The organism is Corallococcus terminator, assembly GCF_049194865.1.
GTDB lineage: Bacteria > Myxococcota > Myxococcia > Myxococcales > Myxococcaceae > Myxococcus > Myxococcus terminator_A.
Genome location: NZ_JBLZWL010000099.1, coordinates 1 through 50,614 on the forward strand (window position 1 = coordinate 1; position 50,614 = coordinate 50,614).

General features: G+C 67.9%; 40 protein-coding genes, 1 pseudogene and 1 riboswitch. Of the genes and pseudogenes, 19 read left to right on the forward strand and 22 right to left on the reverse strand.

Annotated features, from left to right (window positions below; translation table 11 throughout):
* From ACN469_RS30370 to ACN469_RS30390, 5 genes and pseudogenes are all read left to right on the forward strand, one after another.
* A pseudogene (locus ACN469_RS30370) lies at positions 1-651 on the forward strand (alpha-1,4-glucan--maltose-1-phosphate maltosyltransferase); the annotation flags it as partial.
* A gap of 15 nt (positions 652-666) precedes the next feature.
* The gene (treS, locus tag ACN469_RS30375) at positions 667-2,322 is read left to right on the forward strand and encodes a maltose alpha-D-glucosyltransferase (protein ID WP_498773487.1); all 1,656 of its coding nucleotides are present in this window, start codon (positions 667-669) and stop codon (positions 2,320-2,322) included.
* Complete coding sequence (locus ACN469_RS30380; protein ID WP_498773489.1) at positions 2,319-3,653, forward strand: maltokinase N-terminal cap-like domain-containing protein; 1,335 nt, start codon at positions 2,319-2,321, stop codon at positions 3,651-3,653. Before treS ends, ACN469_RS30380 begins: the two co-directional genes overlap by 4 nt.
* Positions 3,650-5,854: a 1,4-alpha-glucan branching protein GlgB gene (glgB, locus tag ACN469_RS30385; RefSeq protein WP_498773491.1), complete on the forward strand. Its 2,205-nt coding sequence runs from the start codon at positions 3,650-3,652 to the stop codon at positions 5,852-5,854. Before ACN469_RS30380 ends, glgB begins: the two co-directional genes overlap by 4 nt.
* A 549-nt stretch (positions 5,855-6,403) precedes the next feature.
* Entirely contained in the window at positions 6,404-6,613 is a 210-nt protein-coding gene (locus tag ACN469_RS30390) for a hypothetical protein (RefSeq protein WP_498773493.1), read from the forward strand.
* A gap of 198 nt (positions 6,614-6,811) precedes the next feature.
* Here ACN469_RS30390 and ACN469_RS30395 read toward each other — a convergent pair whose 3' ends face one another.
* Positions 6,812-7,570 carry a DUF5953 family protein gene (locus ACN469_RS30395; RefSeq protein ID WP_498773495.1) on the reverse strand — a complete coding sequence of 253 codons (759 nt, stop codon included), beginning with the start codon at positions 7,568-7,570 and terminating at the stop codon, positions 6,812-6,814.
* Positions 7,567-8,484: a DUF6310 domain-containing protein gene (locus ACN469_RS30400; RefSeq protein ID WP_498773497.1), complete on the reverse strand. Its 918-nt coding sequence runs from the start codon at positions 8,482-8,484 to the stop codon at positions 7,567-7,569. The genes ACN469_RS30395 and ACN469_RS30400 overlap by 4 nt, the downstream gene beginning before the upstream one ends.
* A 251-nt stretch (positions 8,485-8,735) precedes the next feature.
* Between ACN469_RS30400 and ACN469_RS30405 the strand changes: the two genes are divergently transcribed.
* Positions 8,736-9,068, forward strand: a complete 333-nt coding sequence (locus ACN469_RS30405; protein ID WP_498773499.1) for a hypothetical protein — start codon at positions 8,736-8,738, stop codon at positions 9,066-9,068.
* Between the two features lie 7 nt (positions 9,069-9,075).
* On the opposite strand, the gene ACN469_RS30410 is transcribed toward ACN469_RS30405, so the two are convergent.
* The 3 genes from ACN469_RS30410 to ACN469_RS30420 are packed head-to-tail and all read right to left on the reverse strand — an operon-like array spanning position 9,076 to position 11,199.
* On the reverse strand, positions 9,076-9,600 hold the full coding sequence (locus ACN469_RS30410; protein WP_498773501.1) for a gamma-glutamylcyclotransferase family protein: 525 nt from the start codon (positions 9,598-9,600) through the stop codon (positions 9,076-9,078).
* Positions 9,601-9,610: 10 nt separating this feature from the next.
* A complete protein-coding gene (locus tag ACN469_RS30415; protein ID WP_498773503.1) occupies positions 9,611-10,204 on the reverse strand; it encodes a GbsR/MarR family transcriptional regulator in 594 nt (197 codons plus the stop codon).
* Positions 10,201-11,199, reverse strand: a complete 999-nt coding sequence (locus ACN469_RS30420; RefSeq protein ID WP_498773504.1) for a polyprenyl synthetase family protein — start codon at positions 11,197-11,199, stop codon at positions 10,201-10,203. The genes ACN469_RS30415 and ACN469_RS30420 overlap by 4 nt, the downstream gene beginning before the upstream one ends.
* Positions 11,200-11,385: 186 nt before the next feature.
* Between ACN469_RS30420 and ACN469_RS30425 the strand changes: the two genes are divergently transcribed.
* Positions 11,386-12,885, forward strand: coding sequence for an MFS transporter (locus ACN469_RS30425; RefSeq protein ID WP_498773506.1), 1,500 nt, complete (start codon positions 11,386-11,388; stop codon positions 12,883-12,885).
* Positions 12,886-12,921: 36 nt separating this feature from the next.
* On the opposite strand, the gene ACN469_RS30430 is transcribed toward ACN469_RS30425, so the two are convergent.
* A complete protein-coding gene (locus ACN469_RS30430; protein ID WP_498773507.1) occupies positions 12,922-14,454 on the reverse strand; it encodes a methyl-accepting chemotaxis protein in 1,533 nt (510 codons plus the stop codon).
* A gap of 197 nt (positions 14,455-14,651) precedes the next feature.
* On the opposite strand from ACN469_RS30430, the gene ACN469_RS30435 reads away from it, so the two are divergent.
* Both ACN469_RS30435 and ACN469_RS30440 read left to right on the forward strand, forming a co-directional pair.
* Complete coding sequence (locus tag ACN469_RS30435) at positions 14,652-15,023, forward strand: alpha/beta fold hydrolase (protein WP_498773509.1); 372 nt, start codon at positions 14,652-14,654, stop codon at positions 15,021-15,023.
* Positions 14,978-15,346, forward strand: coding sequence for an alpha/beta fold hydrolase (locus tag ACN469_RS30440; RefSeq protein ID WP_498773559.1), 369 nt, complete (start codon positions 14,978-14,980; stop codon positions 15,344-15,346). Before ACN469_RS30435 ends, ACN469_RS30440 begins: the two co-directional genes overlap by 46 nt.
* A 46-nt stretch (positions 15,347-15,392) precedes the next feature.
* Here ACN469_RS30440 and ACN469_RS30445 read toward each other — a convergent pair whose 3' ends face one another.
* Positions 15,393-16,751, reverse strand: a complete 1,359-nt coding sequence (locus tag ACN469_RS30445) for an amidohydrolase (protein ID WP_498773511.1) — start codon at positions 16,749-16,751, stop codon at positions 15,393-15,395.
* A gap of 198 nt (positions 16,752-16,949) precedes the next feature.
* Here ACN469_RS30445 and ACN469_RS30450 point away from each other — a divergent pair, with 198 nt between their 5' ends.
* Positions 16,950-18,011: a hypothetical protein gene (locus ACN469_RS30450; RefSeq protein ID WP_498773513.1), complete on the forward strand. Its 1,062-nt coding sequence runs from the start codon at positions 16,950-16,952 to the stop codon at positions 18,009-18,011.
* On the opposite strand, the gene ACN469_RS30455 is transcribed toward ACN469_RS30450, so the two are convergent.
* Positions 17,989-18,216 carry a helix-turn-helix domain-containing protein gene (locus ACN469_RS30455; protein WP_498773515.1) on the reverse strand — a complete coding sequence of 76 codons (228 nt, stop codon included), beginning with the start codon at positions 18,214-18,216 and terminating at the stop codon, positions 17,989-17,991. The genes ACN469_RS30450 and ACN469_RS30455 overlap by 23 nt on opposite strands.
* 232 nt (positions 18,217-18,448) lie before the next feature.
* On the opposite strand from ACN469_RS30455, the gene ACN469_RS30460 reads away from it, so the two are divergent.
* Positions 18,449-19,837, forward strand: coding sequence for a NosD domain-containing protein (locus ACN469_RS30460; RefSeq protein WP_498773516.1), 1,389 nt, complete (start codon positions 18,449-18,451; stop codon positions 19,835-19,837).
* A 71-nt stretch (positions 19,838-19,908) separates the two neighbouring features.
* Here the strand turns inward: ACN469_RS30460 and ACN469_RS30465 are convergent, their stop codons facing one another.
* The 8 genes from ACN469_RS30465 to ACN469_RS30500 all read right to left on the reverse strand — a co-directional run bounded on the left by ACN469_RS30465 (position 19,909) and on the right by ACN469_RS30500 (position 29,232).
* Positions 19,909-21,075, reverse strand: coding sequence for a serine/threonine protein kinase (locus ACN469_RS30465; protein ID WP_498773518.1), 1,167 nt, complete (start codon positions 21,073-21,075; stop codon positions 19,909-19,911).
* Positions 21,076-21,236: 161 nt separating this feature from the next.
* Positions 21,237-22,985: a serine/threonine protein kinase gene (locus ACN469_RS30470; protein ID WP_498773520.1), complete on the reverse strand. Its 1,749-nt coding sequence runs from the start codon at positions 22,983-22,985 to the stop codon at positions 21,237-21,239.
* Positions 22,982-23,854, reverse strand: coding sequence for a DUF2381 family protein (locus ACN469_RS30475; RefSeq protein ID WP_498773522.1), 873 nt, complete (start codon positions 23,852-23,854; stop codon positions 22,982-22,984). Before ACN469_RS30475 ends, ACN469_RS30470 begins: the two co-directional genes overlap by 4 nt.
* A gap of 237 nt (positions 23,855-24,091) precedes the next feature.
* A complete protein-coding gene (locus ACN469_RS30480) occupies positions 24,092-24,667 on the reverse strand; it encodes a DUF5953 family protein (protein WP_498773524.1) in 576 nt (191 codons plus the stop codon).
* Positions 24,668-24,803: 136 nt separating this feature from the next.
* Positions 24,804-25,130, reverse strand: coding sequence for a quaternary ammonium compound efflux SMR transporter SugE (gene sugE, locus ACN469_RS30485; RefSeq protein ID WP_498773526.1), 327 nt, complete (start codon positions 25,128-25,130; stop codon positions 24,804-24,806).
* Positions 25,131-25,148: 18 nt separating this feature from the next.
* Positions 25,149-25,208, reverse strand: a riboswitch (guanidine-III (ykkC-III) riboswitch).
* Positions 25,209-25,287: 79 nt separating this feature from the next.
* Positions 25,288-26,316 carry a D-alanine--D-alanine ligase family protein gene (locus ACN469_RS30490; RefSeq protein ID WP_498773528.1) on the reverse strand — a complete coding sequence of 343 codons (1,029 nt, stop codon included), beginning with the start codon at positions 26,314-26,316 and terminating at the stop codon, positions 25,288-25,290.
* 2 nt (positions 26,317-26,318) lie between these two features.
* On the reverse strand, positions 26,319-27,389 hold the full coding sequence (locus tag ACN469_RS30495; protein WP_498773530.1) for a putative zinc-binding metallopeptidase: 1,071 nt from the start codon (positions 27,387-27,389) through the stop codon (positions 26,319-26,321).
* A gap of 91 nt (positions 27,390-27,480) precedes the next feature.
* Positions 27,481-29,232 carry a SulP family inorganic anion transporter gene (locus ACN469_RS30500; RefSeq protein ID WP_498773532.1) on the reverse strand — a complete coding sequence of 584 codons (1,752 nt, stop codon included), beginning with the start codon at positions 29,230-29,232 and terminating at the stop codon, positions 27,481-27,483.
* 219 nt (positions 29,233-29,451) lie between these two features.
* Between ACN469_RS30500 and ACN469_RS30505 the strand changes: the two genes are divergently transcribed.
* From ACN469_RS30505 to ACN469_RS30515, 3 genes are all read left to right on the forward strand, one after another.
* Entirely contained in the window at positions 29,452-30,168 is a 717-nt protein-coding gene (locus ACN469_RS30505; protein ID WP_498773534.1) for an outer membrane beta-barrel protein, read from the forward strand.
* Between the two features lie 106 nt (positions 30,169-30,274).
* On the forward strand, positions 30,275-32,110 hold the full coding sequence (locus ACN469_RS30510) for an aspartate:alanine exchanger family transporter (RefSeq protein ID WP_498773536.1): 1,836 nt from the start codon (positions 30,275-30,277) through the stop codon (positions 32,108-32,110).
* An 11-nt stretch (positions 32,111-32,121) separates the two neighbouring features.
* Positions 32,122-33,036 carry an HAD family hydrolase gene (locus ACN469_RS30515; protein ID WP_498773538.1) on the forward strand — a complete coding sequence of 305 codons (915 nt, stop codon included), beginning with the start codon at positions 32,122-32,124 and terminating at the stop codon, positions 33,034-33,036.
* Positions 33,037-33,042: 6 nt separating this feature from the next.
* Here ACN469_RS30515 and ACN469_RS30520 read toward each other — a convergent pair whose 3' ends face one another.
* Both ACN469_RS30520 and ACN469_RS30525 read right to left on the reverse strand, forming a co-directional pair.
* A complete protein-coding gene (locus tag ACN469_RS30520) occupies positions 33,043-33,861 on the reverse strand; it encodes a neuromedin U (protein ID WP_498773561.1) in 819 nt (272 codons plus the stop codon).
* A 162-nt stretch (positions 33,862-34,023) separates the two neighbouring features.
* Positions 34,024-35,352, reverse strand: a complete 1,329-nt coding sequence (locus ACN469_RS30525) for a DUF1254 domain-containing protein (RefSeq protein WP_498773540.1) — start codon at positions 35,350-35,352, stop codon at positions 34,024-34,026.
* Positions 35,353-35,640: 288 nt separating this feature from the next.
* On the opposite strand from ACN469_RS30525, the gene ACN469_RS30530 reads away from it, so the two are divergent.
* The 4 genes from ACN469_RS30530 to ACN469_RS30545 all read left to right on the forward strand — a co-directional run bounded on the left by ACN469_RS30530 (position 35,641) and on the right by ACN469_RS30545 (position 44,247).
* On the forward strand, positions 35,641-37,518 hold the full coding sequence (locus ACN469_RS30530; protein WP_498773541.1) for a SulP family inorganic anion transporter: 1,878 nt from the start codon (positions 35,641-35,643) through the stop codon (positions 37,516-37,518).
* A 128-nt stretch (positions 37,519-37,646) separates the two neighbouring features.
* Positions 37,647-40,475 (forward strand): ELWxxDGT repeat protein, encoded by a 2,829-nt coding sequence (locus tag ACN469_RS30535; protein WP_498773543.1) that lies wholly within the window; start codon positions 37,647-37,649, stop codon positions 40,473-40,475.
* 36 nt (positions 40,476-40,511) lie between these two features.
* Positions 40,512-41,192, forward strand: coding sequence for a DNA-binding protein (locus ACN469_RS30540; RefSeq protein WP_498773545.1), 681 nt, complete (start codon positions 40,512-40,514; stop codon positions 41,190-41,192).
* Between the two features lie 154 nt (positions 41,193-41,346).
* On the forward strand, positions 41,347-44,247 hold the full coding sequence (locus tag ACN469_RS30545; RefSeq protein ID WP_498773547.1) for a patatin-like phospholipase family protein: 2,901 nt from the start codon (positions 41,347-41,349) through the stop codon (positions 44,245-44,247).
* A gap of 9 nt (positions 44,248-44,256) precedes the next feature.
* On the opposite strand, the gene ACN469_RS30550 is transcribed toward ACN469_RS30545, so the two are convergent.
* The 4 genes from ACN469_RS30550 to ACN469_RS30565 form a co-directional block, all read right to left on the reverse strand.
* Positions 44,257-45,147 (reverse strand): hypothetical protein, encoded by an 891-nt coding sequence (locus tag ACN469_RS30550; RefSeq protein WP_498773549.1) that lies wholly within the window; start codon positions 45,145-45,147, stop codon positions 44,257-44,259.
* 108 nt (positions 45,148-45,255) lie between these two features.
* On the reverse strand, positions 45,256-46,410 hold the full coding sequence (locus ACN469_RS30555) for a hypothetical protein (RefSeq protein ID WP_498773551.1): 1,155 nt from the start codon (positions 46,408-46,410) through the stop codon (positions 45,256-45,258).
* Positions 46,410-47,546: a type II asparaginase gene (locus ACN469_RS30560; protein WP_498773553.1), complete on the reverse strand. Its 1,137-nt coding sequence runs from the start codon at positions 47,544-47,546 to the stop codon at positions 46,410-46,412. Before ACN469_RS30560 ends, ACN469_RS30555 begins: the two co-directional genes overlap by 1 nt.
* 37 nt (positions 47,547-47,583) lie before the next feature.
* Positions 47,584-49,257 carry a bifunctional aspartate transaminase/aspartate 4-decarboxylase gene (locus ACN469_RS30565; RefSeq protein WP_498773555.1) on the reverse strand — a complete coding sequence of 558 codons (1,674 nt, stop codon included), beginning with the start codon at positions 49,255-49,257 and terminating at the stop codon, positions 47,584-47,586.
* 266 nt (positions 49,258-49,523) lie between these two features.
* Between ACN469_RS30565 and ACN469_RS30570 the strand changes: the two genes are divergently transcribed.
* Positions 49,524-50,558: a formylglycine-generating enzyme family protein gene (locus tag ACN469_RS30570; RefSeq protein WP_498773557.1), complete on the forward strand. Its 1,035-nt coding sequence runs from the start codon at positions 49,524-49,526 to the stop codon at positions 50,556-50,558.
* Positions 50,559-50,614: the final 56 nt, after the last annotated feature.

Sequence of the window (50,614 nt, forward strand, 5' to 3'; positions counted from 1 at the left end):
TACCTGGAGGAGATCACCACGCCGCCCGTGTCCGACTACTTCCGCGGCAACCTCTGGCCCAACACGCCGGACATCCTGCCGGAGCTGCTGCAGAACGCGGGGCCCGGTGCGTTCCGGCTGCGCGCGGCGCTTGCCGCGACGCTCTCCTCGGTCTACGGGATGTATTGCGGCTTCGAGCTGTGCGAGGGCCGCCCGTTGCCTGGCAAGGAGGAGTACCTGGACTCGGAGAAGTACCAGCTCGTCGCGTGGGACCCTGACCGGCCGGGGAACATCCGGGACTGGATTGCGCGCCTCAACAACGCGCGCCTCACCCAGCCCGCGTTCCACACCTACGACACGCTGCGCTTCTTCGAGTCGGACAACGAGCGGGTGCTCTTCTACGGCAAGCGCACGCCGGACGGCACCAGCACGGTGCTCGTGGCCGTGAGCCTGGATCCGTACTCACCGCAGGAGGCGCTGTTGCGACTTCCGCTGGAATGGCTTGGCGCGAACGCGGATGAGACCTATCAGGTGCACGAGCTGATGAAGGACGAGCGCTCGTTGTGGCAGGGCTCCGACGTGCAGGTGCGCCTGACTCCCGAGCAGCCCGCGGCCGTATGGGCCGTCTACCGCTTCCGCCGTACCGAGCACGCGTTCGACTACTACGAGTGACAACCCGAGAGGCGTATGGACCTGGATCCCCTCTGGTACAAGAAGGCCCTCATCTACGAGCTGCACCTCCGAGCGTTCCACGACTCCAACGGCGACGGGCATGGCGACATCCCGGGCCTGATTGAAAAGCTCCCCTACCTCCAGGACCTGGGCATCGACTGCCTGTGGATCCTCCCCCACTACCCTTCTCCGCTTCGCGATGACGGCTACGACATCGCGGACTACTACGGCGTGCATCCGGACTACGGCACGCTGGCGGACTTCCAGCGGATGGTGGATGAGGCGCACAAGCGCGGCATCCGCATCATCACCGAGCTGGTGGTCAACCACACCAGCGACCAGCACCCCTGGTTCCAGGAGGCGCGCAGCGACCCGAAGAGCCCCAAGCGCGACTGGTACGTCTGGAGCGACACGGACGACAAGTACAAGGGCGCGCGCATCATCTTCACGGACACCGAGCGCTCCAACTGGACGTGGGATCCGGTGGCCAAGCAGTACTTCTGGCACCGCTTCTTCAGCCACCAGCCGGACCTGAACTACGACAACCCCCAGGTGCAGGAGGCCATGCTGGACGCCATGCGCTTCTGGCTGAACATGGGCGTGGACGGCTTCCGCTGCGACGCGGTGCCGTACCTGTTCGAGCGCGAGGGCACCAACTGCGAGAACCTCCCGGAGACGCACGCCTTCCTCAAGCGCCTGCGGAAGACCATCGACGCCGAGTACCCCGGGAAGATGCTGCTCGCGGAGGCCAACCAGTGGCCCGCCGACGTGCGCGTCTATTTCGGTGACGGCGACGAGTTCAACATGGGCTTCCACTTCCCGGTGATGCCGCGCCTGTTCATGGGCGTGCGCCGGGAGGACCGCACGCCCATCGTCGAAATCATGCAGCAGACGCCGGACATCCCGGACTCGTGTCAGTGGGCCATCTTCCTGCGCAACCACGACGAGCTGACGCTGGAGATGGTGACGGACGAGGACCGGGACTACATGTACCGGGAGTACGCCACCGACCCGCGCATGCGCATCAACCTGGGCATCCGTCGCAGGCTGGCGCCGCTGATGGACAACGGGCGCCGGCGCATCGAGCTGATGCACAGCCTGCTGTTCACCCTGCCTGGCACGCCGGTGCTGTACTACGGCGACGAGATTGGCATGGGGGACAACATCTACCTGGGCGACCGCAACGGCGTGCGCACGCCCATGCAGTGGACGGGAGACCGCAACGCGGGCTTCAGCCGGGCGGACTACGCGCGCCTGTACGCCCCCGTCATCGCGGACCCCGTCTACGGCTATCAATCCATCAACGTGGAGTCCCAGGAGCGGGTGAAGTCCAGCCTCCTGCACTGGGTGAAGCGGATGATTCGCATCCGCCAGCGCTACCCCGTCTTCTCCCTGGGGAAGCTGCGCTTCATCTCCCTGGAGAACCGCAAGGTGCTCGCCTTCGTGCGGGAGTGGGAGGGGCAGACGGTGCTGGTGGTGTGCAACCTGTCGCGCTTCTCCCAGCCCGCGGTGCTGGACCTGCGCGACTGGGAGGGCATGGTGCCCGTGGAGATGATTGGCGAGACGCACTTCCCTCGAATCAGTGAGCTCCCCTATCAACTGTCGATGGGGCCCTACATGTTCTTGTGGTTTCGGCTGGACCAGCCGCTGCCGGGAGGGAGCCGCGCGTGACGACCTTGGATCTGACGAAGCTGCCCGAGTACCTCAAGAGCCAGCGCTGGTTCGCTGGGAAGGCCTGGCCCATCAAGCAAGTCACGGTGGTGGACCACGCCCAGTTGGACGCCACGCCGTGCAACATGTCGCTGGCCGTGGTGGAGGTCGCCTATGAGCTGGGCCAGTCCGAGCGCTACCTGCTGCCGGTGAAGCCCTCGTCGGATGGAATCAAGGACGCGCTGGAGGACGACGGCTGTCTGCGGGCGCTGTTCGACCTCATCCGTGACGGCGCCCAGCTCCCCTCCGCCTCCGGCCGCATCGTGGGGGAATGGATCGCCGGGCCCGAGGGCCTGTTGGGCCTGCCCTCTCCGCTCACGGTGCGCCGGCTGATGGTGGAGCAGAGCAACACCTCCATCGTGCTGGGCGAGAAGGTCATCGTGAAGATCATCCGCAAGCTGGAAGCGGGGGTGAATCCCGAGCATGAGGTGGGACGCTTCCTGGCGACGCGGACGACGTTCCGGGCCACCCCCGCCCTGCTGGGCGCGATGCGACTGGAGGGCGCCGCCGGGGCGACGCTCGTGCTGGCGCACCGCTTCATCCCCGACGCGGTGGATGGGTGGAAGTACACGCTGGACAGGCTGCGTCAGGCACGGCCGATGGGAGACCGCTTCCTCGTGGAGATGGAGGAGCTGGGCGGGCGGCTGGGGGATCTCCACCTGGCGTTCGGCTCGGCGCCCATGGACGACGCGGCCTTCGCGCCGGAGCCGTTGCTGCAAGAGGACCTGCAGCGCTGGAGCGCGTCCATCGTCGGCGAGCTGGGGGTGACGCTGGCGGAGGCGAGCCGGCTGCACCCGGACCTGGAGGGGCGCCGCGAGGGGCTCATCGAGTACGCGAAGCGGCTGGCCCAGGTCACTCCGTCCGGACAGAAGCTCCGCATCCACGGCGACCTGCACCTGGGCCAGGTGCTGCGGGCCAACGAGCAGTGGCTCATCTTCGACTTCGAGGGCGAGCCGGCGCGCAACTTCACGTCGCGGCGAGAGAAGTACAGCCCGCTGCGGGACGTGGCGGGGATGATTCGCTCGTTCGACTACGCGGAGGCCACGGTGGCGCTGGAGGGCGGCACGCCGCGCGGACGCGTGGGTCCCAGCCGGACGGCATTCCTGGAGGGATATCGCAAGGCGACCCAGGGAGCGGCCTTCCTGCCCACGGACGCCGCGGCATTCGACACGATGTTGCGCGCGTTCGAGTTGGAGAAGCTCCTGTACGAAGTGAGGTATGAGATGCAGAACCGGCCCGACTGGGTGCGCATCCCCGTCGAGGCCCTCTTGAGGATGGAGGAGTCCCAGTGAGGAAGCCCGCGGACAAGGTGCAGGTCGACGCGGAGCTGCGGCGCGTGGTGGAGCTGCGGCACCCGGAGCCCCACTCCGTGCTCGGCATCCATCCGGACGGCGACGGCGTGGTGGTCCGCGCCTTCCGTCCCGACGCCGTGGCCATCCATGTCCTCCCGGAGTTCGGAGGCCGCGTCCCGATGACCCACCGCCAGGACGGCGTCTTCGAGGCGCGCGTCAACGGACGGGACAAGACCTTCGGATATCTGCTGGAGGTGGAGTACCCCGGCAAGCGCGTCTTCACGCTGAGAGATCCGTACAGCTTCCTTCCCACGCTCGGGGAGATGGACCTGTATTACGCGGGCGAGGGACGCCACGAGCGGCTCTGGGAGCGCATGGGCGCGCACCTGCTCCACCACAACGGCACGCGCGGCGTGTCCTTCGCGGTGTGGGCGCCCACGGCGGCGGGGGTCTCCGTCGTCGGCGACTTCAACAGCTGGGATGGCCGGCTGCACTCCATGCGGCGCATGGGCGCTTCGGGCATCTGGGAGCTGTTCGTTCCCGAGGTCGGTGAAGGCGCGCGCTACAAGTTCGAGATTCGCCCCGGCCAGGGCGGTCCTCGCGTGCTGAAGTCGGACCCGTTCGCCTTCCGCACCGAAGTGCCCCCGGCCACCGCGTCCGTGGTGCATGACCTGGGACGCTACGGCTGGGGTGATGGCGCGTGGCTGGAGACGCGCACGAAGAAGTCCGACGTCACGCACCAGCCGTGGAGCGTGTACGAGGTGCACCTGGGGAGCTGGCGCCGCGTGGTGGAGGACGGCGACCGCCCCATGACGTACCGCGAGCTGGGGCCCGCGCTGGCCGAGTACGTCAAGCACATGGGCTTCACGCACGTGGAGCTGCTGCCCGTGTCGGAGCATCCCTACGGTGGCTCGTGGGGCTACCAGGTCAGTGGCTACTACGCGCCCACGGCGCGGTTTGGCCATCCGGACGACTTCCGCTTCCTGGTGGACCACCTGCACCAGGAGGGCATCGGCGTCATCGTCGACTGGGTGCCCGGCCACTTCCCCCGGGACTCCGCCGCGCTGGGTGAGTTCGACGGCACGGCGCTGTACGAGCACGCGGATCCGCGCAAGGGCGCGCAGCCGGACTGGGGCACGCTGGTCTTCAACTTCGGCCGCAACGAGGTGCGCAACTTCCTCATCGCCAACGCGCTGTTCTGGATCGAGGAGTACCACATCGATGGACTGCGGGTGGACGCGGTGGCGTCGATGCTCTACCTCGACTACAGCCGGAAGCAGGGCGAGTGGATTCCCAATCGCTGGGGTGGCCGGGAGAACGAAGAGGCCATCCAGTTCCTGCGCGAGCTGAACGACACCGTGGGCCGCAAGCACCCGGGCGTCGTGGTCATCGCCGAGGAGTCCACCGCGTGGCCCAAGGTCTCCTCCCCCGTGAGCGAGGGCGGCCTGGGCTTCCACTTCAAGTGGAACATGGGGTGGATGCACGACACGCTGTCGTACTTCTCCAAGGACCCCATCTACCGGCAGTACCACCACAACCAGCTGACCTTCGGCCTGCTGTACGCGTTCAGCGAGCACTTCATGTTGCCGCTGAGCCATGACGAGGTGGTGCACGGCAAGGGCAGCCTGTACGGGCGCATGCCGGGAGACCCGTGGCAGAAGCGCGCCAACCTGCGCTCGTTGTTCGCGTGGATGTGGGCGCACCCGGGCAAGAAGCTGCTCTTCATGGGGGGCGAGTTCGGCCAGCCGGCCGAGTGGAATCACGACAAGAGCCTGGACTGGCACCTGACGCAGGACCCGGGGCATCAGGGCATCCAGAGCCTCGTGGCGAAGCTGAACCACATCTACAAGGAGCTGCCCGCGCTGTACGACGCGGACAGCGAGCCGGTGGGCTTCCAGTGGCTCCAGCCGGACTCCGCGTCGTCGAACGTGCTGGCCTTCGTTCGCCGCTCGCGGCAGCCCGGGCGCCACGTCGTCTGCGTGGCCAACCTCTCCCCCACCGTGCGCGAGAACTACCGCGTGGGCTTCCCGCTGAACACCAGCTACGTGGAGGTGCTCAACTCCGACGCGGGTGAGTTCGGCGGCTCCAACACGGGCAACCTGGGACAGCTCCACACGGAGCCCACGGGTTGGGACGGACAGCCAGCTTCCGCGCTGCTCACCCTGCCCCCGCTGTCCGTGCTGTGGTTCACGCCGGGCTGAAGACAGACACATTCAACACAATCACAGACAAAATCAGCGCGTCTGTGATTGTGCTTGTCTTTAACTTGCTCGCGCGCGGACACCCCCTGGAAATACCTGAACATCCAGGCATGTAGGCATTACGGCTCGTTCGAGCTTTGAAAGCCAGCGCGAGGGGTCGAAAAACCACTGATCATCGGAGCATGTAGGCACGAGGCTTTTCGTGCGCACGATCGCGCAGTGATCGGCTGGCTTCGGGTTGCGGAAGCGCCGAGGACTCACTGCTGATGCGTTCAGGCATTCGCAAGGCCTTGATTTCACACCGAAGGGCCTTCAACTCCTGATGATTCTTGGACAATCAGGCCCGTGCTTGGGGCCAGAAATGACTGTCCTTTCGTTCATGTAGGCATGGGCCTTGAGATCGGTGGGTGATCTGAATGGTAAGGCCCGGCGCTCGCTCCCCCTCCAGGCCACCCGAGCCAGGGCGGGCGCCAAGACGGGAGCATGCATTGCGGACCCGCTCGGTCGCCCCCAGCGTATGGGACGACACCCCAGCGAGAGGAACGCACGATGGCCCGAAAGAAGATCGCCGAGGGATACGGCGGCACCAGCGAACAGCGCCAGCGGCACCTCCAAGGCGACAACTTCTCCGAGCGTGCCCCTCACACCCCGGCCGAAGCCGAGGCCACCCGGAGCACACCGGACAAGGATGGGACCGTGGTCACCGTCCACCCGCTGGAGGACGAGGACGAGTCGGACCTCTGGCACGGCAAGCCGTGATCCAGCGTCCTCGAGTGGCTAGGCGCGCATGAAGATGAAGTACAGCAGCGCGCTCAGCACCACTGAAACGAGGATGCTGCCCAGACAACCCAGCCGGTTCGAGAAGAAGAAGAACATGGACGCGGGGGGAACCTAGGCACCGGCGTCCGAAATGGCACGGTGCCCCGCCTGTCCACTGCACGACGGCGATGACCTCCTTCAGCGTGGAGAGTCGCGCCCGCCGATCTTCGGGAAGCGCTCGTAGGCCCGCTTCAGCGCGTCCAGGTGGGCGGGGTTGTCATAATCGAGCGGCGCATCCGTGAGCTTCACAACCCATCCGCCCGACAACGTGCGCCGCGCCCGCGTGAGCATTTCGGCGTCGCGAGCAGGATCCGGGAACCCGATGGCCTGCGCCGCGGCAGCAGACCAATAGTTCACCCACCCGAGGAAACAGGGAATCTCAGGCGCGGGGAGTTTTTCTGGAAGATTGAGCATGGGAAGCCCACGCGGTGAGAGTTCCGGTCCATCAGCGGAGCGGCGAAACTGCTCCCCGACTTCAGCGCCGTAACTATACCGGGACGCATGCCCCCAGAACGCGCGCGCCCCCTCCGCCATGGCCTCTAGCATGGCCGGCGCTGCCGAGATAATAGCCTCGTCTAGTGGCAACTTCGCATGAACGTCGAGCTGCGGCTGACCGCCCGGGCTGAAGAGTGCCGAGTTTTCCCTCCCCGAAACCGTCACGGGGTAACTCTCGTCCCCGTTGCACAGCAGAGGGAATTTCCCGTGCTGCGTCCTTTCCGCGAGCCACGCGTCGCGATGCGGCAAGGCGATGGGGCGCCCGCCTTCGGAGACCCTCCATGCCAGGCGCAAGCCGGGAAGTGCCTTTTCCATCCCATGGACGACCTCAAGCGAGCGGCCGTCTTTGCCCACGAGCGCAGGCGCGTAGACGATGAAGACGAGGACTCTAGGGATGATCATCGTGTGCACCCCGTGACGACGACATGGAGCGCGGGACTCAGGGCGCGCAGCGCGTCTTTGTGCGCTTGCTGGCTCACCCCAACGACGAAGTCGTATCCACAGACCCGCGCAGCGTCGCGTTCCTTGGTCAATTGCTCGACCTCCTTCTCAATCTCCCGCTCCTGGACAAAGTAAGAGTAGGTGTCAAATCGGTGGGTCTTGATCTCCCACAGCACGCGCACACCGACTTGCAGAGCATCGAAGCGCTCGCCGCCCACGAATACGTCCATGCCGGGAAAACGGTTGGGCGGAAACTTATCGGCGCACTCATTATGCGGAACATCTTCGCCCGCGTGCCGCACCGGGACGGGCTCGCACGACGGACGGCGCGGCGTGGTTTCTGGCGATGGGGGGAAGATGTCTCCGGTGGGTGATCCCTTTGGTCTTGGCGCTCGGTTCGCTAACAGTTCCTTAGCGGGCTGTGTTTCAGCCTTGGGCTTCGCGCGCTCGCGAGATGCATTCCGTTCATAAGCATCAATCCCCTCCTGGATGGCGGCTGCTACCACCACCGCGCCAATAACAATCACTGCACCGACAACGATCTCGGGTGCCGCGAAAACACAGAGGGCCACGACTGCGGGAGCGGCTGCATCCGCGTAGGCGACAGCGCATCTTTTGGTGACATCCCTCAACCTGACCCTGTCGCGATCGAGAGCATGAAAGCACCGCTCCGCAAGGATCGGCCACTCGTTGGAGGCTTCCCGCACCACGCATTTCCCATCATCCGCCCACGGGTACTGCGCCGCCCGCTGAAGGTTGGCGAATCTCGGACTCTGGGGTCTCGGGTCCTCCATCTCTCCCGAGCTCGGAGCCATCGTGGCGCAGGCCGAGAGCAGGATCAGGAGCAGGGGGGCGCTGCAAGTTCGCGCACGCATGGCCACGTCCGTTCAATCAAGCGAGGTGCCGCTGGTCAATGCTCCGATTCTCCGCTGGAACATATCAGCACGCCCCAACAGCGAGAGCCGATGTAGGAGCGTGCGTCCGACAGCGCCAGCTCCGCGCCCAGGGGCAACTCGACAGACTGGCCGACGAGCCGTAACGACATCCTCCAGGGTCGGCGCCCGGGACACGCCCTACTCCTCGCGAGGTATGTGCCTCGAAACCAGGCCTCTGTAGATCCTGGCGGATGCACTCCTTCATCCCTGTCTGCCTGATGGTCCTGGCCGTCCTCCTCACGGGCTTCACCGGCTGCGGCCAGATGTTCGCCCTGGACTGTGCCGATACGAATTGCAGCGACTACAGCTCCCGGTCGGCCGCGCAGCAGGACTACGAGGCCGACCCGGAGTGCCGCGCGGACCTCGACGCGGACAAGGATGGTCTGGCGTGCGAGGAGGACGGCAACGACGTGCACCAGTGTCCTACGACCTCCTCCTGCGGGTGCTCCGGCAAGAACAAGGACGCCTGCTTCGCGGACCGGTGTTGCTTGTGGGTCGTGGGCTGGGGGTGTGGTTGCCGGTAGCGACCCGTCAGGCCCCGCCGCGCTTCAGCCGCTCCACGTAGTCCGCGGGCAACCCGGCCGCCTGCGCGCCCCGTACCAGGGCCTCCACGAAGCGCGGGCTCACCTGTCCGTCCCGCGCCGCACGCCTCGGGTTGGTGACGAAGGCCGTGGCCTCCACCTCCTGCCCGTCCACGAGCACCTTCACCGTGCGCTCCACGCACATGCCCGTCACGAAGCCTTCCTTGTGCTGGACGATGGGCCAGTCCTGGCCGCGAATCTCGAAGAGCCGCCCGAACACCTGGCCACCCGACGCATCCGCCAGCCCCGCCACCCGCCCGCCCCACCAACGCGACGGGAAGTCGTAGACCAGGTCCACGTCCACCGCCTCCGCCAGCCGCCCTTCCGGCAGCTCGAAGAAGCCATACGAGTGCTGCTGCTTCCACTCGTCGAACGCCGCCCGGTCCAGGATGGTGGAGTACGCGAAGTACAGCCGCTTCGCGTTCGGGTCCGCGCCCTCCCGGGCCTTCATCACCATGTCGTAATGCGAATCCATGTGACTTCCCCTACCGCTCGTTGCGCCGCGAGGCGCCGTCCCGGAACACCGCCAGCACCCCGGACACGTCCAGCCGCGACGTCTTGATGAACAGCCGCAGCGCCCGCTCCACGTGCTCGGCCAGCGTGGCCATCTTCTCCAGCCGCTCCAGCCTGTCGCTCGGGACCTTGCCCGCCATCTCCGCCAGCCGCCGCGCCTCGGAAAGGTCCGCGCGGATGCGCGCCACGAAGCCCGCCTCGCGCTCCTCGATGACGTGCCGCACCATCCGCACCAGGTCCGTCTCCGCGCCGTAGCGCCAGACGGTGTCCTGCGGCAGCCGCACCCGCTGGATGACACCCCAGCGCTCCAGGTCGCGGAGCAGCATTGAGACGCCACCCTTGGACAGGTCCAGCTCGCGCTCGATCTCACCCGCCGTCAGCGGCTCGCCCCGCAGGTACAAGAGCGCCCACACCCGGCCCTGGTTGCGCTTGAAGCCCCAGAACTCGATGACATTGCCCACCGCGTCCACCGCGATGGCTTCCCAGGGTGCGAGCCGGCCCTCGATGACCGGCGCATCCGGGTTGCTCGGACTCCCGTGTCCCCCCGTCCACAGGTAGCCTTTCATGCGGCCCGCCCCTGGACTTGCTCGGCGATTCCCGCCGACAGCTTGCGCGCCCAGCCCACCAGCTCCGCGCCCGCCGGCTCGTGGGCGAAGTGGCCCAGCTTGTCCAGCGCCGCTTCAATCTCCACGTTCATCCGCGCCATGGACGACTCCACCGCGCCGGTGGCCTCGATCGCGGCGCCAATCTCCTTCGTCCGGTCGGGAGTGATCGTCGAGAAGGCCCACGCGTCCTTCAGCTTGCGACGCAGGCTCTCGTCCTTCGCCACCGCCAGCAGGATGGGCATCGACGGGGTGCGCGAGTGCACGTCCGCGTACCGGGGCTTGCCTACGTCCGTGCCCAGGATGTCTCGGATGTCGTCGGCGATCTGGAACGCCACGCCCAGGTGACGGCCGAACCCGTCGAAGCGGTCCACCGCCTCCGGCAGGTTCGCCAGCGTCGCCGCCGCGTGTCCGCACCAGCCGAACAGCGAGCCCGTCTTGCCCTCGGCGATGAAGCGCAGCCGGTTGAGCGGAAGGTCCAGGTCTCCACGCGCCTCCACCTCGGCGATGGCCGCGCGGGTCATCTCGGAGACGACCGACAGCGCGGACAACGTCAGCCGGGAGTCGAGCTGCGCCAGGTGATGCAGGCCGGTGGACAGGATGAGGTCACCGCTCATCACCGCCACGATGTTGCCCCAGCGCGCGTTCACCGTCGGGCGGCCCCGGCGGAACATGCCCGCGTCCACCACGTCGTCATGCAGCAGGCTCGCCGAGTGGATCAACTCCGCCGCCACCGCCACGTCCACCAGTCGCTCCGGCGCCACACCCACCGCGCCGCCGAACAACCTCACCAGCATGGGACGCGCGCGCTTGCCGCCAGTGCCCACGCAGAGGTGCCGGGCCGCTTCCATCAGCGTGTCGCCCTTCACGTCCGGACCGGCGTTGCCATCCACCAGCGTGCTGTCGAGCCGCCGCTCCACCGCCGCCAGAAAGTCCGTGAGCTCCCGAGCCAGTTCCATGTGCGCCGTTCTCCTCAGGACGTTCATATAGTTCAAGACCGCTTGAACTGCACCTGATTCCAGCGCCCCCTCCGGCCAGGAGGGCGGGCGGCCGGACTCGCCTGGGGGCCGAGCGGGCGGCCAGAGGGGGGAGGAGGTCGGATTGAGGCGCCTGGGGCAGCCGTGCGACAGACGGAAGGCCCCTCGATGAGCACCGCTGCCTTTCGTCGCTACGTCCTGAGCAGCTTCGCCTCGCTCGCCTCCGCCGTTCCCCTCTTCCGTCCGGGCTCGTCGCTGCCCGGCTCGGCCGCGCCCCTGCTGGGTGCGCCCCCGGCGGACAGCCCCGACGTCCCCTCGCACATCCCCGCGAAGAGGCTGCGCTCGACGCTGGGCGCGTCCGTGGTGGAGGGCATGTTCACGGAGGTCTTCACCGCCTGCGCGGGCGCCACCGTGCTGACGGCGTGGGCCATCGCCCTGGGGCTGGGCCCGCTCCTGGTGGGCGTGATGACGGCGCTGCCGTTCCTCGCCCAGTTCGTGCAATTTCCGGCGGCGTGGCTGACGTCCGCCTTCGGCCACCGGCGCGTGGCCCTGACGGCGGTGTGCCTGTCGCGCCTGGTGATGTTCCCGTTGGCCGTCCTGCCCTGGTTGGACCTGGAGCTGGCGGCGCGGCAGCACGTACTGCTCGTCGTGGCCGGGGCCTCGGCGGTGCTGGGCGTGGTGGGCAACAACGCGTGGGTGGCGTGGATGGGAGAGCTGGTTCCGCGCGCGGTGCGCGGACGCTTCTTCGGACGGCGCACCGCGCTCACCACGCTGGCGGGCACCCTGGCGTCGCTCGGCGCGGGGTTGCTGATGGACCGGCTGCGTCCCGTCGAGGGCCTGGGCGTGGCCCTGCCCCTCCTGGCGCTGGGCGCCTGTGTCATGGGCGTGGTGACGACGCTGATCATGGCCAGCCAGCATGACCCCGCGCCGCCGGGCACCTCGCCCCGGCTGGAGCTGAGGGGCGCGCTGGTGCCGCTGAAGGACCCGCTGGCGCGGCGCGTGCTCACCTATCAGGTCGCCTGGAACGCGGCGGTGGGCGTGTCCGCGCCGTTCTTCGCGCTGCACAGCCTCCAGAACCTCAAGATGACCTTCGTCGTCATGGCGCTGCATGCCGCGGCCGTCGCCGGGGTGCGCATCCTCACCGCGCCGCTGTGGGGAAAGATGATCGACAAGGTGGGCGCGCAGCCGGTGCTGCTGGCGTGCTCGCTGGGCATCGGGGTGATTCCGGCGCTGTGGCTCTTGCCCTCGGCGGGAACGCTGTGGCCGCTGCTCTTCGACGTGGTCCTCGCCGGCGCGCTGTGGAGCGGCCACGGCCTGGCCATCTTCGCGCTGCCGCTCAGCGTGGCGCCGCGCAAGGGCCGGCCCTTCTACCTCGCGGCCTTCGCCACTGCGGGCGGACTGGCCTACTCCATCGCCGCCGCGCTGGGGGGCGCCATCGCCTCCGCGCTGCCCGAGCAGTTCATCCTCGGCGGCAAGCCGTGGGTGAACCTGCACGTCCTCTTCGTCCTGTCGGCGGTGGCACGGCTCGGAGCCGGCATGCTCGCCACGCGCCTGCCCGAACCCGGTGCTCATCCCGTGACATCGGTCAGCGCGCTCCTGTCCAGGCTGCTTCCGCGCGCCACCCGGGTGCTGGCGCCGCCGAGCCCGGAGAGCCATCGCCCGGGCTGAGTGACCGAGCAGCCTCGAGCCCTGACGCCGCGCCCCTCAGACGCGGTAGGCCCGCACCACCTCGGCCACGCGCTCGGACAGCAGCTTCAGGGACACCGCGGATTCGTTGGTGGAGGAGATGCGCTGCACCGTGTCCCCCATCACCGCGTTCAGCTCGTTGACGGCCGTGAAGATCTGCTCGATGCCCGTGGCCTGCTGGCTCACCGTCTGGGCGATCTGCCGCGCGGCCGCGGTGCTGTCCTGGACGATGGTGCTGAGCTGGCGCAGCGTGTCCCCGGACGCGCGCGCCTGCGTCAGCCCCGCCTCCATCCGCTGCGTCCCCTCGGCGGTGATCTGCACCGTGCCGGCGATGGCCTCGCCGATGTCAAAGAGGATCTTCCGCACCTGATTGGTGGCCCGGATGGACTGGTCCGCCAGCGCGCGAATCTCCCGCGCCACCACCGCGAAGCCCTTGCCGTGCTCACCCGAGCGCGCCGCCTCGATGGCCGCGTTCACGGCCAAGAGGTGCGACTGGTCCGCCAGGTCCTTCACCGTCTCCGTGATTCCGCCAATCTGCTGCGTGCGCTCTGCCAGCGACATGATGCGCACGGTGATCTGCTCCACCTGCGAGCGCAGATCCACCATGCCGTCGATGCTCGCGGCGACGGCGTCCTCTCCGGACTTGCCCAGCGCCTCCGCGCGCTCCGCCACTTCGATGACGGACTGCGCGGAGCTGGATGCCAGGAGCGCCGTCTGGCGGATCTCCTGCGCCGTCACCTGCGTCTCCTGGACCGCGGCGGCCTGACGGGAGACCATCTGGTTCTGCTCGTTCGCGGACTCGTTGAGTCCCATCACCGAGTCGCTGAGCAGCTCCGTGGACGAGTGGAGCTGGTGCAAGAGGTCCTTGAGCTTGCCCACCAGCAGCCCCACCGCGCGCGCCAGGTCGCCCACCTCATCCTGCGTGGAGACGTGCACCGGCTCGCGCAGGTCACCGTGCTCGGCGATGCGTGTCACGGCGCCGGTGAGCGCGACGAGCGGAGCGACGATGCGCCGGCTGATGAACCACGCTCCCACCATCAGCACCACCAGCGCGGCCAGCAGCACGATGCGCAGGTTGTTCACGATTCCGTCGATGTGGCCCCGAGCCTCCGTGCGATTGAAGCCCACGTGCACCGAGCCCAGGCCGCCGGGCACCTGCGCCGCCATGTCCAGCAGCTCCACGTCCTCGGCCTGAAGCGGAGTGCCCTCCTTCGTGACGGTCAGCTCGGAGGCGTGGTCGCGCAGAATCCGCGCGTGGCGCCCCGACACGGCCACCAGCGCGCCCTTCGGGTCCACGAGCGCCACGTACGCCAGCGCGCCTTCCCGGGCCACCGCGTCCAGCGTGGGCTGGACCTCGGCCTGCTCGCGATTGCGCAGCAGGTCCGCCATCGCCGAGGCGAGCGCCGTCGGCACCGCCACGCTCATCGAATGGCCTTGCTCCTCGAAGGCCTCGCGAAGCCGAGGAATCGTGTACCCCACCGAGAGCAGGGCGAAGAACAGCGCCACGACGAGCGGCGCGAGGATGATTTTTTGAGAGAGAGAGATTCGCATCCGAGCACGAGGGAATGCAGGGCGAACGCGGCACGGCCATTGTGGACGCGTGACAGGCAATGGCGCAACCCCACCCTCCGTTTCATGAAGACACACATTGAAGCAAGGGTCCGTCGGTACCCCAATCCGGGCGCTCCGGTGCGTGCGTCGCCGTCTATCTTTCTCGGCGGCTCGCTGTTCCAGGAGAAAATTGCACCATGAAGCTCCGTCGCAAGGTCCTCGTCCTCGTTCTCGTCCTCCTCGTCGGGGGCCTCGCGGCCAGCTTCCGGAGGGACGTGTCTCCCTCGGAGCTGGAGTCGCGCTACGCGACAGGTCCCTCGCGCTTCCTGGACGTGGAGGGTCTGCGCATCCACTACCGCGAGCAGGGCCAGGGGCCCACGCTGCTGTTGCTTCACGGCTCCAATTCCTCTCTTTTCACGTGGGAGGGCTGGGTGCGTGAGTTGTCAGAAAACTACCGCGTCATCACCCTGGATCTTCCTGGCCACGGCCTGACGGGGCCGGATGCGCGGGGGCGCGCTGGGTCATCGACCGGAACCTGCGAGCCGTCTACGGAGACCCCTCCCGCGTGACGGAGGCGCTGGTGGAGCAGTACCACGCGCTGCTGCTGCGCGAGGGCAACCGCCAGGCCACGCGCGAGCGGCTGCGGTCGGTCAGCGACGAGACGCGGTGGAAGCATCTGGGCGAGCTGCGCATGCCCACGCTCATCCTCTGGGGCGCGAAGGACACGTGGATTCCGCTGGAGCACGGCCACCGCTTCGCCCGGGACCTCCCCGGCGCCAGGCTCATCGTCTATCCGGAGCTGGGGCACGTCCCCATGGAGGAGGACGCCGCGCGTACCGCCGCGGACCTGCGAAGCTTCCTGGAGGCGTCTTCGGCCCACACGCCCCTGTGAGCCGAGGGGACCGGCGGATGTTCATCAGCCGGCGCCCCCTTCCCTTTCAGTGCAGCCCTTCGGGCTCCGGCTCCTTGCTGGGCTCCTCATCCAGGCACGCCAGGGCGGCGAGCAGCAGCGTCTCGCAGCCGAAGCGCAGGCTGTCGACCGAGGGGTCGAAGCGCGGTGAGTGGTTTGATGGCAGGGCCTGGATCTTCTCCCAGGGCGTCTTGCCAGGCGCCTGCTTCCAGGCGTCGTGAGACGTGCCGCCGAAGAACCAGTAGACGAGCGGCACCGCCGCCTGGGCGTCCTCGGCGGACGTGCGCCCGTCGAAGTAGGGAAAGTCCTCGCTGCCGCTGCCCAGGCCCGTGTCGACGATGCGCTCGGCTCCGAACCAGGCCGCGTGCGCGGCACGGACCCGGGTGAAGTAGGAGTCGTCGTTCACCATCACCCGCGTGTGCTCCATCACCTCGATGTCGGGCGGCTTGGGCGAGCGCCCCGCCTCACACTCCGCCTTCGCCATGCGCGTGATGGCTTCGAGCAGCTGCTTCTGGAGGGCATCTGTCGGCGTGCGCACCGTCATCTCCAGCACCGCCTCGTCGGGGATCACGTTGGAGCGGGAGCCCGCGTGGATGCTGCCCACGGTGATCACCACGCCGCCGCGCGTGAGGTCCACCTCGCGAGAGACGATGCTCTGCAGCCGGGTCACCAGGTACGCGGCGATGACGACGGGGTCCACCGCCGCGTGGGGCTGCGAGCCGTGCCCGCCCTTTCCGAAGATGCGGATGCGCACGTTGGCGGAGGCCATCATGCAGGCCCCGGGATGGTGCCCCAGGAGCCCCACCTCCAGCGGCGCCACGTGCTGGGCAAGCGCCACGTCGGGCTTGCCGAAGCGCTCATACAGTCCGTCTTTCACCATGGCCCGCGCGCCCTGGAGCGTCTCCTCTGCGGGCTGGGCCACCAGCATCAGCGTCCCGCGCCAGTGGGGGCGGGATTGGGCGAGCAGCTCCGCCACGCCCACCAGGCAGGTGATGTGGACGTCATGTCCGCATGCGTGCATCACCGGCACCGTCCCCCCATGAGAATCCTTCACCCTCACATGGCTCGCGTCGGGGCGGCCGGTCTTCTCCTCCACCGGCAGCGCATCCATGTCCGCGCGCAGCAGCACGGTGGGACCCGGACCGTTGCGGAGCACGCCGACGACACCGTAACCGCCGACTCCGGTGGTCACTTCGTAGCCAATGCGCTCCAGCCACTTCGCCACCTTCGCCGAGGTCTGTTCCTCCTGCCTGGACAGCTCGGGGTGCGCGTGTAGATCCCGATAGAACGCCTCCAACCTCGGAGCGAGCTGCTCGTGCGCGAGCGTCAGGTTCGGAAGCCAGGCGTGCGTGGGCTCCGTCCGTTGCAAGGTCTCTGATACTTCCATTCCACATCCTCCCCGGTAGCGGCCGGGAAGATGCCCCTCTCGCGGCGGACGGGAGCGACCATGCCGCGAGGTCCGCGCATCAATGTCCGTGGACCAACGGGCCCGAGGACAAGCGCCGCTTCGCTGTCCTCGCCGCGACGCTCACCGCGCGCGCGGGGGCAATGGTCGAGGGTGGCCTTGTTCCCCACGTTGCCCCAGATGAAGACCGCCATCTTGAGTCTGGGTGTGGTGTTGAGCCTTGTCGCGAGTCCCGCGTTGGCCGAGTCCAAGGAGAGCGAGGCCTGCACCGAGCCGTGCGGCGCGCGCTCCCGTCAGCTCAAGGGACACGTGTTCCAGTTCCCCATGCTCCAGCAGAGCGCGTTCGTCACCACGCACGTGGGCATCCGGGAGGGCATCGCGCGCTACGACATTCCGGACGTCCCGGTGAATGACCTGGAGCCGCTGGATGTCCTGCTGACCGGCGTCCAGCAGACGCTGGACCTGAGCCTGAGCATCACCGACTGGCTGGGCGTCGTCGGCTTTGGCAGGGCGACCATCATCACCGGCACCAACGCGGACAGCCTGCTGGCCTCGGGTGGCACCGTGGACCTGGTGGGGCAGCTCGGCGCGGTGTTGCGGCTCTTGCGCAACGACAAGAGCGGCACGCAGCTCTCCCTGCGGGGACACTTTGGCTACAACAAGGGCCGGGAGATCACCCTGCTCCCGCTGATCAACGCCATCGTGGACACGCCCCAGGTGACGGTGGGCGGCATCATCGACGGCAACCTGGGACAGTTCCTCTTCGTGCCCAACCAGGAGGCGAGCGCCCACGGCGGGCTCTTCGTGGCGCAGTCCTTCGGCCGGGTGTTCTCGCTCCAGGGGTCCGCGTCCGCGGAGTACGCGTGGCAGAAGCGTCGGCCCTTCGACGTCGTCCTCGGGGGACGTTTCGAGCAGGAGACGAATGCGCTGCGCGTCTTCTTCGCGCTCGCGGCGACGTTGGATATCTATCCGGTGACGGCGATTCCGATCGCCATCGTCGGCGAGTATGTCTTCCGGACGGGCTTCCAGGAGCAGGTGAACCGGGATGACCGCACGCTGAGCGACAACACGGTGGGCCTGGGCATCTACTACTCCGGCCGCGCCAACCTCCAGCTCGGGCTCGGCACGGTGGTGACGCTCGACGGCGAGCCGCGCATGGGGTTGGGACAGGCGGGGCGCGCGCTGGAGTCCGGCGATCCGACGCTGAGCTACGGCCAGCTCATCCTCCGCTACATCTGGTGAGCGCATGCCGCAACAAGGCCGCGAGGAGCTCCGCCGGCCCACCGCAGCCCACCTTCTGGCAGGCGCGCGTCCAGTACTGCGAGACTGTCTTGTAGCCAATGCCCAGCTCGCTCGCGATGGTCTTGGTCGCGAGCCCCCGTGCTCCGAGCCGGACCACCTCCGCCTCACGGAAGCTGAGGGCATGTGCCTGTGCGAAGGCGCTCACCGCGCGACTCACCGCGTCCTCATGAGCAGGCCTTGCCACGCCCCGTATATAGGGAGTGATTGGCGCGGGTCCAAGGGCACGGCGGGGCGATGGGTTGGGTCCGAACGGCGCGGTTGTCAATTCGCCCCTCGGGGCTGACCGAAATATTCGGTCAAGCCCTTTCCTGACGCGGTGGACATCTCCATGCCGCCTGCCCTGTCGCCATCGCGCAGCCAGGCAAGGAGACCTCCAGATGAGACGCGCTGCACGCTTGTTGAAGGAAATCCCCCTGACCTGCTCCGCCCTGCTCCTCCTGGGGGTCTCGCCCGCCCTGGCGGCGGAGTACATCGTCAAGAACACGAACGACTCGGGGCCGGACTCCCTGCGGGCGGCCATCATCGACGCCAATGCCAACCCGGGCCCGGACACGATCTCCTTCGACATCCCCGGGCCGGGTGTCCGGACCATCACCGTGCTCTCCGAACTCCCCACCCTCGTGGACACGGTCACCATCGACGGCTCGACCCAGCGCCACTATGCGGGAATGCCTTTGATTCAACTCACGGGCAATGCTGAGTTCGATGGCCTCGCGTTCGAGTCCGAGAGCAACGTCCTTCGGGCGGTGAACATCCAGAACTTCAATACGGGAGTCAGACTGGGCCAAGGCGGAGGCAATACCATCGTCGGGTGCTACCTCGGAACCGATTGGTCTGGACTCAAGGCCAGCGGGAACGCCTTTGGCATTGCCATCGAGTCCTCGTTCAACACCATCGGGGGACTGGGGCTCTATGAGGAGAATGTGATTTCGGGCAACAACACGTTCGGCATCTTCGTGGATGATTCCGCCCACAAGAACGAAATCACTGGAAACCTCATTGGAACAGATGCCACGGGGCAGGCCTCGCTCGGCAACTTCAATTCGGGTGTCTTCCTCTACGGAGGGACGCTCAATGAGCTCACCTACAACGTGATTGCCGGCAACGGTTCAGATGGTGTCTTCATCAACGAAGACGCCCTCTATACGAAGCTCCTCGCGAACAGCATCGGGACCGACGCGCTGGGGCTCAGCCCCCTCGCCAACAAGGGCAGCGGTGTCTTCATCCAGAACGCCTCGTTCACTCAGCTCGGCACCGTCGACGTCGCCAACTCGGGAAACCACATCGCCTACAACGAGAGCGCCGGCGTCACCATCGTCGGCGCGAAGGCGAGGTCCAATACGGTCCGTGGCAACAGGAGCAAGGCGAACGGTGGGAAGGGCATCGACCTGGGCGGCAACGGCGCCACCCCCAATGACTCCCGCGACGAGGACAGTGGCCCCAATAGCTTGCAGAACACGCCGACCATCAGCGAGATCTTCATTGTCGGTTCAACGACTGAAATCTCCGGCAAACTGAGCAGCACCCATTCCCGGGTCTTCACCGTCGACCTCTACAGGAGCCCGGCCTGCCTGTCGGCGAGCAAGGGAGAGAACGACACGACCTACCTGGGGTCGGCGAAGGTGACGACCGACGCCAGCGGCGTGGGGCGCTACAAGCTGACTCACCCGGCGGTGCTGCCCCCGAACTCAGGCGTGACGGCCGTGGCGACCGATGCGGCGGGCAACACGTCGGAGCACGGCGGCTGCAAGAAAGTGGTTCACTGAGGCCCCGCGGTTCGCTGTTCGCGAGCGGGACTCAGTGGGCCCCGCTCGCACCCACCTGACCACCACGGGCATCAGGGACACCCCTGGCTCTTGCTGACCTCGTCGTAGACCTCGCTTCCCCGGGGGCGCCGGATGCCCAGCTCAGCCAGCGCTTCGCCCGACTGCTTCACCAGCGCGAGCAGCTCGGCTTCGGCTTCCTCCTTGCCGAAGACCTCCTCGCCGCCGGTCCATCGGCGCAGGTCCGCCGCCAGCTCGCGTGCCGACGGGTAGCGATCCTCGGGCGACCGTTGAAGCAGCTTGCGCAAGATCAGCCGCAGCCCCTGGGGCAGGTTCTCCGTCAACGCCTCCAGGTCCGCCTGCGTGTAGGTCGCCGCGCGCCAGATGGCGTCTTCCACCAGGGGATGGCATTCCGCGAGCTCGGCCCGTTTGAGGGCACGCCGGACGCGCCCGCGCTGCCGCCTCGACAGCGAATCCTTCACTGCGTCTGTCACATCGTCCGGAGCATCGAGGAGGTTCCTTCCTGTCGCTATCTCGAGCATGACGACGCCGAGCGCGAAGAGGTCCGAGCGCGCGTCGACACACCCGGTCAGCAGCATCTCCGGAGACGAATAGAACGAGTCCCCCAGCGGGCGGCGCACCGTGGAGGAGACGCGGCCGGGCAGGTTCGACAGGGCAAGGCCGAAGTCGGCGAGCTGCACCCCACCCTTCCAGTCAACGAAGAGGGTTCCCACGTCGACGGCGCGGTGGACGATGTGGAGCGGCTTCCCCTGCCCGTCCGTCGCCTCGTGGGCATGCTCCAGGGCGGCGGCGGCACGGGCTCCCACGTAGAGCGCGAACGAGGGCGAGAACCTGCGGCCACACTCTCCGGCGAGCGTCAGCAGCTCGCACACGGAATGCCCGACGGGGTGCTCGGTGATGACGTACCAGGCCCCCTCCGCCTTGTGCAGTCCGTGGACGCGAAGGATGGCCGGATGGTCGAGGAACGTCGCCAGGCGCACCTGCTCTTCCAGCTTCTCCCTGGCCCTCTTGATGCGCGTGGCGTCCTGACTCGGCTGTGCCCCCACCGCCTTGAGCAGCACTCTCCCCCTGGGGTGGTTGCCCTCCAGCGTCCGGCGCCTCGCGACGAGGAGGCTCAGCCCGTGATGCGCCTCCCCCAGGTTGTCGCGGAACTCGTACTTGAAGCCGTCCCTCTCGAAGAGGATCGCCCCTCGGGGAACCGTGAACTCGATGGCCGCCATGCGTGTCCCTCCATTGACGCGGGCACCCATGCTCACGCGCCTTGGGGACGAATACTACCTGGGAGATGGTCCACAAGGGAACTACCCCAGGAGGTCCTGCCGCATCTCGCGAGGGGGTGGCCGATCTCGACCGCCTACCCTGTACGTCACCCGCGAGGGACTCAGGGCCAGCGATCCACGACGACTCCACTGCCTCGGTTCCATGACTTCACCTTTCCATCCTTGAACTCCTTCACATCGCGCTCGACGACGAAGCAGATGGGCTGCTCGTCCTGCCCCGGCAGCTTCACGCGGTCATAGCGAATGATGAGCGCGGGTCCGTCCGCGCGCCCCATCTTGTCGGACAGGTAGTAGGCCCTCCCGTAGAAGCGGGTTCCTGGGGGCACTAATTTCCGCTGGTCATCCGCGATGTTCTTCGGGACGACCCCCACCACGACCTCACCAGCGGTGAACCAGATGTCCTCCTCCTGCCCGTAGCGGTCGTCCAGGACGAGGCTCCATTTGTATTTGAACCGCCAATGGAGATTCTCCAGCATGGCCTCTTCCGCGCCAGCGGGGCAGGTGAACGCCTCGGGCCGTATCTGAGCCCCCGGACAACCCGCCGCCAGTGCCGCGACGAGCGACAACGACGCGCACTCAACGGCGGCGGCGAACTTCTTGGGCATGCGGACTGCGCGTCCTTGGGGCGGCGTCTCGGGCGGCGGGGTCTTCACGGTTGAACCTTCCTTCTGTGCGGCGGCGAGCGCCAGCGCCGGGGCTTCCACGGGAGAGGGAGCAAAGGGGGACATAGCAGGGGGCACCATCCTGGGCGGTGTGGAATGTGGCGCGGGCGCCTCTCGCGAATAGCGCCACAAGGCAGCAGCCGCGACGAGCGCCACGACGCCGACAAAGATGACTCCCCACCTTCCCGCCAGGCGCTGGCGCTCGGTCAGGCCGCCGTGCCACGAACGAGGGGCTGGAACGGCAAGCGACGACGACGCGGCTGGCAGCTCACGGTCGACGTGCTCGGAACGACGCCGTTCCGAGGGCACATGCGCCGGCACGTCGTAGTCGGCGACAGGGTCAGCGCGGAGTGCCGCCAGCTCACGACGAAGCGCTTCGGTGTCGACCGGACGCTTCGTCGGGCTCCGGGACAAGAGGCCTTCGACGAGCTCGCTCAGGGCCTCTGGGACGCGGGCGTTCACCAGACGAGGCGAGCGCGGCACATGGTTCGGGTCGTTCAAGTCGAAGCGCGCGTGCTTCTCCAGCGGACGTGGGTCCGCCAGCAGCTCGTGCAGCATGACGCCGACCGCGAAGATCTCGTCGGCGACCTGAAAGGCATAGCGGGCCCGCGGGTCGTCCTTGTGCTCTCGTAGGAACTTGAACTGTTCGGGCGCGCGATAGCGGTCCGTGCCCGGAGGCAGGCCCCCGTCCGTCAGATCTTCGGCGAGCGCATGGGTCGCACAACTGAAGTCGATGATGACGGGCTCGCCGTCGCTCTTGCGAATCAGGACATTGAGCAGCTTCAAGTCCCGATGCAGCACGCCTCGACCGTGCATGTACGACAGGGCACCGACGAGCTTCTCGAAGACCGCGATGATTTCGCGAAAGGTCGGGTGTTTGCGTTCCGCCCACTCCGCGAGCGTCCAACCCTCCACGTAGTCGAGCGCGAGATAGGCGTGGCCCGTCACCGTGTAGCCATGCCCTTGCGGCCGGACGATGTTGGGGTGGTTCAGCATCAGCAGCGCCGTCAATTCACGCAACGTCCGGGCGTGGGTCTGCTTGAAATCGCCGCTCGTCTCCCGGTGAAGCGCCACCTTGAGCGCGCCGCATCTTCCGTGCTTCTCGCCCAGAAATACGAAGGCAAATCCCCCGTCGCCGATCTGCCTTGAAATCTGCCAGCCGTCGATGAGGGTCTCCAATAGCGTCATCGGGTCTTCTCCCCACCGGACTTGCGCAGGCGGACGTCCAGAATCGTGAGCTGACGGCCCCCGTCCCCGCGCACGTCCACGGTGAAGACGAGGTTCGCATTCGACTCAGGGATTTCAATGACCGCGAGAACGCGTCCGCCCTCACCCGGAGGAATCGCCCCCTTCTTGTCTGTCACGATCCGCGCCCGCAAAGGCATGCCAACCCGCCCCGTGAACGTCGCCTCGCGGGGAGTCCAGGCCGGTTGATCGGCCTTGTTCCTGATGTGCATCTCCACCAGAAACCAGCCCTTGCCCTGATAGGAGCTGATCCTTTCAGTAGAGAGCCCCTGTGCGGCATCCACAGCGTCCCGGACGGCGGAGGATGTGACGACGCCTTCAGCGTCCACGTAGCCGAGCCACACGAAGTCCTCCGGCTTCGGCACGGGCGGTGAAACGTCGGCCTGACAGGGCACGGACCGAGGCTCGGGGCGCTGGACGTCGATCCGCGAGTCCACGTCGCCCGGGTGGGTCACGAGCACGAAGGCGGCGCGCGCTGGCGTCCCGCCGTCGGCGAAGAACAGCCCGAGTTCCTGCCGCTCGCCCTCACGGAGGTCGGCAACGGGCTGAACGATGACCGACCGCTCCCCCGCGTCCAGGACACGGATTCGGGACTCGTCGAAGGTCAGGGACTTCTTCAGGATGGGAGAGGAGAAGAGAAACACCGTCGGGGTGTCTCCCGCGACATGGACGACGGGCAGCGGTTCGGTGGGCGCGCTGGCGACAGTCACGGGGCGTTCCCGCCTGACGCGCCCTCCAGGCAAGGGCTCAGCCGCGGCGGCGACTCCCGCCACGAGCGCGAGCACGAGGGCCAATCTGAAAGGTTGGAGCAACGGTGCGTGACCTCCCGAATAGGGAGGCTACCACCCAGGGCACGCGCGCAGGCGGGCTCTTATCTGCGCTGGCACGGGAATCCACGCCTCGCCGCGCGCCCCAGCCGCTCCTACGCTTCCCTCCCATGTCCAATCCGGTTCCGACACGGCGTGGGGCTCTCCTCCGTCCACGCCACACTGGGCAGGAGCCGCAGCAACACCACGGCCCAGCTTCAACGCACGCCCCTCGATCCGAACTCAGCGAGGGGGCACGCGCCCGCCGATTTCCGGGAAGCGTTCGTAGGCACGCAAGAGCGCCTCCAGGTGTAAGGGGTTGTCGAGGTCGAGCGGCGTCTCAGTGAGTCGAACGACCCACCCGCCCGTCGCAGTGCGCCGCGCCCGAGAAAGGAGCGCTGCGTCGCGGGCAGGGTCCGGGAACCCGATGGCCTGTGCGGTGGCTGCCGACCAGTAGTTCAACCACCCGAGATAATGGGGAATCTCAGGCGAGTGGATGTGCTTGGGAAGGCTTAGCGCTGGGAGCCCGCGGGGCGGAACATGCGGCTGGTCCATCGAGTGGCGAAACTGTTTCGCTACCTCCGGCGCCACTCCGTCTGGCAACACACGCCGTGGGAACTCCCCACTCACCGCCGCCTCCGCGAGCCACCCATCGCGTTGAGGCAACGCGATAGGCCGCCCCGCCTCTGACAGCTTCCACTCCAAGCGCACACCTGAGTGCGCCCGTTCGATTCCCTGGACAACCGCGAGCGTGCGACCGTCGTTGTCCACAAGCGCAGGCGCGAAGACGATATGGATGAGGGTTCTCTGCTTGGTCATCGCTTGCACCCAGTCACGACGATGAGGCTCCGGTCCTCCCGCTGAAGCGCGTCTTTGTGCACTTGGAGCCAGTGCTCCCGTGTGCCCCTCCAGCATGAATCGAGGAGGCACACGGGAGCACGGCGAGAGACGAGCTTCAGTGCCCCGCGCCGCTGGTGGCCTTCAGTCCGATGATGGCGACCAGCAGCATGGAGAGGAACAGGATGCGCAGCGGGGAGATGGGCTCATGGAAGAGCACCACGCCGAGCACCGCCGCGCCGAGCGCTCCGATGCCCACCCACACAGCGTAGGCCGTGCCGATGGGCAAGGTCTTCGCCGCCGTGGACAACAAGAACATGCTGGCGACGATGGCCACGCCCGTGAGGACGCTGGGGACAAGACGGGTGAAGCCCTCGGTGTACTTGAGGCCAATGGCCCAGCACACCTCAAGCAGCCCCGCGATGAGGAGAATGATCCACGCCATGACGTACGACTCCTGAGATGGGCGTCGTCTTGTCGTGACCGGGTACGGCGCACCTCGTCCGGGCCCGCTGAACCCACCCTGGGTACCGCGGACGGCGAGGTCTATAGCGCCTCGCCCCTCTGGCTTCAACGTCCTCGATTCCGCGGGGATTCCCCCATCACCCCTGCGACACGGACGGGGCCTCCGGCGCGGGCGTCGCCTTGGTGCGCGGAGCCACCTGCCGCTGCATCGCGGTGTCGGCGATGCGACGGATGAGCGCCGGATAGGACAGCCCCCGCTCCTTCGCGCCGAGCGCCACCTCGCACTGCGCCTCCAGGTAGGGGTTCGGATTCACCTCCAGGAGGAACGGGTCCTTCGTGCCGCTGGAGACCCGGAAGTCGATGCGCGCGTAGTCACGCAGCTTGAGCGCGCGGAACGCGGTGATGGCGGCGCGGGAGATGCGCCCGAGCAGCTCATCCGACAAATCCGTGGGCAACACCAACCTCGGGCTGCCCGCCGTCTCCGGGCCGAACTTCACCTCGCGGTTGGCGATCTTCATCCGCTTGCGGCTCCACTTCTTGCCGAAGTCCAGCTCCACCACCGGGAGCACCTCGGGCCGCGTGGGGTCGCCCAGCACGCCCACGTACAGCTCGCGCCCCTCGATGAACTCCTCCGCGAGCGCCTCGTCACCGAACTCCTCTTGAATCCTCCGCACCCGCCGCGCCAGGCCCTCCAGGTCCTTCTCCACGCCCAGGCCCAGTGACGCATCCGAGCGCACCGGCTTCACCACCACCGGGAAGCGCAAGTCACCGCTCGTCTGCAACGACGCTCCGTCGAACGTGGCGAACCGGGGCGTGAGCACCCCGTGGTACTGGAGCAGCTGCTTGGTGAGGACCTTGTCCTGCGCCAGCAACAACCCCGCGGTGCCGGAGCCCGTGAAGGGCACGCGCGCCAGCTCCAACATCGCGGCGACGTTGACCTCCAGCCGGTAGTCATCCGCGAACGTCTCGCAGATGTTGAAGACCAGGTCGGCGCGACTGCGGCCCACCAGGCGGACCAGGTCGGACACGCTCTCGTCCACGCCAATGGCCACCGTCTCGTGTCCCCCCTCCTCGAGCGCGGCTCTCACCTGCCCCATCACGGGGTCCGGCGGCTCTCCCTTGGGCTGATAGTGGAGGACCGCGATACGCCAGGGGCCAGGGGCCATGTTCACTCCTCGAAGAAGCGGTCGGTGTAGAGGTGGTTCATCGCCAGGGCCGTCACCAGCGAGGCGATGCGCAGCGCGGCCTCCCGGCTGTCATCGGGATGAAGCGTGAGTCCCAGGGACGCGGTCCTGTCTCCCAGGTGGTCCAGCAGCGCGCGCACCACGCTCGGGCTGACGCCGGTGTAGTGGCTCACGCTCGACAGGAGCCGCTGCCGCTCGGCGCGCACCAGCGTCTCCGCGCGCACGGGCGCCACGCCGGGCCCCTCGAAGATGTCCTCCAGGAACTGGTCGAACGCGTCGCGCAGCTCCAGGTCCACCTTCTCGTCCAGCTCCCGCTGTCGGTAGTGGTCGAGGACGGTGCCCTCCATCTCCTCCGTCGTCAGGTCCGGCTGGGCCAGTTGGACGAGCGGCGGCGTGCGACCCAGCCGCGCCACCGTCTCCTCCACGTACTGGAGCTTCCGCAGCGCGCCCCAGCCCTGGTAGCGCTTGCGCCAGTCACTGTCCGGTGTGAGCCACACCGCGAACGTCTCCGCGAAGTCCTCGTCCGGGTGCTTCTGCGCGTACCACCCCGCGATGTGGTGGACGTAGCGCCGGGAGAAGGGCCGCGCCTTGTAGTCGTCCCGATACGGCCGCGAGTAGTCCCCGAACAGCTTGCGCCACTCCTCCGTCTCGTAGAGCTGGTAGGCGTAGTTGAAGGCGTGTCCGGCCTCATGGCGCAGGTACATGAGGATCTCCCCTTCCGTCTCCACGCTGCCGCCCAGCTCCGCCTCGATGGAGTGCAGGTCCGGGTCCGCCAGGTAGAACGGCACGCCGATGACGGGCACACCGGAGGGACAGCCCCACTCGTCGGACAGGTAGCACTGGGGCTTGAAGGAGATGCCTCGCGCCTCCAGCTCCGCGTGGAGCTGGTCGATGTGCCGCTCCAGCGGAGTCCCCGACAGCCGCAGCGACAGGTCCTTGATGCGGGCCTGGAGGAGCTGCTCACGCCGAGCAGGAAGTCCGCCGCGTCCGTCGCCCTGCTGGGCCGGATGCTTCTCGCGCAGGAGGGCCGCGGGATGGGAAGGAGGAGTCCACATGCCCTCTTCTAGATAAGAAGCCTGGAGCCAGGCGGGCAGCCCGGGGCACGCGCCCGGCAGGCAGCCAGTCGAGGCCCCGCCATGTCGCTCGTCAATGAAGGGCCGGTGGCGACGGGGGCTCTGGCGTGGGGCGCACGCCACCACCGCTCTGCTGGAAGCGGGCCACGGCGGCTTCGACGGTGAGGTAGACGTTCTCCTCGCCCAGCCGCTCCATCATCCCCGTGCGCCGCAGCATTCCTCGCAGCGGCGCGTTCGCATCGGCGATGACCAGGGCGATGCCCTCGGCCTCCAGCTCTCGGCGCAGCTTCTCCAGGCCCTCGGCGGCGGTGATGTCCAGGTCGAACACGGCGCTCGCGTCCAGCACCACCTCGCGCACCGGCGGCGACGCCTCGGCGATCAACGCGCGAAGCTGCTCCCGGAGGTGGCGGGCATTCGCGAAGAACATGGGCGCATCGAAGCGATAGACGAGGAGCCCCGGCAGCGTGTGCGTGCCCGCGTGGCGGGAGACGTCGTGCCAGCCGGGCACGCCCTCGCGCTCGCCGAGGACGGCGTCATGGGGATGCGCCGCGCGACGGATGAGGTCCCCCAGGGCCAGCGCCACGGCGATGAGGATGCCCTGGAGGATGCCGAGCACCACCACGCCCAGCGTGGTCGCCACCGCGAGCATCGCCTCCACGCGCCGCACCCGCCACAGCTCGGCGATGGCGCCCACGTCCATCAGGTACACGGCCGCGACGATGACGATGCCTCCGAGCGTCACCAGCGGGAGGTTCTGGAGCAGCGGCGTGAAGAACAGCGCGAACACGGCGACCAGCACGGCGGCGATGACACCCACGAGCTGCGACTTGCCACCCATGGCGTCATTGACGGCGGTGCGAGAGTCGCTGCCCGTCACCGGAAAGCCCTGCGTGAAGGCGTTGGCCAGGTTCGCGGCGGCCTGCCCGATCAGCTCCTGGTTGCCGTCCAGGCGATAGCCGTGCTTGTCCGCGTAGAGGCGGCCCGCGAGCACGGAGCTGGCGTAGTTGACCAGCGCGAGGCTCAGCGCGGCCGGGAGCAAGGCCCGGACATCGGAGAAGCCCACCGAGGGCAGCCCCAGCGACGGCGGCGTGGCGGCGATGGGCCCGACGACCTTCACGCCTCCGTGCTGGAGCTGGAACACCTCGGCGAGCCCGGTGGTGAGCACCACGAGGATGAGCGGCCCTGGCAGCTTCGGCAGGAAGCGTCGCAGGAGCACCAGGACGGCGACGATGCCCAGTCCGAGCAGCAGCGTGGGCACATGCGTCCGGCTCAAGCCTCGGCCCACCTCCAGCAGCTGGCCTGGAAAGTCATCGGCCTTGCGCTCCAGGCCGAACATCCGCGAGAGCTGACTGCCGATGATGATGAGCGCCGCGCCATTGGTGTAGCCGATGAGGATGGGCTTGGAGAGGAAGTCCGCGAGCGCTCCCGTCTTGAACAGGCCCGCGGCGAGGCTGATGAGCCCCACCATCATCGCCAGGAGCGCGGCGAGCGACGCATACCGCGCGGGGTCCCCACCCGCCGCGACACCGCCCAGCGCGCTCGCGGCGATGATGGCCGCGCCAGCCTCGGGGCCGAGCATCAGGTGCCGGGAGGGACCGAACAGCGCGTACGCCAGCATGGCGATGACGCCCGCATACAGGCCAGCGGCGGGCCTGACGCCGACTATCTGCGCGTAGGCCAGGCCTTGAGGCACCAGCATGGCGCCAATCGTCACCGCGGAGAGCAGGTCCGGCCGCAGCCAGGACCTCGAGTAGCCCTCCATCCAGCGCAGGCCCGGGACGTACCGTCGTGCGCTCCGCCATCCGCTTGTCGCCGTGAGCTTCATCGTCGTCTCGCATCGCTCCGGTGGGAACCCGCGCACTGACGATGCGTCGCTCGCGAGTCGTCCGCACGGTCCGCCAGGGAGGGGCAGGCACGCGGGGCGCGCGCACTGCTCGCGAGCCAACGCGGAAGGGGCCCGCGAGGGTCCGGCGAGCCCGGGACGCTCCGGGCCCGCGCGCCGCCACGTCCCCAGCTTCAGCCGACCATGACAGGAGGGGGTTCCATGCCTCGGTACTTCGCCATGTCCGTCTTGTTGTTCTCACTGCTCGCCGCGCCGCCTGCCCTGGGAGGAACGTTGAGACAGGCGGCCGAATCCACGTCGGGCTTCATCGAGGAAGAGCCGCCCGTGGCCGGCAGCTTCACATTCAACCTGGGAGTGGGCGTCGTCTTCCCGACCTTCGAGACCAACAGCCGGTTCAAGGAGGGCTGGGCCTTCCTGCTCGGCGCGGGCTACCACCTCACCGAGCACATCGGCGTCGTCGCGGAGTACCAGTACAGCGACTACGACCTGGAGAGCGACCTCCTCGCGGACACGAGCTTCTCCGGCGACCACATCATGCAGTACGGAGATCTCAACCTGCTCATCGGCGTCTCTCCTCGCGGGCGGTTCGGGCTGTATCTCACTGGAGGCCCGGGCCTGTACTACCGCAAGGTGGAGGTCACCCAGTTCGCCGGCGCGGCCGTCGTCCCTGTCTGCGACCCGTGGCTGCTCTTCTGCGACACCGAGGTGGTGGGAGTGGACACCGTCATCGGCTCGCGCAGCTCCACGGACTTCGGGTTGAACGGTGGCGTGGGTGTCTCCTATCGCGTCTATGGACCGATGCGCGTCTATCTGGAGGCGCGCTACCACTACATCTTCGGCCCCGAATACCAGACGGCCACGGGCGCGCGCCGGGCGAACGGCCAGTACCTTCCCATCAACCTGGGCCTGCGCTTCTGACGCTTCGGCGGCGGGCGCTGGCCTTCATGCCCGCCGCTCCCCGCGGGGCACCTCCTTCGAGGAGGGCCACGCACCAACCTGGATTGAAACCTGGAGGGACGCTCGCATGAGAAGCCAAGCGCGCCATGCCGCCATTCTCGCGGGAGCCGCCGTCGTTGGACTGGCGTTCATCGCCTTCGCACAGGGGCAAGCCACGCCTCCGGTGCAGCCACAGCCGCACGGAGTCTTCGGCGCAATCCTGGACTACATGCGCCGCCAGCCCTTCATCCTGATGTTCCTCGTGGTGGCCGCGGGCTATGCGCTCGGCGAGGTGAAGGTGAAGGGCGTGGGCATGGGCTCGACAGCGGCGACGCTGCTCCTCGCGCTCATCGTCAGCTTCTGGGCCTTCCAATCCCACAAGATTGAGTACTCCCTGCCGGAGTTCACCAGCACGGTGTTCTTCAACCTCTTCATCTTCGCCATCGGCATGAAGGTGGGGCCACAGTTCCTTGGCGGTATCCACCGGGAGGGCAAGCACCTCATCATCCTCGCGCTGTTGGTGCCGCTGCTGTCCTCGGCCCTCGTCTATGCGTCGCGCTACTTCACGCATCTGGCACCGGGCCTGCTGGCCGGCATCCTCTCCGGCGCGAACACGGCCACGCCGGGCTTCGGCGCGGCGCAGGCGGCGCTGGCCAGTGGCTCCGCGGCGCTGACGGGAGAAGCGGCGCGCGCGGCACCGGGCAACCTCACCACGTCGTACGCGTTCCTCTACTGCATCAGCATGGTGGTCTTCACCGTGTTGATGTCGGTGATGCCCAAGATGTTCGGCAAGGACGCGGTGGCGGACGGCAAGGAGATGGAGAAGGAGCTCGCGGGTGAGGACTCCGCGCCGCTGCCGGGCACGGCGGAGTCGTTCATGCGGGGCTACATGCCGTTGGACCTGCGGGTCTTCCGCGTGGAGAACCCGGCGTTGGAGGGGCGCACGGTGGCGGACCTGGACCATGCGCATCCCCGGGTGGCCATCGAGCGCGTCTACCACAAGGGGCGCGTCTACAACCCGCCACCGGACCTGGTGCTGAATCGCGGTGACGAGGTGGCGATGCTCGGGCCGGTGTCCCTGCTGCTGGCGGGCGGGCCGCACATCGGGCCGGAGGTGGATGACTCGAAGCTGCGCAACGTGAAGTTCGACACGGTGGAGGTCATCGTCCAGAACAAGGACGTCATCGGGAAGACGCTGGGGCAGCTGGCGCTGAAGATGGGCCACGGCATCTACCTCAGCGCCCTCTTCCGGGCGGGTGACCAGCTCCCGGTGAGCCGGGACCAGGCGGTCAACAAGGGCGACGTGCTGCGCATCACCGGCAGTCCCAAGCGGGTGTCGGAGCTGAGCAAGGTGGTGGGGCCCCTGGTGAAGCCCAGCCTGTCCACGGACATCATCACGCTGGGCCTGGGGCTCGCGGCGGGTGCGATGCTGGGGGCCATCACGGTCCCCATGTTCGGCGTCCAGTTCAGCCTGGGCTCGGCGGTGGGCCTGCTCATCGTCAGCATCGGGTTGAGCATCCTGCGCACGCACAACCCGGCGCTCGGCGGTCCGTTTCCGGAGCCCGCGCGGCAGTTGCTCGAGGATGTCGGGCTGAACGTCTTCATCGCCATCCTGGGGTTGAACTCGGGAGCGGGTGTGGCGCACGCCATCGAGGGCGGCCTCTTGGGGCCCACTCTCATCATCGGCTCCATCGCGGCCTTCGTTCCTCCCATCATCGGGTGGATGGTGGGTCAGTACATCTTCAAGATGAACAGCGCGGTGTTGATGGGCGCCATCGCCGGAGCGCGCTGCAACAGCGCCGGCATGCGAGCCGCGCAGGAAGCGTCGAAGAGCATTGTCCCGGCGATTGGCTATCCGGTGACGTTCGCCATCTCGAACCTGTTGCTCACCCTCATCTGCTACCTGTTCGCCCTGATGGGCTGAGGAGGAACTCCATGAGCGCTCCCCTTCCCTCCTGGAATGACGGCACCGCGCGCGCGGCGCTGCTGGACTTCGTCGACGCGGTGACGACTGAAGGCGCTTCGAGCTTCGTTCGGCCGGAGGACCGGGTCGCGGTGTTCGACAACGACGGCACGTTGTGGGCGGAGCAGCCCATGTATGTGCAGGCGCACTTCGTCCTGGACAGGGTCCGGGAGTTGGCCCGCTCGCATCCGGAGTGGCGGAGGAAGCAACCCTTCCAGGCGATCATCGAAGGGGACGAGGAGGCGCTGAGCAGGCTCACGGAGCATGACGCCGCGGCGCTGATCGCGGCCACGCACGCGGGGATGACCACGGGGGAGTTCTCCCGGACGGCGAAGGCCTGGTTGGCGACGGCGCGGCATCCGCGCTTCCAGCGGCCCTTCACGCACTGCATCTACCAGCCGATGCTGGAGCTGCTGGACCTCTTGCGGACACATGGGTTCGACCTGCACATCGTCTCGGGCGGTGGCATCGACTTCCTACGAGCGTTCAGTGAGGAGACGTACGGCATCCCCTCGTCGCATGTGATTGGAAGCAGCGGGAAGACGCACTTCGAGCTGCGGGAGGGCCAGCCTGTGTTGGTGAAGCTGCCGAGCCTCACCAGCATCGACGATGGCGAGGGCAAGCCCATCAACATCCACCTGCACATCGGGAAGCGGCCGGTGCTGGCGTTCGGCAACTCGGATGGAGATCTCCAGATGTTGCAGTACGCGGGCTCGGGGGATGGGCCTCGGCTGAGGCTGCTCCTTCACCACGACGACGCGGAGCGGGAGTACGCGTACGACCGCGAAGCGAAGGCGGGGAAACTGGACCGGGCGCTGGACGCGGCGGGGACGGACGGGTGGACGGTGGTGAGCATGCGCTCGGACTGGAAGCAGGTGTTTCCGTAGGGCGCGTCAGTGCTTCTTCAGCGGGAACAGGAACGAGAGCTGGACGCGGAGCTGCCACTCCGCGGTCCCCGGCAGGTCGGGTCGAATCGCGTTGTAGTACGCGGACACGGAGCCATTCAGTGCCTGCTTGCCCACGGTGAAGACCTTCCCTGCCCCCAGGCCAAAAGGAACGGTCCACTGCTCTCCGGACGGCCCCTCCCAGTTCGCCGTGAGGATGGGCGCCGACGTCACGTACCAACCCTTCGGAAGGTTGCAGGTGATGAAGTACTGGAGCAGCAGTTGGTTCACCGTCTCGCGCGAGTCGTCACCGAACACGGAGAACACGTTGTTCGCCAGCACACCGATGGACCAGGGCTCCGGCTGAACCAGCGCTACCACGGAGGGTCCCACGCTCCACTTGCCCGTGCCCAACACCTCCGCCGTCCCAGTCGGCAACAGGAACGCCGGGCCCACGCCCCAGATGAAGAGCCCCGGCTCCTTCGGCGACACGAAGAACGTCGCTGACGTGTCTCCCAACCCGAACGTCCCGCCACTCCCGTCCGCCAGGTCCGGTTGATAGAGAATGGGCAGGATGACCCGCGCGATGAGGTTGAAGTCCCGCGTCAGCGACAACGGCACCACGGGCTGGATGTTGAGCGTGTTGCGCACCCGCTCCCCAGGCTCCACGCCCAGATCCACGTTGTCCTGAAGCGGCACGCTGATGAGCGCCGCCACCGGGTTCTGCACCGCCTTCGCCAGGTCCTGCTGGTTCGCCCCCTCGCTTCCAGCCGACGCGGGAGTCGGCTCTTCAGCGACTGAAAGCAGCGGCATCACCAGGAGCAACATCACGACCCACGCGCCGCCTCGCCTCGAACCTGGTGCCCGCACGCCCCACCCCCGTGCCAACACAGCGGCACCGGGTGGGGATGCCCATCGACGAGCGCCTCGTCAACGGTCCCCACCCCCGGGGGCAGGAGCCACGTCCTCAAACACTCGCGACGCGGGCCCTCAGTCGCTCAGCGCTTCGACCGCGGGCGGCACGTAGGCCCCTCGCTGCGCCGACTCGGTGGGGCCGTAGATACGCAAGAGGACGTAGAAGCGCCCGTCGGGGATGGGCAGCCAGTTGGCCACCCGCTGAGGCTCGGGAGCGTCACTCTGAAGGAAGAAGGAGATGGACCCATCGCTCGACTTCTTCAAGTCGCGGGAGCGGTCCCCCAGCGAGTAACGCTGGATGGGATTCTCCACCAGCATCCGGGTCTCCGCGTCGTACGCCGTCAGGGACCAGAAGAACCGGGCTGGCGGCAGCGCGTCCGCTGGGAAGCGCAGCACGTAGCGACTCCGGCTTCCATCCAGCAGGCGGTCCTCACCATCCAGATGGGTGATGGGATAGACGGCCTCCGCGGGCGAGTTCGCGTAGATGTAGTTCCATCCGACTCGCGCACGCAGCAGGTAGTCGTCTCCGAACGCGCCCACCTTCGGGTCGGGCAGCTCCCAGCCCCGGTGCAGCACGGGGCGCTGCTGGATGACACGGCGCGCATCCTTCACACCCTCCAACATCGCCGCACGCACCTCGGGCGGGAACGCCTGGGCAGCCATGCGCGCGCCGGGCCGCACGCCGATTCGGGCGAAGCGCGCCAGCAAGGGCTGCTCCGCGTCCGTGAAGCGGTGCCACTGCATCATGAAGTTGACGTACTCGAACGCCTTCAACGACGTGTCCGCCTTGTCATCGAAGTACGGCGGCCAGACCACGTCGGGCAGCTTCGGCGCGGCGCGCTTCGTGAGCACATGGAGCGGCGTCAGGCGGAACTGTTGCTGGAGCGACGCCGCCGCGGACACGTCCTCGGGCCCCTGGACACCGATGCGCATCAACGCCGCCACGAGCGTCGAGGGGGACCGGATGACGAGCGCATCCTTCAGTGACGCTGGCAGCTCGCCATCCCAGTCAGGGCCCGCGATGACGAAGCGCCGGGGAGCCGTCCCCGTGGCCCGGGTGCCGATGTACTCGAGGTTGTTCGTCGTGATGTCGACCAACTGGACGCAGAAGTACCGTCCCCCCAGCTCGGGAGTGTCCAGCACCACGGGCTCGCCGCGCAGGTCCAGGCTCGCCGCCGAGTAGAGCGTGTCGTTGTTCGCGGAGACGACCTCGCGGTCCTTCGGTGTGAAGAGCCGGGGGAAGTGCAGGAAGACATTGGCGGGCCGGAGCTGCGGAGAGTCCGGCAGGAAGTTCAGGGCGAAGATCCTGTAGTGCTCCACCATCGGCAATCCAAAGACATAGGCCTCGCGCGCCAGGTCCTGGATCTCCTGGGCCGTCAGTCCCGCGGTCGATGGCTCCAACATGGTGGCACCTCTCCCGTGGAGCGAGGACGGCGGAAGCACCGGCTCGACTCTCACGTCCGGCAACGTGGGCTGGGGTTGCCTCACACGCAACAGTCCAAGGGGACCAGCGAAGGAGGGCCCGTTACGGCCCAGGGGCCACACCGCGTGACGTTGCGCGCTCGTCCCCTCACCTCGTCTCGTGGCCCTGGAGGACCGGGCGCAGCGAGCCCTTGGAATGGCGGGGGCTCGATTGTCGGAGCGGGGCGCGCTCAGCAACGTGTGAAGGACACGACCGCCGGAGCGACACACATGCCGGAGATATCCCATCCGCACAGTCCCGGAGTCCACTCCGTCACGCGCTTCCTGCCGTTCCTGTCCTGGCTCCCCAAGTGGCGTCCGCAGTCGCTCAAGCGAGACCTCGCGGCGGCGCTGACCATCACCGCGCTCCAGATTCCAGAGGCCATGGCCTACGCGGAGCTGGCGGGCGTGCCACCCCAGGCGGCCTTCTACGCGGGCCCCGTGGCCCTGGTCCTCTATGCCCTGCTCGGCACCTCGCGGCAGCTCGTGGTCGCCATCTCCGCCACGGTGGCCGTGCTCTCCGCGTCCACGGTGGCCACGCTCGCGCCCGCGGGCACACCCCGCTTCATCGCGCTCACCGCCGCGCTGGCCATCCTCGCGGGCGCCATCTCCATCCTCGCCGGAGTCCTGAAACTCGGGCGCATCGCCCAGTTCTTCTCGGAGTCGGTCCTCACCGGCTTCGTCTTCGGCCTCGCGCTGGTCATCGCCATCAAGCAGGTGCCCAAGCTGCTCGGCCTCGAAGCCGGCAACGGCAACTTCTTCGAGCGGCTGTGGCACCTGGTGACGCACCTGGGACAGACCCAGCCGCTCACGCTCGTCATCGGCGTGGCGAGCCTGGCGGTGCTGCTCCTGCTCGGCCGGCTCCTGCCACGCCTGCCCGCGTCCCTCGTCGTGCTGGTGCTGGGCACCGCCGTCGTCGGCGTGCTCGGCCTTCAGGGGCACGGCGTGAAGGTGGTGGGCAACATCCCCTCGGGCCTGTCGGGCCCGGCCATTCCCGACGTGGGCATGGGAGATCTGCTGAAGCTGCTGCCCGGCGCGTTCGGCATCGCGCTGGTCGCGTTCGCGGAGGCCATCGGCCCGGCGCGAGTGCTCGCCTCCAAGCACCGGTATGAAGTGGACCCGAACCAGGAGCTCATCGGCCTGGGGGCGGCGAACCTGGGCGCGGGCCTCTTCCGGGGCCTCTCCGTGGGCTGCAGCCTGTCCAAGTCCGCCGCCAATGACGCGGCCGGGGCGCGCACCCAGATGTCCAGCCTGCTCGCCGCTGGCATCCTCGCGCTGGTGGCCCTCTTCTTCACGCCGCTGTTCCGCACGCTGCCCGAGGCCACCCTGGCCGCCATCGTCGTGCTCGCCACGGTGGGGATGATGGACGTGAAGGAGCTGCGCCGCCTCTTCAAGCTGCGCCGCACGGACTTCCTCCTCGCGGCGGGCGCGCTCCTGAGTGTGCTCATCCTCGAGGTGCTCCCGGGGCTGATGGTCTCCGTGGGCCTCTCCGTGGCGCTCCTCGTCTGGCGCGCCAGTCAGCCCCGGGTCAGCGAGCTGGGCCGAGAGCCGGGCACGCTGGACTTCGCGGACGTCCGTCGCCAGCCAGCGCCCCTCACCGTGCCCGGCCTGCTGATGATCCGCCCCAACGAAGGCATCTTCTTCGCCAACGCCACTGCCCTCCGGGACGCCATCATCGGCCGCGTGGACAGCGCCACCTCGCCCGTGCACGCCGTGCTGCTGGACCTGGAAGTCACCTCGGACCTGGACGTGCCCGGCGCGGACATGCTCAGGGCGCTGAAGGACTCGCTCGAGCACCGCGAAGTCACGCTGATGCTCTCCCGCGTGATGGGCCAGACGCAGCGGATGCTGGACCGCACCGGCGTGACGGAGCACCTCGGCGCCGGGAACATCCACCCGCAGACCTTGAACGGCGTGGTGGAGTACCTGTCACACCGGACCCACCACTCGAAGGCCGAGTGGTCGCTCGTGAAGGACGGACTCCATCGGCTGAACGCCCTGGTGGAGGAGGCCATCCCCGCCGCCGAGGGAGCAGACGACCGGCGCCGACTGGAGGCACTGCGGCATCGACTGGCTCGGATTGACGACAGCTCCTCGTCACACGAGTAGGTAGTCCGCGGGCCGCGACGGTGTCGATGCCGTCAAGACCAGACGATGCGCCTCGGTCCGTATCCCCTTGCCAGACATGTCAGTCCGGCGCGGTTTCATCCAATGCCGCATCAAAGGGGAGTTCCAACATGAGTATCCAGAAGCAAGGCGGACGTTCCGCGTCCGCATGTTCCACCCCTGCATCCAGAGCGAGAGGTCTTCTCCTGCTCACCCTGCTCACCCTGGGCGCGGGCTGCGGCCTGGAGGCAACGGAGCCGTGGGCTCCCGAGCAAAAGCCAGGCACCGTCAGGGAGGCGCTGGGTGAAGTTCCGGCCTTCCTGGTCAAGGACATCAACACCTCGACTCCCGCCAACGTCGGCTCCAACCCGAAGCACTTCGTCGCGCTCGGTGGGGCGCTCTACTTCGCCGCCGACAGCCAGACCTCGGGCGAGGAGCTCTGGAGGACCGACGGCACCTCCGCTGGCACCGTGCTGGTCGCGGACCTCTGCTCGGGCCCGTGCGGCTCGAGCCCGCGCGGTCTGACGGTCATGAACGAGGCGCTTTATTTCTTCGCCTCGGACTCCCACGGAGCCCTGGGGCTGTGGCGCAGCGATGGCACTGTCGCCGGCACGCAGATGCTCAAGGGCATCAACATCAACAACTCCAGTCCGAAGCTCACTCCCATCGACGGGACGCTCTACTTCAGCCTCTACGACCCGGCCTCGGGCAACGAGCTGTGGACGAGTGATGGCACCGCCGTCGGCACGAAGCTGCTCGTGGATATCAACCCGGGCACGGGCGACTCCTACCCGAGTGGCTTCATCGCCTTCAACGGCACGGTCTTCTTCAGGGCCACCTCCGGGGTGGGGTCCGAGTTGTGGACGACGGACGGCACCGCCGCCGGCACCGCCCTGCGGATGGACCTCTACCCGGGAACCAACGGCTCCGGGCCGGCCGACCTCACCGTGTACAACGACCTGCTCTACTTCATCGCCTCGGATGCCCCCAGCCTCCGGAGTCTCTTCAAGTCCGATGGGACGGCCGCGGGGACGGTCAAGGTGAAGGACTTCGGGACCGTGGGCGCTCCCCTGCTCTTCAACGGGCTGATGTACTTCCCGGCCTCCGACACCACCTCGGGATACGAGCTGTGGAAGAGCGATGGCACCACCGCGGGGACCGTGCTGGCCGTGGATGTCTTTCCTGGAGGCGCGTCCTCCCACATCAACAACCTCAAGGTGGTGGGAGACAGTCTGTTCTTCACCGCCTACGACTCCACCGCGACCTATGCCCTGTGGAAGAGCGACGGCACCCAGGCGGGCAACCAGCGACTCCTCACCGCGCCCTCGTACCTGAACAACGTCACCGTCCTGGGTGGCTCGGTCTACTTCACCGCCCGGGAGGCGAGCACGGGCTCGAGCTTCTACGCGGAGCTCTGGGTGAGTGACCTGACCGCCGCGGGCACCCGCGTCGTGAAGGACATCAACCCGGGCACCTCGCTTGGCGCCTTTTCAACCCAGGCGACGAGCTACTTCGGCATCCTGGACGGCGTCCTCTACTTCGGAGCCAACGACGGCGCCTCGAACACCGAACCGTGGCGCAGCGATGGCACGGCCGCGGGCACCACCCAGGTGAGAGACGTCTTCGGGCCCGTGAGCGAGTCCTCTCCCGCGAATCTCATCCTGTCGAACGGCCTCGTGTACTTCACCGCCCATGACGGGAGCTATGGCGCGGAGCTGTGGCAGAGCAATGGCACCGCCACGGGCACCCGCAGGTATTGGGACCTCTGCACGGGGAGCTGCAGCCCGAGCCTGTCGTCCTTCACCCTGCATGGCTCGAGCATCTTCTACATCACCACCACCAATTCGATTGGCGGCAGCTCGCCCGCGAGGCTGATGCAGAGCCCCACGTCCTCGGGCTCCGCCGGCGCCATCCCCGTGGCCAGCACGCTCACCGTCACCTCGCCCCGATTGGTGTCCTACAAGAACTGGCTGTACTTCCGCGCCAATGACACCAGCTACGGCGACACCCTGCGGATGACGGACGGCTCCTACACCACCCGGACGAATGACACCGCCGGGCGCGGGCTCAAGACCCCGGACCAGCTGGTGGTCTCCAACGGGACGCTCTTCTTCACCGCCGATGACGGCACGAACCTGGGGACGGAGCTGTACAAGACGGACGGCACCTATTCGGGCTCGACGCGGGTGAAGGACCTCTGGCCGGGAGTGAACAGCTCCTCCCCGTCCAACCTCACCGACGTGAATGGGACGCTGTTCTTCCGCGCCCAGGATGGAACCGGCGCGTACAACCAACTCTGGAAGAGCGATGGCACCAGCGCGGGCACCGTCAAGGTGGCGACCTTCTTGGCGGCAACCGGCGGCGCGTTGACCAACTTCAGGAACGTGTCGGGGACGCTCTTCTTCTTCGTGTCCGACTACACCACGACCGCGCTCTGGAAGAGCGATGGCACCAGCGCGGGCACCGTCAAGGTGAAGGACCTCCCGGTGCGCTCCTACGCCGAGTCGACGTACTTCGCCACGATGGCCGGCGCGCTCTACTTCGGCCTGCGTGACGAGGCTCACGGCTACGAGTTGTGGAAGAGCGATGGGACTGCCGCGGGCACGGACATCCTGATGGACCTCCGACCCGGTCCGAATGGGGGGTTGGCGGCGCCGTCCTACAACAATGGCGCGCTCGTCTCGAACCTGCTCCCGCTGGCCGAGGGGCGACTGTTGTTCTCCGCCTCGGATGGGGAGACCGGAATGGAGTTGTGGATGACGGACGGGAGCGCCGCGGGCACGGTGCGCTTGACGGACCTGGCACCGGGTGACGCCTCCGCCACTCCGACGTCGCTCACTCGCGCGGGCGCCCTTGTCTCCTTCGCCGCCAACGACGGGGTGCGTGGCCGGGAGCTGTGGGCCCTGCGTGTCGCCGACCTCATGGCCAGCAGCCAGACCTCTGGCGGCAAGGGCCCTTGATTTGATCGCGAGAGCCGCTCCGCGTTAAGGGGCGGCATGACCCGATTCGAAAGCAGCCTCCCGCAGTTCTCCCGTGCGTTGTTCGCCGCGCTGTTCATCTTCATCGCGGCCTGTGACGACTCGGACGATTCGACTTCGACTCCCATCGCCGAGGCGCGCGCGCAGGCAACGGGGACGCAGGCCACCATCGAGGGCTACGTCAGCGTTCAGCCCGGCGCGTTCGCCTCGGCCCTGGGCGACGAGGGCTTCGCGGTGCAGGACGCCACGGGCGGCGTCTACGTCAAGCTGGCGCAGAAGCAGTCGTTCAATCAGGGCGCCCACGTCCGCGTCACCGGGACGCTCGACGAGCAGAACAAGCTGCGCATCCTGAAGGCCGAGCCCGGGGACGTAGAGTTGCTGAGCGGCTCCCAGGCCGTCTCGGCCAAGAACGTGACCACCGGCGCCGTCAACGAGTCCGTCGAGGGTCAGCTCATCAAGGTGACGGGCGACGTGACGCAGACGTTCCAGGACGATTCGCCCTACGGCTACAAGCTCTACGTGAATGACGGCTCGGGCGAGGTGCAGGTGTTCGTCCACGTCTCGGCCGGCTTCGACGCGAGCGCGCTGCAGGCGCTCAAGCTGGGAGACACCCTCACCGTGGTGGGGCTGGCCGCCCAGTACGAGACCACCTACGAGGTGGCGCCCCGGTCTCCCTCGGACCTGACCGTCGCGCCCTGACGGACGCCTCCACGAGCGGTGCGGGCACTCGGGCGCACACCGGCCCCCCCGCACCGCCCCCGGGGCCCTTGAACAGACGCAACGGTGATATTCTGGACAAGTCGTACTAGCCAGAACTCATCGGACAGGGCCGTCTGTCCAACGAGGGGGGCCCATGAGCAAGCGACGCCCGAGCAAGAGCAGACCCAACGTGATGGAGCAGCGAGACGGGGCCACCCTGCCCCCGGGTGGCGCTGGCGGACGCAATGAGTTGGTGCACGCGGTGCCGGGCGTGCCGCGAGAAGCGCCGCGAGTCCCCGCATGGGTCGGCTATGTCGAGAAGCGCCTCGCCACCATCGTCGCGCTGCTGCTCGCCGGCCTCGCGCTGACCAACCTGCCGCAGATCCACAACATCGTGCTGCAACTGCCCGGCGCGGCCTCGCTGCGAGCGGGCGGCTCCGCGCTGATGGCCGTGACGTTCTGGGCGTATGTCCTCCTGCTCGGCGCCTTCTTCCTGCTCAGCGCGATGTGGGTCTTCGTGCCGCGCGAGGACGTCCCCCGGTGGATGCAGCACCGCAACATCGTCAGTCGGGTGACGCTCGCGCTGTGCCGGAGACTGGTGACGCTGGCGCGCTTCCCCCTGGCGTTTCCCACCCCGGAGCAACGGACGTCGCGAACCCTGGTGTACGGCGGCTTCATTGTCGCGGGTGTCGCGCTCGGCGTCGTGGGCTTCGTGGGGCTGTTGCCCGCGCCGTGGAAGGCCCGGGACTCGGGGCCCATCCTCGTCGCGGCGCTGGCGGCGGCGGTGGGCGTGCTCGGACTCGTCGGCCCGAGGGTGCTCGCGTGGAAGCCCTCGCTGCGCGTCCTGGCGGAGGTCATCACGCGAGGACTGGTGATGTCGCTGGGCTCCTATTTCCTCGCGGAGCTGCTCTGGGGCTTCTTCATCCCGACGATTCCCGAGGCCAGCTTCCGGCTCTACACAATCTGGGCCATCTACCACCTGCTCTTCGTGATTCTGTGCGCGGCCCGCGCGCTCGACCTGGTGCGGAACGTGGTCCAGCGCGCCGTGCTCGCGCTCGTGCTGCTGGGCTCCGGGTTCGTCGTCATCAGCCTGTTGGACAGGGAGGAGTCCCTCAATCCCCTGCCGCTGGCCCAGGGCGCGTCCGCGAGCGAGGACGCCCTCTTCACCCGCTGGCTCGGCACCGCGAACCGCCGCATGGAGCAGATGTGTGACGGCCCGGTGGTCTTCGTCTCCGCGGCCGGCGGCGGCTCGCGAGCGGCCATCTTCGCCATGCTCACGCTGGAGAGCCTGAGCCGGATGCGCGTGAGTGATGCCGACGCCGTCTCCGAGCGGTGTCGCGCGCAGCCGCTGTCCGACCACGTCCTCTTCATCAGCAGCGTCTCCGGGGGCAGCGTCGCCAGCGCGCACTTCTCGCACCGGCTGGCGGCGGGCACCCTGGGGGACACCGTCCCGGCCGACGTGCCGCTCAAGCACGCGCCTCGCGAGGAGCTCGCGTCCCACCTGATGGACGGCGCTTGTGGCCTGAAGGCGGACCGCCTGTGGCCGCTGAGCAGCGACGCGCTCGATGACATGTTCGTCGACTTCAACGCCCCCCTGCTGCGCGGCGTGGTGATGCCAGGAGTGAGTCGCGGCGGAGGCCTGGCGTCCTTCTGGTCCGACTACCTGGGCTGGCCCGCGAGCCTCCCCGAGGATGGCAGCGTCCCCCTGCTCTTCATCAACACGGCCAGCGCGCGGACGGGCGGACGGGTCGTCACGGGCAAGCCGCCCCTTCCTCCTCGAATGGTGAGCGACGGCACCCAGCCGGAGTCCCAGGCGCGCTCCACCAGCGAGCTGACGACCACGGGAGACATCGCGCTCGCCGACGCGGTCCGTGCGTCCGCCAACTTCCCCTTCATCGTCGATCTGCCGGAGGTCGTCGACGCCCAGGGGCACCGCGAGCCCCTCATCGACGGTGGCGTCTTCGACAACACCGGGCTCGACACCTTCGTCTTGTTGCTGCGCGGGCTCACCGACCTGGAGCGCTGGAAGAAGAACCCCCAGGCCCAGGCGGATATCGACCGGTTCTTCAAGCAGCTCGAGGCGCGGGGCGTGCTCTTCGTGGAGATCGACTCCGGCGCGAAGCCGCCGTCACTGGACGAGAGCGAGGACATCGGGAGCGCCATCGGCACCCCGCTCTCCGCCCTCTCACGCTCCAGCCATGCCTTCGCGCGCGACATGGCCGACTACCAGAAGGCGGAGATCGGCCGCCTCCTCGCGAGCCGGCAGGTGACCATGATGCAGACCAGCTACGCCTACGGAGACGTCGAGCTGTCCGTGGACGCGAGCGACGCCCAGCGACAGTGCTTCGAGGAGAACCAGGACGAGGTGATGACCGCCTGGGCCCTCGGCCCCAAGGACAAGGGCCGGCTCCTGGGCCAGTTCCTCTGGCAGGAAGAGAGCGCGAGCGACCTCATCGCCAGCCACATCAAGAACCTCCAGGGCGCGGCGCAGACCCAGCGCTTCGTCGCCGACGCCCGCTCCGACGTCCCCCTCGCCATCCACACCCACCCCCTGTTTCCGGAGCGGCTGAGAGACCCAGCGGCACGGAAGCTCGCCGTGCAGATCGTCGCCGACCAGGTCACCCTGCAGCGACAAGGCGCGTCTCGCCTCCACGACCGGGACGCGCCCGCCGTGCAGCTCTTCGCGCAGGTGGACGCGAGCGCCTCCGACCTGGCCACGCGGCTGGGCGACGGCAGCAAGGACGCCTGGATCTACCTGGGCCAGTACCTGTCGGGCACCAACACCTGGCGCACCTGCTTCTACTGCAAGCCGTCCCAGGCCGAGTGGTCCCTTCCGCCGCAGCGCTTCGTGGGCACCACGCTGGAGAGCACCACGCCCTCGCTCCTCCGAGACGACCCCGCCCAGGGCGAGCCGGCCGCGTACGGCAAGCTCCTGGGCGCGCTGCGCGTCGGTCAGTCCGTCACCGTCAAGGAGGTGCAGGACTGGCACAACCTGGGCTTCATCTGGGCGAAGGTGAGCATCCACCCCAAGGACCCGGCCCGACTCAAGCGCTGAGGGAACCCGTCACGCGGGGACACTCCCCGGAGGCACGCGGCGCGAGGGCTCCGAGTCCCGTTGGCGCTTCACCCAGAGCTTGTAGGGAGTGAGCGCGACCAGCCGGATGACGACATAGGCGCCCACCACGCCCGCGACCTCCAGGGCCCGGTAGTTCGGATAGCTCTGGATGATGATGGTCATGGCCAGCACCGGGTGCGCGAAGGCCGTGGCCAGGGCCACCGCCTTGCGGTCCTCCAGCCTGGGCGCACCGGCCCAGTGTCCGAGCAAGGTGGAGATGATGACGAGCACCACCAGCGCGACGATGGCGATCCACGCGACGTGGATGATCCTCGGCCCGACGATGAACAAGACGCCCACGGACACGGCGAGCAACATCACCGTGAACACCTTGCTGCACCACGGCGCCAGGGCCTTGGCCACGTTCGGGAGGTAGTGGCGCACGGCGATGCCCACCGCGAGCGGAGGGAGGATCTTCACCGCCAGCAGGCGGAAGACCAGCTCCGGGGTCGCCCTGAACTCGACTCCGAGCAACCTGTCCACGCCCATCACCCACAGGGGTACGGAGACCAACGCGAACACGCTGAGCAGCAGCAGCAGGTTGATGGAGGTGGTGGGATTCGCGCCGAGCGCCTTCGCCTGATTCACCTGCAGCGGCGCGCCGGGGCAGACGGCCATCAACAGGATGGCGCTGGCCACCAACGTCGGCAGCTGGAAGACCTTGACCACCGCCAGGGCCACCAGCGGCACGAGCAGCAGCACCACCAGCAGGGCCCGCACGTAGAGCGCGGGGCGCTCGAAGACGTGACGAATCTCGCCGGGGCGGCGCGCCAGGCCCTCGGTGAAGATGAACAGGGTCACGATGTTACCCAGCACGAATGCGACCACGGACCTGAGCATGCTCGCCTCCTCGTGGGCGGCGCGCGACGGAGCCCCCGCACAGTTATCTTCACCGCCACCTCGGCGAGACAGTCCATGGCACCCGGGCACCCGGGCGCCCGCCAGCGCTCAGCTCAAGCTCTTCCGGAGCTGGGACACCACCGCGAGGAACTGCCTGTCGAGCACCAGGAGGATGACGAGCGGCGCCAGGCCCGCGGCGACCACCGCGAGGATCGAGCGCTGGTCCCACGGGAACAGCTTCATCTTCCGGGCGACCATGAACGACGAGCCCAGGTCCGCCAGGGACGAGAAGTCCGGTGAGCCCAGCGGTTCGGGGCCTGGCGACTCCTGGTGGAACCACTTGTCCTCGAACCGTCGCGAGTGGTGCGCGGCGACCGCGGAGAACCAGGGGTCCCCCCGCCGCTTGGCGTGCACGAGCTGATGGGAGAAGAACACCAGGGGTGCGAACACCGCGAGGCACGCGAGGACGGCGAAGAGGACCTGCGGCATGACGTAGTCCAGGGGGGCCTCGGTGATGGCCTTGGCATTGGTCCGGAACGAATACGTGGCGACGGGCACCGCCACCGCGAACACCACCGGCGCGAAGCTGGCCTGACAGATAGAGAGGAAGCCCAGCCCGCCGGCCTGGTCCGGGTGGGTGGGAACCAGCCGGAGCGGGAGCCGGGAGACCCGCAGCAGGAAGACGCCCCAGCCGAAGGCGCGCCACACCCACCGGAGCACGAGGAAGCGCGCCAGGGGCTGGCTCACGTACTGGTACCACCCGCCCGCCAGCGACAGTCGAGGTGTCGGGTCCGCCACCCTGAGCCACTCCTTCGACGGGTCCGGCGTGGACACGAGCGCGAGCGCGATGACGATGCCCAGCAACATCAGCTCGATGAGTGGCGCATCGCGCCACCGCGTCAGTCCCCGAGCCGTGGCCTCGAACGCCTCGCGGCCCTTCTCCTCCACCAGGTCCGCGCGGAGGAACTGCCGCGCCGCCACCCCGACGCGACTGTCGATGTACGGCTCCGCCACCAGGAGCACGGGCAGCGACATCAGCAGCATCGCATGCACCTGGAAGTCGGAGAGGAACAGGCGCACGGTCCCCTTGCCCTGCGGCAGCGCCAGCAGCATCAGCGGCGCCCAGCTCACCAGGATGACGAACAGCGCGGCCCGCCAGGCCCCGAACTGGGGCGGCCCGACGAGATGCAGGCCGCGCTCCAGCTCGTAGAACGGTCCTCCCCGCACCAGGGAGAAGTCCGGGAGCAGGCGGGACCCGGCCATCAGTATTCCTCGAACATCCGCTGCACCCGGTTCGGGTCCTTCGTCTCCAGCAGGGCCAGCTGCAACAGCACGCGCGACTTCGCCGGGTTCAGCTCACCCGAGGCCACGAAGCCCTTCTGGTCGTCGTTGATTTCGTTGTTGCGGAGCACCAGCCCGCTGGGCAGCCGCGTGCTGCGCACCACCACCACACCCTTCTTCACGTGCCGGGCCAGCGTGTCGAGCGCCGGCTGGGTCATGTTCCCGTCCCCCACCCCCGCGATGACCAGCCCCTTGGCGCCGTTCTTCACCGCCGAGTCGATGAGGTCCGGGCTCATGTTCGCGTGGGCATACAGGATGTCGACCCGGGGGAGCGTGCTCTTGCCGGTGACGGAGAACTCCGAGTCCACGGTGTGCTTCTTGTCCATCCGCTCGAACCAGTGCACGTCCCCCGTGTTGACGACGCCCGCGGGGCCCCGGTTCGGGCTGCGGAAGGTCTCCACGTTGGTGGTGTTCGTCTTGGTGACGTTGCGCGCGGTGTGAATCTCATCGTTGATGACGATGAGCACCCCGCGCCCCTTCGCCTCCGGAGACGCCGCCACCGCCACCGCGTTGTAGAGGTTGCCCGGCCCATCCGCGCTGATGGCGGTGGCGGGGCGCATGGAGCCCACGAGCACGACAGGCTTGTCGCTCTTGACGACCAGGTCCAGGAAGTACGCCGTCTCCTCCAGCGTGTCGGTGCCGTGCGTGACGACGACGGCGTCCACTTCCGGCGACGCGAGCAGCTCGTTGGTCCGCTTCGCCAGCTTCAGCCACACCGCGTCGTTCATGTCCTGGCTGCCGATGTTCGCCACCTGCTCACCGGTCAGCTTCGCCACCTTGTCCAGATTGGGGACGGCCTTGATGAGGTCCTCGACCTTGAAGGCGCCGGACTTGTAGCCGTAGCCCTGGGGGTTGCTCTGCGCTCCGGCGATGGTGCCGCCCGTGGCGAGGATGCGCACGGAGGCCAGCTCCTCGGGGCTCTTGGCTCGCTCCTCCTGGGTCGCTGGCGTGCTGGAGTTGGTCGGCGCGGGACTCTCCTGCGCCGCGATTCCAGCGCCCGTCAGCAGCAGGCCCAGCGCACCCAGCAGCCCTCTCATCGTGTTCTTCGAACTGTTCATGGCGGACCTCTCGATTCAGGGTTGGCGTCACGGAAGCTCACGAGTCCAGGTCGCGGCCCTTCCACTCCTCGATGGCGCGGATGACGATGTCCTTGAGGCTCTGGCCGATGAGCGGGTAGTCGGCGTCATCCAGGTTCGCCAGCGACACGCGCGCGGACCACTGTGGCCCCTCGAAGCCGCTGCCGTTGAGCAGCACCACGCCGTGCCGGCGCGCCAGGGCGAGCACGATGTCGAGCGGGTCATGCCGCGACTCCTCGTACTCGACGAAGTCCTGGCCCACGTGCTTTCGCGCCCACACGTCCAGGTCCAACGTCTGGTAGTACGCCGTGCGCAGCGGGTCCTCGGGCAGGTCGATGCCCATGCCCTGATACAGCGCCGCGAGCCTGTCGCGGCAGATCTTCCGGCAGCGCTTCTTGTACGTGTCGTCCTTGTCCAGCAGGGCGAACAGCGAGAAGAGGGTCATCTGGAGCTGCTGCGGCAGGGACAGGCCCGCGGTGTGGTTCAGCGCGACGGCGCGGCTGTCCGCCACCATCCGGTCGATGAACTTCAGCCGCTCCGGCTCCAGCGAGATGGAGCCATAGCGCTCGTTGAGCATCTCCTGCTGGGCCGCCGGCAGCCGCGAGATCATCGAGTCGATGACGTTGTCCTCGTGGAGCGCCACGACGCCCAGGCGCCACCCGGTGCAGCCGAAGTGCTTCGAGTACGAGTAGACCAGGAGCGTGTTGTGGGGCAGCTCCGCGGCCAGCGAGCGGAAGCCCTCGACGAAGGTGCCGTACACGTCGTCGGTGAGCAGGAGCAGGTCGGGCCGCTTCTCGCGGACCACGTCCACCAGCAGGTCCAACGACTCACGATTCATGGCCGTCGCGCCGGGGTTGCCCGGGTGCACGATGAAGAACGCCTTGATGCGCGGGTCCTCCAGCTTGCGCAGCTCCGACTCCGGGTACTGCCACGAATGGCGGCCTTCTTCGGTCATCGCGCTCTGGCGGATGTCGACCGTGCGCAGGTCGAACTCCTCCAGACGCGGAATCTCCAGGTACGGCGTGAAGATGGGCGTGCCCAGGGCGATGGTGTCGCCCTTCTGGAGCAGGCCGTTCACCATCAGCGACCGGAAGATGTACGTCATGGCCGCGGTGCCACCCTCGACTGCGAACAAGTCGAAGCGCCCCGGCGGCGGACGGTTGTCACACATCTCCTGCGCCAGATAGGCCTGAACGATTCTCTCGGCGTGGACGAGCATCCGGTCCGGCACCGGATAGTTGTCGCCGATGGCCGCGTCGGTCAGCTCCCAGACGAACTTGTCCGCGTCGAAGCCCAGCTTGGAGACGCCGTAGTCGAGCGCGTCGCGCAAGAGCCGGATGCCCGCGCTGGCCTCGCTCTCGTCGAGGAAGCGCCGCAGCCGCGCGGCGATGCCCTTCGACTTCGGCATGCCCGCGAGCCCCACGTCCGGCTCGTTCCAGGTGCGACGGGACTCGCGCAGGGCGAACTGGCCCATCAGGAAGAACGCCTCGCGCGGCGTGGTGGCAATCCAGTTGGGGTTGCCCCGGCCCGCGTTGAGCATCACCGCCGCGCGCGTCTTCGCGGACTCATCCGCCAGCTCCATGAGCGTGTCCTTCAGCTCGAACGGGCTGAGCTTCTTCAGCTCTCGCGTGTCGGGAGTCTTCGCGTCTCGCGGGGTGCCCGTCTGCGTCTCGGTCGTCGTGTCGATGCTCATGTCCGTCGCGCTCCATCCGCCGCCCACCGTTCGCGGGGCTGTCGGTTCGGGTCGAACCGCGTTGGCGAGAGGACGTTGTCCACGCGTGCACAGGCCGCCAATCCGCGCGGGGGCCCCACGCCGGGCGCTCGAAGGACAGGGTGCTCGACCGAGGCTGCCCCACCCTGGAGGGCCGGCTTGTCGCCGCGAGCCGAGCCCCACAGCTTGCCGCCTGGGGACTCTTCGGACTCCCACGCGGCAGGACTTCCACAGAGCGAGGCGCAGGAATGAGCAGCACGGATGTCGTTGGTGAAACCACGCCCATGGAAGCGCGCGCGCCGCGCTCCGAGAACGAAGTCGACACGGACTCCGCGCCCGGTGAAGCACCATTCCCCGGCATGGCGTGGATCCCCGGGGGCACGTTCTGGATGGGCTCGGACCGCCACTATCCGGAGGAGCGGCCCGAGCATCAGGTGACGGTGAGCGGCTTCTGGATGGACCGTCACACCGTGACGAACGCCGACTTCGCGCGCTTCGTGGAGGCGACGGGCTACCTCACCGTGGCCGAGCGCCCGCTCAATCCCGACGACTTCCCGGGCGCGGCTCCGGAGCTGCTCGTGCCCGGCGCGCTCGTGTTCCGCAAGACAGCCCAGCGCGTGGACTTGAGGGACTTGTCCCAGTGGTGGGCCTATGCGCCCGGCGCCTGCTGGAAGCAGCCGGAGGGCCACGGCAGCACCTGGAAGAGCCGCGAGTCACATCCCGTGGTCCACGTCGCCTACGAAGACGCGGAGGCGTACGCGGCCTGGGTCGGCAAGGCCCTCCCCAGCGAGGCGGAGTGGGAGCGCGCCGCACGCGCCGGCCTGGACCGCAAGGTGTACACCTGGGGCGACGAGTTCTCCCCGGGAGGCCAGCAGATGGCCAACATCTGGCAGGGAGAGTTCCCCTGGCAAAACATGAACACCGACGGTTTCGAGGGGACCTCGCCAGTGGGGAGCTTCCCACCCAACGGGTATGGCCTGTTCGACATGGCGGGCAACGTCTGGGAGTGGACCACGGACTGGTTCCAGGAGCGCCACCAGGGCAACGGGGGCAAGGCGTGCTGCATCCCCGTCAATCCCCGGGGCCCTCCGTCGTGCGGCAAGAGCTTCGACCCGTGCACGCCGGAGGTGAAGATTCCGCGCCGCGTCCTCAAGGGCGGAAGTCACCTCTGCGCCTCCAACTACTGCCTGCGCTATCGCCCCGCCGCACGTTCTCCGCAGGCCGTTGACAGCGGAACCACACACATCGGATTCCGCTGCCTCGTTCGTGTCACGGAGCGATGACCCGGCAAATTCTTCTGTTTCCGCCGGGTTGAGCCCCCCCTGTTCGCGAACCTGAA

Excerpts from the sequence above, each read along its gene's own strand:
- treS (WP_498773487.1), top strand. The coding sequence starts at position 667 with ATGGACCTGGATCCCCTCTGGTACAAGAAGGCCCTCATCTACGAGCTG.
- ACN469_RS30390 (WP_498773493.1), top strand. The coding sequence starts at position 6,404 with ATGGCCCGAAAGAAGATCGCCGAGGGATACGGCGGCACCAGCGAACAG.
- ACN469_RS30395 (WP_498773495.1), bottom strand. The coding sequence starts at position 7,570 with ATGATCATCCCTAGAGTCCTCGTCTTCATCGTCTACGCGCCTGCGCTC.
- ACN469_RS30400 (WP_498773497.1), bottom strand. The coding sequence starts at position 8,484 with ATGCGTGCGCGAACTTGCAGCGCCCCCCTGCTCCTGATCCTGCTCTCG.
- ACN469_RS30405 (WP_498773499.1), top strand. The coding sequence starts at position 8,736 with ATGCACTCCTTCATCCCTGTCTGCCTGATGGTCCTGGCCGTCCTCCTC.
- ACN469_RS30410 (WP_498773501.1), bottom strand. The coding sequence starts at position 9,600 with ATGGATTCGCATTACGACATGGTGATGAAGGCCCGGGAGGGCGCGGAC.
- ACN469_RS30415 (WP_498773503.1), bottom strand. The coding sequence starts at position 10,204 with ATGAAAGGCTACCTGTGGACGGGGGGACACGGGAGTCCGAGCAACCCG.
- ACN469_RS30420 (WP_498773504.1), bottom strand. The coding sequence starts at position 11,199 with ATGGAACTGGCTCGGGAGCTCACGGACTTTCTGGCGGCGGTGGAGCGG.
- ACN469_RS30425 (WP_498773506.1), top strand. The coding sequence starts at position 11,386 with ATGAGCACCGCTGCCTTTCGTCGCTACGTCCTGAGCAGCTTCGCCTCG.
- ACN469_RS30430 (WP_498773507.1), bottom strand. The coding sequence starts at position 14,454 with ATGCGAATCTCTCTCTCTCAAAAAATCATCCTCGCGCCGCTCGTCGTG.
- ACN469_RS30435 (WP_498773509.1), top strand. The coding sequence starts at position 14,652 with ATGAAGCTCCGTCGCAAGGTCCTCGTCCTCGTTCTCGTCCTCCTCGTC.
- ACN469_RS30445 (WP_498773511.1), bottom strand. The coding sequence starts at position 16,751 with ATGGAAGTATCAGAGACCTTGCAACGGACGGAGCCCACGCACGCCTGG.
- ACN469_RS30450 (WP_498773513.1), top strand. The coding sequence starts at position 16,950 with ATGAAGACCGCCATCTTGAGTCTGGGTGTGGTGTTGAGCCTTGTCGCG.
- ACN469_RS30460 (WP_498773516.1), top strand. The coding sequence starts at position 18,449 with ATGAGACGCGCTGCACGCTTGTTGAAGGAAATCCCCCTGACCTGCTCC.
- ACN469_RS30465 (WP_498773518.1), bottom strand. The coding sequence starts at position 21,075 with ATGGCGGCCATCGAGTTCACGGTTCCCCGAGGGGCGATCCTCTTCGAG.
- ACN469_RS30470 (WP_498773520.1), bottom strand. The coding sequence starts at position 22,985 with ATGACGCTATTGGAGACCCTCATCGACGGCTGGCAGATTTCAAGGCAG.
- ACN469_RS30480 (WP_498773524.1), bottom strand. The coding sequence starts at position 24,667 with ATGACCAAGCAGAGAACCCTCATCCATATCGTCTTCGCGCCTGCGCTT.
- sugE (WP_498773526.1), bottom strand. The coding sequence starts at position 25,130 with ATGGCGTGGATCATTCTCCTCATCGCGGGGCTGCTTGAGGTGTGCTGG.
- ACN469_RS30490 (WP_498773528.1), bottom strand. The coding sequence starts at position 26,316 with ATGGCCCCTGGCCCCTGGCGTATCGCGGTCCTCCACTATCAGCCCAAG.
- ACN469_RS30495 (WP_498773530.1), bottom strand. The coding sequence starts at position 27,389 with ATGTGGACTCCTCCTTCCCATCCCGCGGCCCTCCTGCGCGAGAAGCAT.
- ACN469_RS30500 (WP_498773532.1), bottom strand. The coding sequence starts at position 29,232 with ATGAAGCTCACGGCGACAAGCGGATGGCGGAGCGCACGACGGTACGTC.
- ACN469_RS30505 (WP_498773534.1), top strand. The coding sequence starts at position 29,452 with ATGCCTCGGTACTTCGCCATGTCCGTCTTGTTGTTCTCACTGCTCGCC.
- ACN469_RS30510 (WP_498773536.1), top strand. The coding sequence starts at position 30,275 with ATGAGAAGCCAAGCGCGCCATGCCGCCATTCTCGCGGGAGCCGCCGTC.
- ACN469_RS30515 (WP_498773538.1), top strand. The coding sequence starts at position 32,122 with ATGAGCGCTCCCCTTCCCTCCTGGAATGACGGCACCGCGCGCGCGGCG.
- ACN469_RS30520 (WP_498773561.1), bottom strand. The coding sequence starts at position 33,861 with ATGTTGCTCCTGGTGATGCCGCTGCTTTCAGTCGCTGAAGAGCCGACT.
- ACN469_RS30525 (WP_498773540.1), bottom strand. The coding sequence starts at position 35,352 with ATGTTGGAGCCATCGACCGCGGGACTGACGGCCCAGGAGATCCAGGAC.
- ACN469_RS30530 (WP_498773541.1), top strand. The coding sequence starts at position 35,641 with ATGCCGGAGATATCCCATCCGCACAGTCCCGGAGTCCACTCCGTCACG.
- ACN469_RS30535 (WP_498773543.1), top strand. The coding sequence starts at position 37,647 with ATGAGTATCCAGAAGCAAGGCGGACGTTCCGCGTCCGCATGTTCCACC.
- ACN469_RS30540 (WP_498773545.1), top strand. The coding sequence starts at position 40,512 with ATGACCCGATTCGAAAGCAGCCTCCCGCAGTTCTCCCGTGCGTTGTTC.
- ACN469_RS30545 (WP_498773547.1), top strand. The coding sequence starts at position 41,347 with ATGAGCAAGCGACGCCCGAGCAAGAGCAGACCCAACGTGATGGAGCAG.
- ACN469_RS30550 (WP_498773549.1), bottom strand. The coding sequence starts at position 45,147 with ATGCTCAGGTCCGTGGTCGCATTCGTGCTGGGTAACATCGTGACCCTG.
- ACN469_RS30555 (WP_498773551.1), bottom strand. The coding sequence starts at position 46,410 with ATGGCCGGGTCCCGCCTGCTCCCGGACTTCTCCCTGGTGCGGGGAGGA.
- ACN469_RS30560 (WP_498773553.1), bottom strand. The coding sequence starts at position 47,546 with ATGAACAGTTCGAAGAACACGATGAGAGGGCTGCTGGGTGCGCTGGGC.
- ACN469_RS30565 (WP_498773555.1), bottom strand. The coding sequence starts at position 49,257 with ATGAGCATCGACACGACGACCGAGACGCAGACGGGCACCCCGCGAGAC.
- ACN469_RS30570 (WP_498773557.1), top strand. The coding sequence starts at position 49,524 with ATGAGCAGCACGGATGTCGTTGGTGAAACCACGCCCATGGAAGCGCGC.